Source organism: Polaromonas sp. P1_E3 (assembly GCF_056405935.1).
Window position 1 is genome coordinate 1 of the sequence record NZ_JBFUBD010000014.1, and the last position, 54,416, is coordinate 54,416.

At 63.0% G+C, this 54,416-nt stretch carries 58 protein-coding genes, 1 tRNA gene and 1 pseudogene (1 of these 60 running past the window's edge); 30 read left to right on the top strand and 30 right to left on the bottom strand.

Annotated elements, in window-relative coordinates; translation table 11 throughout:
• The 3 genes from AC1D0Z_RS04490 to AC1D0Z_RS04500 form a co-directional block, all read left to right on the top strand.
• Positions 1-1,035 (top strand): alpha/beta hydrolase family protein (locus tag AC1D0Z_RS04490; protein WP_477657049.1); only part of this gene is annotated, 1,035 nt, incomplete at its 5' end.
• Between the two features lie 8 nt (positions 1,036-1,043).
• Positions 1,044-1,730, top strand: a complete 687-nt coding sequence (locus tag AC1D0Z_RS04495) for a response regulator transcription factor (RefSeq protein WP_477657050.1) — start codon at positions 1,044-1,046, stop codon at positions 1,728-1,730.
• Complete coding sequence (locus tag AC1D0Z_RS04500) at positions 1,727-3,094, top strand: sensor histidine kinase (protein ID WP_477657051.1); 1,368 nt, start codon at positions 1,727-1,729, stop codon at positions 3,092-3,094. The genes AC1D0Z_RS04495 and AC1D0Z_RS04500 overlap by 4 nt, the downstream gene beginning before the upstream one ends.
• Here AC1D0Z_RS04500 and AC1D0Z_RS04505 read toward each other — a convergent pair.
• A complete protein-coding gene (locus tag AC1D0Z_RS04505) occupies positions 3,068-3,952 on the bottom strand; it encodes a DMT family transporter (RefSeq protein ID WP_477657052.1) in 885 nt (294 codons plus the stop codon). The genes AC1D0Z_RS04500 and AC1D0Z_RS04505 overlap by 27 nt on opposite strands.
• 226 nt (positions 3,953-4,178) lie before the next feature.
• Between AC1D0Z_RS04505 and AC1D0Z_RS04510 the strand changes: the two genes are divergently transcribed.
• A complete protein-coding gene (locus tag AC1D0Z_RS04510; protein ID WP_477657053.1) occupies positions 4,179-4,391 on the top strand; it encodes a hypothetical protein in 213 nt (70 codons plus the stop codon).
• Here the strand turns inward: AC1D0Z_RS04510 and AC1D0Z_RS04515 are convergent.
• From AC1D0Z_RS04515 to AC1D0Z_RS04550, 8 genes are all read right to left on the bottom strand, one after another.
• Positions 4,385-5,095, bottom strand: coding sequence for a helix-turn-helix domain-containing protein (locus AC1D0Z_RS04515; RefSeq protein ID WP_477657054.1), 711 nt, complete (start codon positions 5,093-5,095; stop codon positions 4,385-4,387). The two genes, AC1D0Z_RS04510 and AC1D0Z_RS04515, sit on opposite strands and share 7 nt — an antisense overlap.
• Positions 5,096-5,105: 10 nt before the next feature.
• The gene (lipA, locus tag AC1D0Z_RS04520) at positions 5,106-6,131 is read right to left on the bottom strand and encodes a lipoyl synthase (protein ID WP_477657055.1); all 1,026 of its coding nucleotides are present in this window, start codon (positions 6,129-6,131) and stop codon (positions 5,106-5,108) included.
• Between the two features lie 25 nt (positions 6,132-6,156).
• Positions 6,157-6,867 carry a lipoyl(octanoyl) transferase LipB gene (gene lipB / locus AC1D0Z_RS04525; protein WP_477657056.1) on the bottom strand — a complete coding sequence of 237 codons (711 nt, stop codon included), beginning with the start codon at positions 6,865-6,867 and terminating at the stop codon, positions 6,157-6,159.
• A 38-nt stretch (positions 6,868-6,905) separates the two neighbouring features.
• The gene (locus tag AC1D0Z_RS04530) at positions 6,906-7,223 is read right to left on the bottom strand and encodes an HP0495 family protein (protein WP_477648275.1); all 318 of its coding nucleotides are present in this window, start codon (positions 7,221-7,223) and stop codon (positions 6,906-6,908) included.
• Between the two features lie 13 nt (positions 7,224-7,236).
• Positions 7,237-8,142 carry a D-amino acid aminotransferase gene (locus AC1D0Z_RS04535; protein WP_477657057.1) on the bottom strand — a complete coding sequence of 302 codons (906 nt, stop codon included), beginning with the start codon at positions 8,140-8,142 and terminating at the stop codon, positions 7,237-7,239.
• Positions 8,143-8,203: 61 nt separating this feature from the next.
• Complete coding sequence (locus tag AC1D0Z_RS04540; protein WP_477657058.1) at positions 8,204-8,752, bottom strand: DUF2062 domain-containing protein; 549 nt, start codon at positions 8,750-8,752, stop codon at positions 8,204-8,206.
• Entirely contained in the window at positions 8,749-9,891 is a 1,143-nt protein-coding gene (locus tag AC1D0Z_RS04545; protein ID WP_477657059.1) for an MBL fold metallo-hydrolase, read from the bottom strand. The genes AC1D0Z_RS04540 and AC1D0Z_RS04545 overlap by 4 nt, the downstream gene beginning before the upstream one ends.
• A gap of 4 nt (positions 9,892-9,895) precedes the next feature.
• Positions 9,896-10,333, bottom strand: a complete 438-nt coding sequence (locus AC1D0Z_RS04550; protein WP_477657060.1) for a CopD family protein — start codon at positions 10,331-10,333, stop codon at positions 9,896-9,898.
• 236 nt (positions 10,334-10,569) lie between these two features.
• On the opposite strand from AC1D0Z_RS04550, the gene AC1D0Z_RS04555 reads away from it, so the two are divergent.
• The 14 genes from AC1D0Z_RS04555 (at position 10,570) to AC1D0Z_RS04620 (ending at position 24,822) form a co-directional block, all read left to right on the top strand.
• Complete coding sequence (locus AC1D0Z_RS04555) at positions 10,570-11,070, top strand: ATP synthase subunit I (protein WP_477657095.1); 501 nt, start codon at positions 10,570-10,572, stop codon at positions 11,068-11,070.
• 12 nt (positions 11,071-11,082) lie between these two features.
• Entirely contained in the window at positions 11,083-11,961 is an 879-nt protein-coding gene (gene atpB / locus AC1D0Z_RS04560; RefSeq protein ID WP_477657061.1) for a F0F1 ATP synthase subunit A, read from the top strand.
• Positions 11,962-12,018: 57 nt separating this feature from the next.
• A complete protein-coding gene (gene atpE, locus AC1D0Z_RS04565; RefSeq protein WP_007868969.1) occupies positions 12,019-12,282 on the top strand; it encodes a F0F1 ATP synthase subunit C in 264 nt (87 codons plus the stop codon).
• A 74-nt stretch (positions 12,283-12,356) separates the two neighbouring features.
• On the top strand, positions 12,357-12,827 hold the full coding sequence (locus AC1D0Z_RS04570) for a F0F1 ATP synthase subunit B (RefSeq protein ID WP_092130341.1): 471 nt from the start codon (positions 12,357-12,359) through the stop codon (positions 12,825-12,827).
• Positions 12,828-12,839: 12 nt separating this feature from the next.
• Positions 12,840-13,370 carry a F0F1 ATP synthase subunit delta gene (locus AC1D0Z_RS04575; RefSeq protein WP_477657062.1) on the top strand — a complete coding sequence of 177 codons (531 nt, stop codon included), beginning with the start codon at positions 12,840-12,842 and terminating at the stop codon, positions 13,368-13,370.
• 62 nt (positions 13,371-13,432) lie between these two features.
• Positions 13,433-14,986, top strand: a complete 1,554-nt coding sequence (gene atpA / locus AC1D0Z_RS04580) for a F0F1 ATP synthase subunit alpha (RefSeq protein WP_122954420.1) — start codon at positions 13,433-13,435, stop codon at positions 14,984-14,986.
• Between the two features lie 63 nt (positions 14,987-15,049).
• Positions 15,050-15,916 (top strand): F0F1 ATP synthase subunit gamma, encoded by an 867-nt coding sequence (gene atpG / locus AC1D0Z_RS04585; protein WP_477657063.1) that lies wholly within the window; start codon positions 15,050-15,052, stop codon positions 15,914-15,916.
• A 39-nt stretch (positions 15,917-15,955) separates the two neighbouring features.
• Positions 15,956-17,359, top strand: coding sequence for a F0F1 ATP synthase subunit beta (atpD, locus tag AC1D0Z_RS04590; RefSeq protein ID WP_305638331.1), 1,404 nt, complete (start codon positions 15,956-15,958; stop codon positions 17,357-17,359).
• A gap of 128 nt (positions 17,360-17,487) precedes the next feature.
• Entirely contained in the window at positions 17,488-17,907 is a 420-nt protein-coding gene (locus tag AC1D0Z_RS04595) for a F0F1 ATP synthase subunit epsilon (RefSeq protein WP_092130336.1), read from the top strand.
• 311 nt (positions 17,908-18,218) lie between these two features.
• Positions 18,219-19,277 (top strand): ligase-associated DNA damage response exonuclease, encoded by a 1,059-nt coding sequence (locus AC1D0Z_RS04600; RefSeq protein ID WP_477657064.1) that lies wholly within the window; start codon positions 18,219-18,221, stop codon positions 19,275-19,277.
• Complete coding sequence (locus AC1D0Z_RS04605) at positions 19,274-20,929, top strand: ATP-dependent DNA ligase (protein ID WP_477657065.1); 1,656 nt, start codon at positions 19,274-19,276, stop codon at positions 20,927-20,929. The genes AC1D0Z_RS04600 and AC1D0Z_RS04605 overlap by 4 nt, the downstream gene beginning before the upstream one ends.
• Positions 20,926-23,766, top strand: coding sequence for a ligase-associated DNA damage response DEXH box helicase (locus AC1D0Z_RS04610; RefSeq protein ID WP_477657066.1), 2,841 nt, complete (start codon positions 20,926-20,928; stop codon positions 23,764-23,766). The genes AC1D0Z_RS04605 and AC1D0Z_RS04610 overlap by 4 nt, the downstream gene beginning before the upstream one ends.
• Complete coding sequence (gene pdeM / locus AC1D0Z_RS04615) at positions 23,766-24,458, top strand: ligase-associated DNA damage response endonuclease PdeM (RefSeq protein WP_477657067.1); 693 nt, start codon at positions 23,766-23,768, stop codon at positions 24,456-24,458. The genes AC1D0Z_RS04610 and pdeM overlap by 1 nt, the downstream gene beginning before the upstream one ends.
• Before the next feature lie 226 nt (positions 24,459-24,684).
• Positions 24,685-24,822, top strand: a complete 138-nt coding sequence (locus AC1D0Z_RS04620) for a hypothetical protein (protein WP_477657068.1) — start codon at positions 24,685-24,687, stop codon at positions 24,820-24,822.
• Positions 24,823-24,859: 37 nt separating this feature from the next.
• Here the strand turns inward: AC1D0Z_RS04620 and AC1D0Z_RS04625 are convergent, their stop codons facing one another.
• The 3 genes from AC1D0Z_RS04625 to AC1D0Z_RS04635 form a co-directional block, all read right to left on the bottom strand.
• Positions 24,860-25,414, bottom strand: a complete 555-nt coding sequence (locus tag AC1D0Z_RS04625; protein ID WP_477657069.1) for a TPM domain-containing protein — start codon at positions 25,412-25,414, stop codon at positions 24,860-24,862.
• Positions 25,415-25,418: 4 nt separating this feature from the next.
• Positions 25,419-26,315, bottom strand: a complete 897-nt coding sequence (locus AC1D0Z_RS04630; RefSeq protein WP_477657096.1) for a TPM domain-containing protein — start codon at positions 26,313-26,315, stop codon at positions 25,419-25,421.
• Between the two features lie 63 nt (positions 26,316-26,378).
• Complete coding sequence (locus tag AC1D0Z_RS04635) at positions 26,379-26,978, bottom strand: LemA family protein (protein WP_477657070.1); 600 nt, start codon at positions 26,976-26,978, stop codon at positions 26,379-26,381.
• Positions 26,979-27,029: 51 nt separating this feature from the next.
• On the opposite strand from AC1D0Z_RS04635, the gene AC1D0Z_RS04640 reads away from it, so the two are divergent.
• From AC1D0Z_RS04640 to AC1D0Z_RS04655, 4 genes are read left to right on the top strand one after another with little or no spacing between them, the layout of a single operon-like run.
• Positions 27,030-27,884: a hypothetical protein gene (locus tag AC1D0Z_RS04640; protein WP_477657071.1), complete on the top strand. Its 855-nt coding sequence runs from the start codon at positions 27,030-27,032 to the stop codon at positions 27,882-27,884.
• Between the two features lie 11 nt (positions 27,885-27,895).
• The gene (locus tag AC1D0Z_RS04645; protein ID WP_477657072.1) at positions 27,896-28,342 is read left to right on the top strand and encodes a YybH family protein; all 447 of its coding nucleotides are present in this window, start codon (positions 27,896-27,898) and stop codon (positions 28,340-28,342) included.
• Between the two features lie 10 nt (positions 28,343-28,352).
• Positions 28,353-29,417, top strand: a complete 1,065-nt coding sequence (locus AC1D0Z_RS04650) for a YheT family hydrolase (protein WP_477657073.1) — start codon at positions 28,353-28,355, stop codon at positions 29,415-29,417.
• Positions 29,418-29,477: 60 nt separating this feature from the next.
• Positions 29,478-30,044 (top strand): DUF2946 family protein, encoded by a 567-nt coding sequence (locus tag AC1D0Z_RS04655; RefSeq protein WP_477657074.1) that lies wholly within the window; start codon positions 29,478-29,480, stop codon positions 30,042-30,044.
• 115 nt (positions 30,045-30,159) lie between these two features.
• On the opposite strand, the gene AC1D0Z_RS04660 is transcribed toward AC1D0Z_RS04655, so the two are convergent.
• Positions 30,160-31,029, bottom strand: coding sequence for a c-type cytochrome (locus AC1D0Z_RS04660; protein ID WP_477657075.1), 870 nt, complete (start codon positions 31,027-31,029; stop codon positions 30,160-30,162).
• 231 nt (positions 31,030-31,260) lie between these two features.
• On the opposite strand from AC1D0Z_RS04660, the gene AC1D0Z_RS04665 reads away from it, so the two are divergent.
• Positions 31,261-31,336: transfer RNA gene (locus AC1D0Z_RS04665), tRNA-Arg, on the top strand.
• 386 nt (positions 31,337-31,722) lie between these two features.
• Here AC1D0Z_RS04665 and AC1D0Z_RS04670 read toward each other — a convergent pair.
• The 9 genes from AC1D0Z_RS04670 to AC1D0Z_RS04710 all read right to left on the bottom strand — a co-directional run bounded on the left by AC1D0Z_RS04670 (position 31,723) and on the right by AC1D0Z_RS04710 (position 41,899).
• Complete coding sequence (locus tag AC1D0Z_RS04670) at positions 31,723-32,844, bottom strand: AAA family ATPase (RefSeq protein ID WP_477657076.1); 1,122 nt, start codon at positions 32,842-32,844, stop codon at positions 31,723-31,725.
• Positions 32,790-33,350 (bottom strand): nicotinamide riboside transporter PnuC, encoded by a 561-nt coding sequence (gene pnuC, locus AC1D0Z_RS04675; RefSeq protein ID WP_477657097.1) that lies wholly within the window; start codon positions 33,348-33,350, stop codon positions 32,790-32,792. The genes AC1D0Z_RS04670 and pnuC overlap by 55 nt, the downstream gene beginning before the upstream one ends.
• A 5-nt stretch (positions 33,351-33,355) precedes the next feature.
• Entirely contained in the window at positions 33,356-34,666 is a 1,311-nt protein-coding gene (locus AC1D0Z_RS04680; protein WP_477657077.1) for an AMP-binding protein, read from the bottom strand.
• A 38-nt stretch (positions 34,667-34,704) separates the two neighbouring features.
• Positions 34,705-35,289 (bottom strand): hypothetical protein, encoded by a 585-nt coding sequence (locus tag AC1D0Z_RS04685; RefSeq protein ID WP_477657078.1) that lies wholly within the window; start codon positions 35,287-35,289, stop codon positions 34,705-34,707.
• Positions 35,290-35,291: 2 nt separating this feature from the next.
• Complete coding sequence (locus AC1D0Z_RS04690) at positions 35,292-36,254, bottom strand: radical SAM protein (RefSeq protein ID WP_477657079.1); 963 nt, start codon at positions 36,252-36,254, stop codon at positions 35,292-35,294.
• Positions 36,251-38,002 (bottom strand): VWA domain-containing protein, encoded by a 1,752-nt coding sequence (locus tag AC1D0Z_RS04695; RefSeq protein WP_477657080.1) that lies wholly within the window; start codon positions 38,000-38,002, stop codon positions 36,251-36,253. Before AC1D0Z_RS04695 ends, AC1D0Z_RS04690 begins: the two co-directional genes overlap by 4 nt.
• 29 nt (positions 38,003-38,031) lie before the next feature.
• Positions 38,032-39,024, bottom strand: coding sequence for a hypothetical protein (locus tag AC1D0Z_RS04700; protein WP_477657081.1), 993 nt, complete (start codon positions 39,022-39,024; stop codon positions 38,032-38,034).
• 5 nt (positions 39,025-39,029) lie between these two features.
• Entirely contained in the window at positions 39,030-40,610 is a 1,581-nt protein-coding gene (locus tag AC1D0Z_RS04705) for an AAA family ATPase (RefSeq protein WP_477657082.1), read from the bottom strand.
• A 293-nt stretch (positions 40,611-40,903) separates the two neighbouring features.
• Entirely contained in the window at positions 40,904-41,899 is a 996-nt protein-coding gene (locus AC1D0Z_RS04710) for a chemotaxis protein CheB (RefSeq protein ID WP_477657083.1), read from the bottom strand.
• A gap of 399 nt (positions 41,900-42,298) precedes the next feature.
• On the opposite strand from AC1D0Z_RS04710, the gene AC1D0Z_RS04715 reads away from it, so the two are divergent.
• Positions 42,299-43,339 (top strand): 3'-5' exonuclease, encoded by a 1,041-nt coding sequence (locus AC1D0Z_RS04715; RefSeq protein ID WP_477657084.1) that lies wholly within the window; start codon positions 42,299-42,301, stop codon positions 43,337-43,339.
• A 97-nt stretch (positions 43,340-43,436) separates the two neighbouring features.
• Entirely contained in the window at positions 43,437-43,919 is a 483-nt protein-coding gene (locus AC1D0Z_RS04720) for a hypothetical protein (RefSeq protein WP_477657085.1), read from the top strand.
• A gap of 15 nt (positions 43,920-43,934) precedes the next feature.
• Here AC1D0Z_RS04720 and AC1D0Z_RS04725 read toward each other — a convergent pair.
• Both AC1D0Z_RS04725 and rsmI read right to left on the bottom strand, forming a co-directional pair.
• Positions 43,935-45,153 (bottom strand): annotated as a pseudogene (locus AC1D0Z_RS04725) (multidrug effflux MFS transporter).
• Complete coding sequence (rsmI, locus tag AC1D0Z_RS04730; RefSeq protein WP_477657098.1) at positions 45,150-45,998, bottom strand: 16S rRNA (cytidine(1402)-2'-O)-methyltransferase; 849 nt, start codon at positions 45,996-45,998, stop codon at positions 45,150-45,152. Before rsmI ends, AC1D0Z_RS04725 begins: the two are co-directional and overlap by 4 nt.
• Before the next feature lie 50 nt (positions 45,999-46,048).
• On the opposite strand from rsmI, the gene AC1D0Z_RS04735 reads away from it, so the two are divergent.
• From AC1D0Z_RS04735 to AC1D0Z_RS04745, 3 genes are all read left to right on the top strand, one after another.
• On the top strand, positions 46,049-46,504 hold the full coding sequence (locus AC1D0Z_RS04735; protein WP_477657086.1) for a YraN family protein: 456 nt from the start codon (positions 46,049-46,051) through the stop codon (positions 46,502-46,504).
• 98 nt (positions 46,505-46,602) lie between these two features.
• A complete protein-coding gene (locus AC1D0Z_RS04740) occupies positions 46,603-47,202 on the top strand; it encodes a phosphoheptose isomerase (protein WP_431098788.1) in 600 nt (199 codons plus the stop codon).
• Entirely contained in the window at positions 47,199-47,858 is a 660-nt protein-coding gene (locus AC1D0Z_RS04745; RefSeq protein ID WP_477657087.1) for a BON domain-containing protein, read from the top strand. Before AC1D0Z_RS04740 ends, AC1D0Z_RS04745 begins: the two co-directional genes overlap by 4 nt.
• A 103-nt stretch (positions 47,859-47,961) precedes the next feature.
• Here the strand turns inward: AC1D0Z_RS04745 and AC1D0Z_RS04750 are convergent, their stop codons facing one another.
• From AC1D0Z_RS04750 to AC1D0Z_RS04760, 3 genes are all read right to left on the bottom strand, one after another.
• Complete coding sequence (locus AC1D0Z_RS04750; RefSeq protein WP_477657088.1) at positions 47,962-48,864, bottom strand: NAD(P)-dependent oxidoreductase; 903 nt, start codon at positions 48,862-48,864, stop codon at positions 47,962-47,964.
• Between the two features lie 116 nt (positions 48,865-48,980).
• Positions 48,981-49,361: a tautomerase family protein gene (locus tag AC1D0Z_RS04755; RefSeq protein ID WP_477657089.1), complete on the bottom strand. Its 381-nt coding sequence runs from the start codon at positions 49,359-49,361 to the stop codon at positions 48,981-48,983.
• Positions 49,362-49,443: 82 nt separating this feature from the next.
• Positions 49,444-49,866 carry a 4-oxalocrotonate tautomerase gene (locus tag AC1D0Z_RS04760; protein ID WP_477657090.1) on the bottom strand — a complete coding sequence of 141 codons (423 nt, stop codon included), beginning with the start codon at positions 49,864-49,866 and terminating at the stop codon, positions 49,444-49,446.
• A gap of 118 nt (positions 49,867-49,984) precedes the next feature.
• Here AC1D0Z_RS04760 and AC1D0Z_RS04765 point away from each other — a divergent pair, with 118 nt between their 5' ends.
• Positions 49,985-50,932, top strand: a complete 948-nt coding sequence (locus tag AC1D0Z_RS04765) for a LysR family transcriptional regulator (RefSeq protein ID WP_477657091.1) — start codon at positions 49,985-49,987, stop codon at positions 50,930-50,932.
• Here the strand turns inward: AC1D0Z_RS04765 and AC1D0Z_RS04770 are convergent.
• Both AC1D0Z_RS04770 and AC1D0Z_RS04775 read right to left on the bottom strand, forming a co-directional pair.
• Positions 50,929-52,065, bottom strand: coding sequence for a PilT/PilU family type 4a pilus ATPase (locus tag AC1D0Z_RS04770; protein ID WP_431098781.1), 1,137 nt, complete (start codon positions 52,063-52,065; stop codon positions 50,929-50,931). The genes AC1D0Z_RS04765 and AC1D0Z_RS04770 overlap by 4 nt on opposite strands.
• 53 nt (positions 52,066-52,118) lie before the next feature.
• Positions 52,119-53,162, bottom strand: coding sequence for a type IV pilus twitching motility protein PilT (locus AC1D0Z_RS04775; RefSeq protein ID WP_477657092.1), 1,044 nt, complete (start codon positions 53,160-53,162; stop codon positions 52,119-52,121).
• 48 nt (positions 53,163-53,210) lie between these two features.
• On the opposite strand from AC1D0Z_RS04775, the gene AC1D0Z_RS04780 reads away from it, so the two are divergent.
• Positions 53,211-53,918: a YggS family pyridoxal phosphate-dependent enzyme gene (locus AC1D0Z_RS04780; protein ID WP_477657093.1), complete on the top strand. Its 708-nt coding sequence runs from the start codon at positions 53,211-53,213 to the stop codon at positions 53,916-53,918.
• 154 nt (positions 53,919-54,072) lie between these two features.
• Here AC1D0Z_RS04780 and AC1D0Z_RS04785 read toward each other — a convergent pair whose 3' ends face one another.
• Positions 54,073-54,416, bottom strand: the 3' portion of a protein-coding gene (locus AC1D0Z_RS04785; protein ID WP_477657094.1) for a DUF3617 domain-containing protein. 214 nt of this gene lie beyond the right edge of the window; 344 of the gene's 558 nt are visible here — the last part of the coding sequence; its start codon lies off the right edge, out of view; the stop codon is at positions 54,073-54,075.

A 54,416-nucleotide genomic window follows, 5' to 3' on the forward strand; every position in this document is an offset into this window, starting at 1 on the left:
CTTCCAGGGAACCCGATGTTGAAATCGCTGGCTTGCAGCCTGTTCGTTGCTTTGGCGTCAATCACCGGCGTGGTGGGCGCCACTGAACCTCCTGGCGGAGCCGGCTTTCGTCTGATTCAGCTTCCCGACCCTGTCACGCAGCAACCGATGCAGGCGGCAGTGTTCTATCCGGCAGCGCCCACGTCTGAAACCACCAGCATGGGGGCTGTCGTTGTGTCTGCCGTGAAGGATGCGGCGCCTAGGGGTGTGCGCCATCCTCTGGTGCTGCTCTCGCACGGCAATGGTGCCGGCCGGTTCAGTCACCACGATACCGCGACATTCCTCGCGCGCCATGGCTACGTGGTGGCCGCCATCGAGCATCCGGGCGACAATTTTCGCGACAGCAGCGGGGTCGGCACCGACCGGGTGCTGATGGGAAGAGCGCTGCAACTGTCCGCACTGCTGGATTTCCTGTTGCAGGCTCCGGCCTCTGCGGGCCTGATCGATTCCCGGCGGGTGGGCGTCGCGGGTTTTTCAGCGGGCGGTTATTCGGCCCTCTTGCTGATGGGCGCCAAACCGAAGTTCGAGCTGCTGGGTGCCTATTGCAAAGCCTTGCCGACAAGTGTTCTATGCGCCGGTGGCGCAAAGGTTTCCCTGTCGTCTCCCCCGCTGATCGCGAAGACCGACGACCGCATCCGCGCCGCGTTCGTCATGAGCCCGCCGGGAGCCTTCTTTGACCGCGAAAGCCTGTCGCAGGTCTCGAAGCCGGTGAATCTGTACGCGGCCGGCGCCGATTCCGTGCTGCCGGTCAAGGAGAACGCGATCAAGGTAAAGGAACTGCTCCCCTCATTGGCCCGATACACCGAGATCCCCATGGCAGACCACTTCGTGTTTCTCGCGCCGTGCACGGCGGAGATGCGCGGCGTCGCGCCCGCTCTGTGTACGGATCCGCAAGGCGTCAATCGAGCCGCTGTGCATGACAATGTGAACCGCGACGCATTGATGTTTTTTCAGGAGCAACTCCAGGCCGATGCGGGTTCTCCGAAGCGACTGTAGCCAATCCTATGCCCCATATCCTGTTGATCGATGACGACGAACACCTGGCTGCGCCGCTGGCCGCCTACTTTGCCCGTTTTGATTTTGTGCTGGAGAGCGCCCTGCGCCCTGGCGAAGGCCTGGCCAAGCTGCGCGCCGGTACTTACGACGCGGCCATCCTGGACGTCATGCTGCCGGAGATGGACGGCTTTGCGCTGTGCCGCGAGATCCGCAAGGAAAGCGACATCCCCATCGTGATGCTGACCGCCCGCGGCGACGTGATGGACCGCGTGGTCGGGCTGGAGCTCGGCGCCGACGACTACCTGCCCAAGCCTTTTGAGCCGCGCGAGCTGGTGGCGCGCCTGCAGACCATTTTGCGGCGCCAGCGCAGCGCACCGGTTGCGGCCACCCAGCGCCATGTGTTCCAGGGGCTGGTGGTCGACGTGGAAACGCGCGAGGTGCTGCGGCTGGGCGAAAAGGTCGAGCTGACCGGCACCGAGTTTGAATTGTTGGCCCTGCTGGCGGCCGAGCCCGGCAAGGTCTTTAACCGCGACGACATCCTCAACCGCCTGCGCGGCCATGAGGCCGAGCTGTATACGCGCGCCGTCGACATCGTGGTGAGCCGGCTGCGCAAAAAGCTGGAGCCGCTGGACTGCATCAAGACCTTGCGCAACGCGGGCTACGCGCTCGCGGCCGGCAAGGCGGGTGTGCCGTGAGGCGCTGGAAAACGCGCCGCGACAGGCGGGCCCGCGAACGCTCGCGCCCCGAGCGCTGGCGCCACCGCTGGAAGCATTCGCTGCGGCTGCGGCTGATCACCGTGTTCCTGCTACTGGCGCTGGCCATGGGCGCGGTGTTCATGAGCGGCATGCAGCGGGCGTTTTCAACGGGCTGGCGTGACGCGGCCAAACCGCTGATCAGCGACTACATGGACCGGCTGGTGGCCGACCTTGGTTCGCCGCCCGATGTGGGCCGCGCCCAGGCGCTGGCCGCACGGCTACCGATTTCCATCCGCATTGAAGGGCCGCAGGTTAACTGGCAGTCGCATCCCGACAGGCCCGACCGCAAGGTGTTCGACGCCCGCGCCAAAGACTGGCTGAGCCGCACCACAGCCGACGGCCACCGCGTGATTTTTGGTCCGGGCACTGCGCCCTGGCAGGCGGCGCCGCACGGAGTGTTTGGCTGGATCACCCTGGCGCTGCTGCTGGGCTTGCTCATAGGGGCATACGCCTATGTGCGGCGCCTGCTGCGCCCGCTGGACGACATCCGCGAAGGGGCCGAGCGCTTTGGCCGCGGCGAGTTCGCGACGCCGATTCCCCTGCGCCGCCGCGACGAACTCGGTGACCTGGCCGGGCGCATCAACACCATGGCGCACGACATCGAAGGCATGCTCAACGCCAAACGCGCCTTGCTGCTGGCGCTGAGCCATGAGCTGCGCTCCCCGCTGACACGCGCCCGGCTCAACGCCGAGTTGCTGCCCACCACGCCGCAAGGCAACGGTGCCGGCGAACGCGAACGCGAGGCGCTGCTGCGCGACCTGGGCGAGATGCGCGACCTGATCAGCGACTTGCTCGAAAGCGAGCGCCTGGCCAGCCCGCACGCCGCGCTGCAGCGCGAGCCGGTGGATCTGGCAGCGCTGGTGCGTGAGACCGCCGCCGAGGTGCCGGGTGCGTCGGAAGTGGTACTGGACCTGGCGACTGGCCTGGCGCCGCTGGCGCTGGACCGCATGCGCATGCGTGTGCTGGTGCGCAACCTGCTGGACAACGCGCTGCGTTACAGCAGCGGCGCTGCCAGGCCGCCGCAGGTGTCGCTGCAGTCGGCGGGCGGCGGCGTGATGCTGGAGGTGCGCGACTTTGGGCCGGGCGTGGACGCCGCGCAGCTGGCACATTTGACCGAGCCCTTTTACCGCACCGACGGCGCACGCCAGCGCGCAACGGGCGGCGTGGGCTTGGGCATGTATCTGTGCCGGCTGGTGGCCGAGGCGCATGGCGCCGAACTGCAGGTGCGCAATGCAGAGCCGGGGCTGGCCGTGTGCGTGCGGTGGCCTGCTATTGAATCAGGAGCTGCTCGCGCCCGTCCTTAAAGGGCTGCAGCCTTGTTTGGCCCTCGTTCCCAGCAGCGCGGCGCCGATGATCATCACCGCGGCCAGGGCGATGCTCCAGCTCAGCGCGCGGCCGCTTACCAACATCAGCAGGGCCGTTGAGCCCAGCGGTGTGAGGTAGCTGAGGATGCCGATCTGCTGCGCGTCGCCCAGCTTCAATGCTTTGTCCCAGAGAAAGAACGCCGCGCCCAGGGGCCCCACGCCCAGCACTGCCAGCAATAGCCAGTCTTGCGCCGACAGCGTGGCGGCAGGCTCCAGCGCCCAGTGGCATAGCAGTGAGAGCACGCCCGAGACCAGGCCGAAGAGGCCGATGGCCGCGGTAGGAAAGGCCGGCACGCGTTTGGTCAGCAGCGAATAGCTGGCCCAGATGAAGGCCGAGCCCAGCGCCGGCAGGTAACCCCATGACCAGCCTGCCGCGGAAGCGGCACCGCTGCCCCCCGCGCCCAGGATGGCAATGGCGGCGCCAGCAAATCCCAGCAGGCCCGCAGCCACATGCATGGCGCGGAGCTGCACGCCGCGAAGGAACAGCGGCGCCAGCACCACGATAAAAAGGGGCCAGAGGTAGTTCACCAGGTTGGCCTCGACCGCTGGTGCGTGGCGCAGCGCAATGAAAAGCAGGAAGTGGTAGCCGAAGAGGCCGTACACACCGAGCGCCAGCGTGGCGGCGGGAATCTTCCATTGCGTACGGTCACGCAGCACAAAAGGCAGGGCCAGCAGGCTGCCGGTCAGCAGTGCAACGCCGGTCAGCAGGAAAGGCGGGACGTGTTTGAGCGAGACCCCGAGCGAAGCGAGCAGGGTCCAGAGGGCGATGGCGCCCAGTGCATACAGATTGGCGGGCATGGCGGCAAGCATAGGGGGCTGCGCCCTGGGCGTCGTCGCAGAGCAACGCTCTGTTGTCGCGCAACGACGGTTCTGCTGCTGGCGGGGACGTGTCCTACGCGCAGGCCTACATCCGGTAACCAGCTTCACGCATCAGGCGCACCGCAGACACCGTGCCGGCACCGGCCCAGGTTGCAATGGCATGGCAGATTTCGCCGAAATCGCATGACACCGAAGGAGACCCCTCATGAAAAAACTTTCCATCCTTTTGCTGGCGCTGGCCGGCATGGCGGCCCTGTCGGGCTGCGTAGCCTATCCCGTGGCTTATGAGCGCGCGCCGCAATACCGTGTCGTGCCCGCCCCTGCGCCGGGCTATGGCCCTGGTTATCGAAGTGACCGTGACGGCGACGGTGTGCGCGACCGGTACGACCGCAGGCCGAACAATCCCTACCGTTATTGATGTGCCGCGCCGGCTTGGCGTGGCTGCCGCTTCAGCGCGGCCGTCAGGGCCGAGGGCGACTGGTAGCCGCAGTGCAGTGCGGTGTCGGCCACGCCCATGCCGCGGCTGCGCAACTGCACAGCCAGTGCCAGGCGTTGCCGGCGCAGCCACTGCATCACGCTGAGGCCGGTCTCGCGCCGGCAGCGCGCGGCGAATTGCGTTGGGCTTAAGAAAACCTGCGCAGCCAGCTGCGCGACGCTCAATGGTTCATGCAGGCGCTGCTGCGTCCACGTGGCCAGTTGGCCCCAGTGGATGGGACGGGCATAACGCGGGAGCTTTAATGCCGACGCAGGCTCCCAGGCTTCCAGCAGTAGCGCTGGCCCGTGGACTTGCGCAAGACTGCGCGGCTGCTGCAGCGCTTCGGCGAGGTAATTTCCCAGCGCCAGGGCTTGCCCGGTTTTGGCCGGGTCGGCTGCGCAGCGGGCCCAATCGGGTTGTGCGGTGTCCAGCACCAGGCAGCGGCTGCCGTCACGTGATTCGAAGTCATGACGGTCGCCGGGGGAGATCACGCAGCCCTGGCCGGCCGCAATGCGCCGCCCGCGTCCACCTACCTCCAGCTCCAGCACACCGCTCAGGCCCAGCAGCACCTGGAAGTGTTCATGCGCATGGCTGCCGTGCGACGCGCCGTAGTGGCGAAGCGACAGGGAGCCTTGCGGCAGGGTCATGGTGCGGGGATTAAAGAGCGGCGATGGCCGCGTCTGCCTTGTCGGCCACGCCAGCCGCGTGGGCCTGCTGGTCGGCGTGGTAGCTGCTGCGCACCATGGCGCCCACGGCCGCGTGCGTGAAGCCCATCTTGTAGGCTTCCTCTTCAAACATCTTGAAGGTGTCGGGGTGCACGTAGCGGCGCACCGGCAGGTGGCTGGTGGAGGGCGCGAGGTACTGGCCAATCGTGAGCATGTCGATGTTGTGCGCGCGCATGTCGCGCATGACCTGCAAAATTTCCTCGTCGGTTTCGCCCAGGCCGACCATGATGCCGCTCTTGGTCGGCACATCGGGGTGCAGGGCCTTGAACTTCTTGAGCAGGTTGAGGCTGAAGTTGTAGTCGCTGCCTGGGCGCGCTTCTTTGTAAAGGCGCGGCGCGGTTTCGAGGTTGTGGTTCATCACATCGGGCGGCGCGGCCTTGAGGATCTCAAGCGCGCGGTCGTCACGGCCGCGGAAGTCGGGCACCAGGATTTCAATGGTGGTAGCGGGCGAGAGTTCGCGGATCTTTTGAATGCATTCGACAAAGTGGCCGCTGCCGCCGTCGCGCAGATCGTCACGGTCCACGCTGGTGATCACCACGTATTTGAGCTTGAGCGCTGCGATGGTTTTGGCCAGGTTCAGCGGTTCGTTCACGTCCAGCGGGTCTGGCCGTCCGTGGCCCACATCGCAAAACGGGCAGCGGCGCGTGCACTTGTCACCCATGATCATGAAGGTGGCCRTGCCCTTGCCGAAGCATTCGCCGATGTTGGGGCAACTGGCTTCTTCGCACACTGTGTTGAGCTTGTTCTCGCGCAGGATCTGCTTGATCTCGTAGAAGCGCGTGGTGGGGCTGCCGGCCTTGACGCGAATCCAGTCGGGTTTTTTGAGCATTTCGCCCTGCACCACCTTGACGGGAATGCGCGACAGCTTGGCCGCGGCCTTTTGCTTGGCCAGCGGGTTGTAGTCTTCCTGGCTCTGGATATCGCGAACAACAGGATTGACGGTTTCTGGGGTGCTCATGGTGTATTTCTTTGAAGGAATGTGCTCAGGGCGCCAGGTAGGTGACGAGCTTGCGGCCCAGCACATCCGCAGCTTCCTGCCAGCTTGCCGATACCCCGATTGTAGAAAGGTCTGTGGTTTTGAGCCCCACATAGCCGCAGGGGTTGATCCGTGAGAAGGGTTCCAGGTCCATCGCCACGTTGAGCGCCACCCCGTGGTAGGTGCAATTGCGGCTGACTTTGATGCCCAAAGCGGCGATCTTCCCGAGGCCGCGGAAGGGGTCCACCGGGTTGACTGGACCCGTCAAGGCTGCGTGGGAGGCCGGGTCGTCCAGCCGCACATAAATGCCGGGCGAACCGGCCACCCGGTGCCCGGTGACGCCGAAATGCGACAGCGTCTTGATGACGGATTCCTCAATGCGGTAGACGTATTCCTTGACGTAATAGCCGGCGCGCTTCAAATCGATGAGCGGGTAGGCCACCACCTGGCCGGGGCCGTGGTAAGTGACCTGGCCGCCGCGGTTGGTCTGCACCACCGGGATGCTGCCGGGGTTCAGGACATGGTCGCTTTTGCCTGCCAGCCCCTGTGTGTAGACCGGGGGGTGCTCACAAATCCATAGCTGGTCGCGCTCGTCCTGATTGGGCTGCAGGCCGTTTTCGCTGGAAACCCCAACGTTACGTGTCGCCGTGAAGGTTTGCATGGCTTCGTAGGTGGGCAGGTAATCGACCCGGCCCAGCATGCGTGTTTCAGCTTGCATATGCGAATGCTTTGCGGGTACCCGAGGCCGGGTCGCGATTAAAGGACGACCTTGACCATCGGGTGGGTCGAAAGCGTGCGGTAGAGCTCGTCGAGCTGTTCGCGGCTGGTGGCGGTGACGGTGATGGTGACACCCAGGTACTTGCCGCCCTTGCTTTCGCGCAACTCGATGGTGGAGGCGTCGAAGGCCGGGTCGAACTGGTGCGCAATGGAAGTAATGGCCGCGACCATGCCGTCGACCTTTTCACCCATCACCTTGATCGGAAACTGCGAGGGGTACTCAATCAGTGATTCCTGGCGCGATGGCTCCGTGCCGGGCACGCCGATGATTTTGGGGATGTTGGGGGAAGTCGTCATGGCAAAGGTCCTTTCAGGCCGTTTTGGCACGCTGGTATTCAGCGTACAGCTTTTTGTAGATGGGGCCGGGTTGGCCTTTTTCCACGCCTTGGCCTACCGGCTGGCCGTCCAGCAGGGTGACCGGCAGCACCTCCTTGGTGGCGGACGACAGCAAAATTTCATCGGCGGCCAGCACTTCGGCGCGGGTGATGCGGCGCAGCTCAAAAGGAATGCCCGCCGCGCGGCACATTTCTTCGATCAGGCCGAAGCGTATGCCTTCGAGCACCAGGTTGTCCTTGGGCGGACCCGAAACCTTGCCGTCTTTGGCGATCCAGACGTTGCTGGAAGCAGCTTCGCTCAGGTAGTCGCCGCGGAACATCACGGTCTCGACCGCGCCGGCGTCAACGCTGATCTGGCGTGAAAACACCGCGCCCAGCAGGCTGGTGCTTTTGATGTGGGCCTTTTCCCAGCGGAAGTCGTCGGCGGTGACGCAGGCCACGCCTTTTTCGCGTGCCGCATCGGAGGGCAGCTTCATCGGGTTGCACATGACAAAGACGGTGGGCGTCAGGCCCGGCAGCATGGGATGGTCGCGCATGGCCACACCGCGGGTGACCTGGATGTAGACGAGTTGATTGCCTTTTTCGGCTGCGGCGCCCGTGGATTGTGCGCAAGCAGCTATTAATTTGAGAGCAATCTCCAGCCATTGGGCGCGTGTGAGCGGGTTGGTGATGCGCAGTTCGGTGAGGCTGCGTTCCAGCCGCGCCATGTGCTGTTCGAAGCGAAACGGCTTGCCTGCGTAGGCCGGCACCACTTCATAGATGCCGTCGCCGAAGATGAACCCGCGGTCCATCACGCTGATTTTGGCGTCCTTGAGCGGCGTGAATTCGCCGTTGAGGTAGCAGGGGGTGTCGGGAAGGGAACTGGCAAGAGGCGTTGTCATGATGGGGCTGGAAAGAAATGAAAATTGCTGCGTCGCAAAAGGCAGGCTGGTACCGGATTGTCTAACGTCTGGCCGTTTGCCGGCGGTGGCGTTTGAACCAGATGCGGATGCGCCAGGCCAGCTTGACGAGGAAGTAGGCACTGACCGAACCCACAACGGCGAAGATCCCCATGCCCAGGATGGCCGGCCCGCCAAAAGAGGCCATCCAGGCGACCACCCCCGCGCTTTCGGAAATGGACACCGGCGGCGGCGCATCAAGAACCAGCCCGCCCACCTGGTAGGCCAGCCAGAGCCAGAAGCCCACCGTGAACGGGTTGGTGATAAAGGTGATGCCGGCGGCTACCGGGATGTTGGCGCGCCACCAGACGCTGTGGGCGGCGGCCGCCACGGTTTGCGCAAACGGAAGGGCGAAAGCCCAGAAGATGCCGATGGCGGCGCCGCGTGCCACGGCCTCGTGCTGCAGGCGCCACAGCTGTGGGTCCAGCAGGCGATGCGCGACCGGCCTGAGCCAGGGGTTGGACGCCAGCACTTCGCGGCTCGGTATGGATGCCTTGAGGCGGTCCGTCCAGTGCGCCTTGCCGGGCTCGCGTTTCTTGCGGCGTGCCTTCATGGCGCAGGCCTGGGGGGTAAAAAGCGGGTTTCGCCGACGGCCATGACGCTGAAGTCTTCGTCTTTCAGGCCTTTGGCCGTGCGGGCGGCCGCCAGGTCTTGCGGCGGCTGGTCGAGCGGCTCGTCGGTCAGCTCGAACGTACCCCAGTGCACGCCCACGCTGCGTTTGGCGCCCAGGTCTTGATGAATCTGCACCGCTTCGGCCGGGTTCACGTGCTGGCCGGACATGAACCAGCGCGGCTCGTAGGCGCCCACGGCAATGAGGGCGAGGTCAAAGCCGCCGCGCTGGCCGGCGGCCTGGCGGCTGGCAAAGCGCGCGCGGGTGTCCAGAAAGTCTTTGGAATACCCGGTGTCGCCGCTGAAATACCAATGCAGGTCTGGCGCGAATACAGCGTAACCGCCCCACAGCGTCTGGCTGCGGTCGCCAAAGCTGCGCGCCGACCAGTGCTGCACCGGCGTGAAGTTGAACTCCACGCCGCGGTAAACATGGCTGTCCCACCAGTCCATTTCGACGACATGCGTGATGCCGCGGCTGGCAAACCAGGACTTGACGCCCAGCGGCACCAGGAACAGGGCGGGGCGGCCGGCGGCTGCGGAGCGCGCGGCGATGGCTTGCACGGAGTCGGTGTCGAGGTGGTCGTAGTGGTTGTGCGAAATCACCACCACGTCAATGGGCGGCAAATCGGCCAATGCGACGCCGGGCGGCTGCGCGCGCGAAGGGCCGGCGAACTGCACCGGGCTGGCCCGCTGCGAAAACACCGGATCGGTCAATACATTGAGCCCGCCGGCCTGTACCAGCATGGTGGCGTGGCCCACCCAGGTGATGGCGGGACGCGCGGCGGCCGCACCGGATGCCGCATGCGCTGAGGCGTAGGCCTGGATGGCTTTCAGGTCGGGCGCTTGTTGCGGGATGGGTGCCGCGGGGGGCCTGGGCAGGCCTTGCTGGCGCTTTTCCCATTGCCAGCGCATCAGCGCGCCAAAGCCCTGGGTGACCGAGGCGGTGTAGTTGTTCGTGAAGCCCTCGCGGGTGTGGTGGGGCTTGGCGGGATCGTAATAAGGGTTCACGGACGAACAGCCTCCCAGGAACAGCAGGCTTGCACCCGCAAGGCTTGCGCGCAGGGTTGCGGCACGGTCACCCAAGGCTTCACGCCAGGAAGAGGACAGCTGCAATGGCCACTGCACCCAGGGCAAGGTTGGCCAGCGCCAGCGTGGCGATCTGCCCKACGCGGCGGCCACCTTCAGGCCAGTCCGAGGCGAGGACGGCGAGCTTGAGCTGGCGAAAAGGGCCGAAATACAAGTGGCCGAACAGTGCGAACATCAAAAGTCCGATGCCGAACATCACATGCCAGCCGATGGGCGCGTTTTTCATGCCGACCGCCAGCAGCATGGCCAGGCCTGTGAGCAGGAGGATGGCGATGGAAACCCACACGCCTATAAAGAAGCGCGTCAGGACCTGCACGATCAGCGGCAGGCGTTGCGGCGGCGCAAGCTGGCCCGTTGCCAAGGCCGGCCGCAAGGCAAACAGCATGAAAGCCGCGCCGCCCAGCCAGGCGACGGCGGCGGCAATGTGCAGAAATTTCATCAGGGCGTGCATGGCTTCTTTCGGTGGGGATGTTGCATCGCGGGCGCCCCGTTGCCGGGCTGCCTTTCAGCGGTGATTGTGAACCACCCCTCTGCGATCAAGACTGAAAACCGCCGATCACCCCTAATCCGGATCCAAACCCCGGGATTTTGCGGAGGCTCGGGGGTTTCTACGTATAATCAAGGGCTTTGCTAATAACGGCCCCTGTAACTTTCCCGTAATTTGTGATGACCAAAATGGGAAATTCTGCGCATTCAGCGGTGACCCGGGGAAGCCCGGCTGTTACAGATGAGCTTGAGGCGCAGGATGAAAGTTTCAAGACCCTGACCCGCGAAGAAGCCCAAAAGCTTCGTGAAGCGAGTCCGCAGGTGTCGCCCTGGTCGGTATTGGCGGGGCAGCTGGGTGCCGGAATTGTGGTGGCGTGTGCCGCCTGGGCCCTGACGGGACAGCAATCGGTGGGGTGGTCGGCGTTCTATGGGGCGTTGGCGGTGGTGATTCCGGCGGCGCTGTTTGCGCGCGGTTTGACCGGCAAAGTTTGGTCGATGAACCCCGGCACTGCGGTGATGGGGTTCTTCTTGTGGGAAATGGTCAAGATCGCCTTGACGGTGGCAATGCTTTTTGCTGCTCCAAGGATGGTTTCGATGCTGAGTTGGCCGGCAATGCTGGTTGGCCTGGTGGTGACAATGAAAGTGTCCTGGCTCGCGTTAATGTTCGCGGTCAGGCGCAATAAACTTTGAGGCGAGCAATAAATGGCTGCTGAGAATGCTGCTGGACATGGTGGTCAGACCGCTGGTGAATACATCGTTCACCACTTGACGCATTGGCGTAACAAAGAGCTGGTTGGCCCGTTTGACCTGACCGTTATCAACATCGACTCGACGATTTTCAGCATCTTGCTGGGCGTGATCGGCTGCTTCCTGCTCTGGAAAGCCGCACGCAAAGCCACTTCCGGCGTTCCCGGCCGCTTCCAGGCTGCCGTCGAAATCCTGGTCGAAATGGTCGACGCGCAAGCCAAGGGTATCGTGCACAACGCCGAAAGCCGCAAGCTGGTGGCTCCCCTGGCCCTGACGGTGTTTGTCTGGATTTTCCTGCTCAACGCCATGGACTTGCTGCCGGTCGATTTGCTGCCCGCGATCTGGGCCGCTGTTTACGGTGCTGCCGGGCATGATCCTCACCACGCTTTCATGCGCTCCGTGCCGACCGCTGACTTGTCGGTCACCATGGGCCTGTCGCTCGGCGTGCTGATTACCTGCCTCGTTTACAACGTCAAGATCAAGGGTGCCGGCGGCTGGGTCCACGAGCTGTTCACGGCGCCTTTCGGCAACCACTGGGCCCTGTACCCTTTCAACTTCCTCATGCAGATGATTGAGTTTGTCGCCAAGACCGTTTCGCACGGCATGCGACTGTTCGGCAATATGTATGCCGGCGAACTGATTTTCCTGCTGATCGCCCTGATGGGTGGCGCTTTTGCCTCCGTCTCGCTGGGCACCGGCATTGCGCTGGCCATCGGCCACATCATCGCAGGCTCGGCCTGGGCGATTTTCCACATCCTGATCATTACGCTGCAGGCGTTCGTGTTCATGATGCTGACCCTGGTGTACATCGGCCAGGCGCACGATCACCACTAATCAGTTGTCCCGTTTCGTTTTTGTTTTTCTCTCGTAACCAAGTCCTAAGGAGTCATCATGGAAGTTATTAGTTTTGTCGCTCTGGCCGCCGGCCTCATCATCGGTCTCGGCGCTGTCGGTGCCTGTATCGGTATCGGCATCATGGGCAGCAAATACCTCGAAGCAGCTGCACGCCAGCCTGAGCTGATGGGCGAACTGCAGACCAAGATGTTCCTGCTGGCTGGCCTGATTGACGCGGCTTTCATTATCGGTACGGGTATTGCGCTGTGGTTCGCTACTGCCAACCCGTTCCTGGCGCAAATCGCCAACCTGCCTAAGTAAGCAATCATCAAAGTCCCAAGAATGTCATTCCTTCGGGTCGGCCTCTGGCTGGGCCCCAAGGGAAAGGATGTGCAGTGAGCATTACCGGTACCCTAATTGTCCAGATGATCGTGTTCCTGATTTTGGTCGGGTTCACGATGAAGTTTGTATGGCCACCCATCGCGGCGGCCCTGGACGCGCGTGCGCAAAAAATCGCTGACGGCCTTGCTGCTGCCGATAAAGCCAAGTCTGAACTCTCCGTCGCCAACAAGCGCGTGGAAGAAGAGCTGGCCAAGTCGCGCAATGAAGCTGCCGTGCGCCTGGCTGAAGCCGAGCGCAGGGGCCAGGCCCTGGTGGAAGAAGCCAAGGCCCGGGCAACCGAAGAAGGCAGCAAGATCATTGCCGCCGCCAAGGCCGAAGCCGAGCAGCAAACCGTCAAGGCGCGCGAAACCCTGCGTGAGCAGGTTGCCGCGCTGGCCGTCAAGGGCGCCGAGCAGATTCTGCGCAAGGAAGTCAATGCCAGCGTGCATGCCGACTTGCTGGGCCGCCTGAAGACCGAACTCTAAGCGAGCATCAATATGGCCGAACTAGCCACCATTGCCCGTCCTTACGCCGAGGCCCTGTTCAAGGCCTCTGGCTCCGACCTGGGCGGCACCGCCGCCTGGCTCGATGAGCTGGCCGCCATTGCTGCCAATGCGCAGCTGCAGCAGTTTGCCGGCAACCCCGGCGTGACTTCGGCACAGGCGTTCGACGTGATTTCAGGCGTTGCCAAAACGAAGCTGCCGGATTCTGCGAAGAACTTCCTGCGCACAGTGATCGAGAACGGCCGCCTGAGCGTCCTGCCGGAAATCGCAGCGCAGTTTCGCACCCTGAAAAATGCGCAAAGTGGTTCGTCCGATGCGACCGTCTACAGCGCGTTTGCGCTCGACGGTGCAGCGCTGGCCGATCTGTCGGCAACGCTGGAAAAGCGCTTTGGCAAGAAGCTCAACCTTCAGGTTGAGCTGCAGCCGGCCCTGATCGGGGGCGTACGAGTCGTGGTGGGTGACGAGGTGCTGGACACCTCGGTAAAAGCCCGTTTAGAGCAAATGAAAGCGGCGCTGGTTTCCTGAGCTGGTGCCCAGGCGCCATTGCAGGTTATTAGCCAACAACATACTGAAAGAAGGAAAGAGTCATGCAACTCAATCCCGCAGAAATTTCTGAACTGATCAAGAGCCGTATCGAGGGCCTGGCCGGAAGCAGCGACATTCGCAACCAGGGCACCGTGGTGTCCGTGACCGACGGTATCGTCCGTATCCACGGCCTGTCCGATGTGATGCAGGGCGAAATGCTGGAATTCCCTGCAACCGCCGACGGCACCCCCACCTACGGCCTGGCGCTGAATCTTGAGCGCGACTCCGTCGGCTCCGTGATTCTGGGCGAGTACGAGCACATCGCCGAAGGCGACACCGTGAAGTGCACGGGCCGCATTCTGGAAGTGCCTGTCGGTCCTGAGCTGCTTGGCCGCGTGGTTAACGCGCTGGGTCAGCCGATTGACGGCAAAGGCCCGATCAACGCCAAGATGACCGACGTGATCGAAAAGGTCGCACCCGGCGTGATCGCCCGTAAATCCGTTGACCAGCCCCTGCAGACCGGCCTGAAGTCCATCGACTCCATGGTGCCCGTCGGCCGCGGCCAGCGCGAACTGATCATTGGCGACCGTCAGACCGGCAAAACCGCCGTGGCCATCGACGCCATCATCAACCAAAAAGGCAAGGGCGTTTCCTGCGTCTACGTCGCGATCGGCCAGAAGGCTTCGTCGATCAAGAACGTGGTGCGCGCACTGGAACAAGCCGGCGCGATGGAATACACCATCGTTGTGGCCGCTGCCGCTTCCGAGTCCGCCGCCATGCAATACGTGAGCGCCTACTCCGGTTGCACGATGGGCGAATACTTCCGCGACCGCGGGGAAGATGCTCTGATCGTGTATGACGATCTGTCCAAGCAGGCCGTGGCTTACCGCCAGGTCTCGTTGCTGCTGCGCCGTCCACCAGGACGCGAAGCTTACCCTGGCGACGTGTTCTATCTGCACAGCCGTCTGCTTGAGCGTGCAGCTCGCGTGAACGAGAAGTACGTTGAAGACTTCACCAAGGGCGCCGTCAAGGGCAAGACCGGTTCGCTGACCGCGCTGCCGATCATTGAAACGCAAGCTGGTGACGTGTCCGCTTTCGTTCCAACCAACGTGATCTCGATCACCGACGGCCAGATCTTCCTGGAAACCAGCCTGTTCAATGCCGGTATTCGTCCCGCTATTAACGCCGGTATCTCGGTGTCCCGCGTCGGTGGCGCTGCCCAGACCAAGCTGATCAAGAACCTCTCCGGCGGTATCCGTACCGACCTGGCCCAGTACCGTGAACTGGCGGCCTTCGCGCAGTTCGCTTCTGACCTGGACGAAGCGACCCGCAAGCAGCTGGACCGCGGTGCCCGCGTGACCGAACTGCTCAAGCAGGCCCAGTACTCGCCTTTGTCCATCTCCAACATGGGTGCCACGCTGTTCGCCGTGAACAAGGGTTTCATGGACGACGTGGAAGTCAAGAAGGTCCTGGCTTTCGAACACGGCCTGCATGCCTTCCTGAAGGACAAGAACGCGGCCCTGATGGCCAAGCTCGAAGCCAACAAGGCCATGGACAAGGATGCTGAGGCGGAACTGAACGCGGCTGTGACCGAGTTCAAGAAGTCGTTTGCCTGATCTCGCCTGACGCATCGTCAAGCAAGTAATTAAGCAACCCTCAGGAACCCCTTAGGAATCCATATGGCAGCAGGCAAGGAAATACGCGGCAAGATCAAGTCGGTGGAAAACACCAAAAAGATCACCAAGGCCATGGAGATGGTGGCCGCCTCCAAGATGCGCAAGGCGCAGGAGCGGATGCGCGCTGCCCGTCCTTACAGCGACAAGATCCGTAACATCACGGCCAACCTGAGTCAGGCCAACCCCGAATACACCCACGCGTTCATGGAGTCCAACGACGCCAAGGCCACCGGGTTTATCGTGGTGACGACTGACAAAGGCTTGTGCGGCGGCATGAATACCAACGTGCTGCGCGCCGTGACCGGCAAGCTCAAGGAAGTGCAGGCTGCAGGCCATGATGCGAAGGCAGTAGCGATCGGCAACAAGGGCCTCGGCTTTTTGAACCGGGTCGGCGCCAAGGTGGTGTCGCATGCAACGCAACTGGGCGACAAGCCGCATCTGGAAAAGCTGATCGGCCCCGTGAAGGTTCTGCTCGACGCGTATAGCGAAGGCAAGATCAACGCGGTGTACCTGTGCTACACCAAGTTCATCAACACCATGCGCCAGGAGCCTGTGGTCGAGCAATTGCTGCCTTTGACGGCCGCGCACCTGCAGGCTGACAAAGACCAGCACGGCTGGGACTACATCTATGAGCCCGACGCGCAGACCGTGATCGACGACCTGTTGATTCGCTATGTGGAAGCACTGGTTTATCAGGCGGTTGCCGAAAACATGGCGTCCGAGCAGTCTGCCCGCATGGTGGCCATGAAGGCCGCGACGGACAACGCCGGCAGCGTGATTGGCGAACTCAAGCTGGTTTACAACAAAACGCGTCAAKCGGCGATCACGAAAGAACTTTCGGAAATCGTTGCCGGTGCCGCAGCGGTCTAACCGCGATTCAAGATTTAAAGAAYGGAAAAGGATCCAGTCATGGCTCAAGCTCAAGGCAAGATTGTTCAGTGTATCGGCGCTGTGGTTGACGTGGAATTTGCGCGCGACCAGATGCCAAAAATTTACGACGCGCTCAAGATGGAAGGCTCCGCGCTGACCCTTGAAGTGCAGCAGCAGCTGGGTGACGGCATTGTGCGCACCATCGCACTGGGCACGTCCGACGGCCTGCGCCGCGGCAACGTCGTGTACAACACCGGCGCCAACATCACGGTTCCCGTGGGCAAGGCCACGCTGGGCCGCATCATGGACGTGCTGGGTGCACCCATCGACGAACGTGGTCCTGTCGATCAGACCCTGACCGCACCGATTCACCGCAAGGCGCCTGCCTACGACGAACTGTCGCCATCGCAGGAACTGCTGGAAACCGGCATCAAGGTGATTGACCTGGTTTGCCCGTTCGCCAAGGGCGGCAAAGTGGGCCTGTTCGGCGGCGCCGGCGTCGGCAAGACCGTGAACATGATGGAACTCATCAACAACATCGCCAAGGCGCACTCGGGCTTGTCCGTGTTTGCCGGTGTGGGTGAACGTACGCGCGAAGGCAACGACTTTTATCACGAGATGGCCGACTCCGGCGTTGTGAATCTCGAGAACCTCGGCGAATCCAAAGTGGCCATGGTCTACGGCCAGATGAACGAGCCCCCAGGAAACCGTCTGCGCGTGGCGCTGACCGGCCTGACCATCGCCGAGTCCTTCCGTGACGAAGGCCGTGACGTGCTGTTCTTCGTGGACAACATTTACCGCTACACGCTGGCCGGTACCGAGGTGTCCGCGCTGCTGGGCCGTATGCCTTCCGCTGTGGGCTACCAGCCTACGCTGGCCGAAGAAATGGGCCGCCTGCAAGAGCGTATTACCTCCACCAAGGTCGGCTCCATCACTTCCATCCAGGCCGTTTACGTTCCTGCCGATGACTTGACCGACCCGTCGCCTGCCACGACCTTTGCCCACCTGGACTCCACCGTGGTGCTTTCGCGTGACATCGCTTCGCTGGGTATCTACCCTGCGGTTGACCCGCTCGACTCGACCAGCCGTCAGCTCGACCCTAACGTTGTGGGCGAAGACCACTACGCCACGGCCCGCGCCGTGCAAGGTACGCTGCAGCGCTACAAGGAACTGCGCGACATTATCGCGATTCTGGGTATGGACGAACTGGCCCCTGAAGACAAGCTGGCTGTGGCCCGCGCCCGCAAGATCCAGCGTTTCCTGTCGCAGCCTTTCCACGTTGCTGAAGTGTTCACCGGCTCCCCCGGCAAGTACGTCAGCCTGGCTGAAACCATTCGCGGCTTCAAGATGATTGTGGCTGGCGAGTGCGATCACCTGCCAGAACAGGCGTTCTACATGGTCGGCACAATCGACGAAGCTTTCGAAAAGGCGAAGAAGGTCTGATAAAGCGGCGCATTTGGGCGATCCGCGTTGTTGCTGTGCTCAATGTGCATTTGCACATTTCCGCGCAGCGCCTAGCGGCTCATCCCAACTGCTTGCTTTCTCCAAACTTTTCAATGTAAGGAACGCTTATGTCAACAACCATCCACGTCGACGTCGTCTCTGCAGAAGAGTCCATCTTCTCGGGTGAAGCGCGCTTTGTGGCTTTGCCTGGCGAGGCCGGCGAGCTGGGCATTTACCCGCGCCACACGCCGCTGATCACCCGTATCAAGCCGGGCGCCGTGCGTATCGAAAAGGCCGATGGCAGCGAAGAATTTGTGTTCGTGGCCGGTGGCCTGCTTGAAGTACAGCCCAACTGTGTGACAGTCTTGAGCGACACGGCCATTCGCGGCAAGGACCTGGACGAGACCAAGGCCAGCGAAGCCAAGGCTGCCGCTGAAGAAGCCCTGAAGAATGCGAAAAGCGACATCGACATCGCCATGGCCCAGTCCGAGCTGGCCGTCATGGCCGCGCAGATTGCCGCCTTGCGCAAATATCGCCAGAAAAAATAAGAACTCACGGTGGCTTCGGCCACCCGCTGCAGCCGTCATCGGTCRCATCAAGCCCCTGCCGCAAGCCAGGGGCTTTCTTATTGGCGGGTTCGCGCAGGACCGCATGTTGTAGCCGGAGCGCAATCCAGCGCGCCATCTCCCGGCAATGTAAGCCCTTGCTGACAGCACAAACACCTTTAGCCGTTCAGCAAGAGAATAGGGCCCAGTACTAGGATAGAAGCTTCATGCGTGAGCATGGGCCCGGCCGGAGCACCGCAAGCCTGAGCATCACGCGCCCACAGTAACCCGGCCTTGCACGGAAGCACCATCGCATGGACCTGATCGTGGCGAGGCCTGAGGGCCTGTATTGCGCGGCGGGCGATTTCTACATCGACCCCTGGCGGCCTGTGGAGCGCGCGGTGATCACCCATGCGCATTCCGATCACGCGCGTATCGGCCATCAAAGCTACCTCGCCCATACCGACAGCGCAGGCATTCTCAGGGCCAGGCTGGGTGGCGATATCAATCTGCAAACCTTGCCCTACGGCGAACCGCTGGAGCGCCAGGGCGTTCGCATCTCGCTGCACCCGGCCGGGCATGTGCTGGGGTCGGCGCAGGTCCGGGTGGAGCATCGCGGCGAAGTGTGGGTGGCCTCGGGCGACTACAAGACAGAGGCCGACGGCACCTGTGCGCCCTTTGAGCCTGTGCCCTGCGACACCTTCATCACCGAGTCCACCTTCGGTCTGCCGATCTACCGCTGGCCCACGCAGCAGGTGCTGTTCGCGGAGATCAACGCATGGTGGCGGCGCAATGCGGATGAGGGCCGCGCGTCTGTGCTGTTCTGTTATGCCTTCGGCAAAGCGCAGCGCATCCTGCACGGTGTAGACCATGCCATTGGTCCCATAGTTGTGCACGGCGCTGTGGAGCCGCTCAATGCGGTGTATCGCGCGGCCGGCGTATCGCTGCCAGCAACTCTGCGCGTGACCGACGCGGGCGTCACTCCGCAATTGCTCAAGCGCGCCCTCGTGCTGGCACCCCCTTCAGCCCAAGGCGCGCCCTGGATGCGCCGCTTCGGCAGCTACTCGGACGCCTTTGCCAGCGGCTGGATGCGATTGCGCGGCACGCGGCGGCGGCGCGGTGTGGACCGCGGCTTTGTCATGTCCGATCACGCCGACTGGCCAGGCCTGCAAAGTGCGATCGCAGGCACCGGCGCAGCGCGTGTGATGGTCACGCACGGCAGCGTCGCGGTGCTGGTGCGGTGGCTCACTGAAAACGGCTTGCAGGCCGAAGGCTTCAAGACCGAATACGGAGATGAGGATGTGAGTGACCAGGCTGCCACCGCACCTCAACCTGAGGCCGAAGCCGTTCCTGCAAATGAAGCCGGCGCATGAAAGCCTTTGCTGCCCTCTACAGCGAACTGGACGCCACCACGTCCAGTCTCGCCAAGCAGGCGGCGCTGCAGCGTTATCTGCAAAGCGCGCCACCTGCCGACGCCGCCTGGGCGGTGTATTTCCTGGCCGGCGGCAAGCCGCGCCAGCTGGTGCCGACCAAGCTGCTGCGCCTGCTGGCACAAGAGGCTGCCGGCTTGCCCGAGTGGCTGTTTGACGAAAGTTATGAGGCTGTGGGTGACCTGGCCGAAACCATCTCGCTGCTGTTGCCTGCACCGACCGAACAGCATGAACTCGGGCTTGCAGAGTGGATCGAGAAGCACCTGTTGCCCTTGCGGATACTCGGCAAAAGCGACCCTGACAAACTGCCCGATGCGTTGCGCGCGCAGTGGCGCCGCCTTGCGCCCGAGGAGCGCCTGGTTTATTTCAAGCTCATGACCGGCAGCTTTCGCGTGGGCGTCTCGCGCCTGCAGGTCACGCAGGCGCTGGCTATCGTGGCAGGCGTCGATGCCAAGCGTGTGGCCCAGCGACTCATGGGCTACACCCATATCAGCGGCCAGCCGACGGCCGCCGACTATGCTGGACTGGTCTGTGCCGAAAGCAGCGGCGAGCTGAACCAGAAAACCAGTGGCCAGCCCTATCCGTTCTTTCTGGCCCATCCCTTCAATGTCGGTGTCGAGCAGTTCGATACCTTGCTGGGTTCGCCCGCTGACTGGGTGGTTGAATGGAAGTGGGACGGCATACGCGCGCAACTGGTCAAGCGTGCAGGCCAGGTCTGGCTGTGGTCGCGCGGGGAAGAACTGGTGACCGAGCGCTTTCCCGAGCTCGCAGCCATGGGCGAGGCGTTGCCTGACGGCACCGTACTCGATGGGGAGATTGCGGTGTGGCGCGAAGACAAGGTCAGGCCGTTCGCAGAATTGCAAAAGCGCATCGGCCGCAAGACGCTGGCCCCCAAGCTGCTGCGCGACATCCCCGTGGTGCTGCTGGCTTATGACCTGCTTGAGTGGCAAGGCCGTGACCTGCGCGCATTGCCGCAGGCCGAACGCCGCGCGCTCATGGACGATCTCGTCACGCAGCTGCAGCATCCGCAATTGATCGCGAGCCCCATGCTGACGGGCGAGAGCTGGCAGGACCTGGCACGCCAGCGGGAGGCCGCACGGGAGATGGGTGTCGAGGGCATGATGCTCAAGCAACGGCACGCCGGCTACGGCGTGGGCCGCACCAAGGACGTCGGTACCTGGTGGAAATGGAAGATAGACCCGCTCAGCATCGATGCCGTGCTCATCTACGCGCAGCGCGGCCACGGCCGGCGCGCCAGCCTCTACAGCGATTACACCTTTGCCGTCTGGGACGCGCCGTCCGACGCGCCCGAGCGCAAGCTCGTCCCCTTTGCCAAGGCGTACTCGGGCCTGACAGACGAAGAGATGGGCCGCGTCGACGCCGTCATCCGCAAGACCACGGTCGAAAGCTTTGGCCCGGTACGCAGCGTCAAACCCACGCTGGTGTTTGAGCTCGGTTTTGAAGGTATTGCGCGCAGCGCGCGCCACAAGAGCGGCATCGCGGTGCGCTTTCCCCGCATGCTGCGCTGGCGCGAAGACAAGCCGGTGGAAGAAGCCGATACCCTGGAAACGCTGGCTGCGTTGCTGCCGTCATGAGCACCGGCCGTTCTGCTGCCAAAGCCGCGCTGGACGCCTGGTTTGCGGCGCGCGGCTGGAAGCCCTTCAAATTCCAGCGTGAAGTGTGGAAAGCCGTGGCGCAAGGTCAGTCGGGCCTGCTCCATGCCACCACGGGCGCCGGCAAGACCTATGCCGTATGGCTGGCGGCCCTTATGAGCTTTGGGGCTCTGGCGCCCAATGGCCGCGCGCGAGCAGCTATGAAAATGATAGTGAACGCCGATACCCCATCCAGGAAAGCCGCTCCCGCCCAGGCGCTGACGGTGTTATGGATCACGCCCATGCGTGCCCTGGCTGCCGACACGTTGCGCGCATTGCAGCAACCGCTGGAAGTCCTCAACGCCCTGGAAAGGGACGACGGTACCCCGGTGTTTACGCCCTGGAGTGCCGGTGCGCGCAGCGGTGACACCGCCTCGGCCGAGCGCAGCGCGCAGAACCAGCGGCTGCCCACCGTGCTGGTGACCACCCCCGAAAGCCTGTCCCTTCTGCTTGCGCGGGCCGATGCGAAAGACGTCCTCGGCGGTGTGCGGATGGTGGTCGTCGATGAATGGCACGAATTGCTCGGCAACAAGCGCGGTGTGCAGGTCCAACTCGCCCTGGCAAGACTCAAAAGCTGGGCCCCTACGCTCCCCACTGCGTGTGGTTCGCTGCCCCCCGAGGGGGCCGCTGCGCCTGCGGTCTGGCAAAGCCAGTCCCGCGGCCCCTGCTTGGAGGGAGAGTCCTCGTCCACTTCGATTGGTACGCTGCCCAACCAGGCAAGGAGAACGATGAGCACCGGCCTCGTGATTTGGGGGATGTCCGCCACGCTGGGAAATCTCCAGGAGGCCATGCAGACCCTGCTGGGCCATGACGAGGGCACCCTGGTGCAGGGGCAGGTACCCAAGAAGTTGGTCATCGATTCATTGCTGCCCGGCCGTGCTGAACGCTTTCCCTGGGGCGGCCACCTGGGCCTCACCATGCTGCCGCAGGTGATCGAAGAGATTGCCGGCAGCAGCACCACGCTGGTCTTCACCAACACGCGTTCACAGTCGGAGATCTGGTACCAGGCCCTGCTGGAGGCCAGGCCTGAATGGGCCGGGCTGATTGCGCTGCACCATGGTTCGCTGGACCGCGAGGTGCGCGAATGGGTGGAGGCCGGCCTCAAGAAAGGCGAGTTGCGTGCGGTGGTCTGCACCTCCAGCCTGGACCTGGGTGTGGACTTCCTGCCAGTCGAGCGCGTTTTGCAGATCGGCTCACCCAAGGGTGTGGCGCGGCTGCTGCAGCGCGCCGGGCGCTCGGGCCATGCACCGGGCCGGCCTTCGCGCATCACGCTGGTCCCTACGCACAGCATCGAGATCGTCGAGGGCGCTGCGGCACGCGCAGCCATTGCCGCTGGGCACATCGAAGCGCGCACTTCTCCCCAGCAGCCGCTGGATGTGCTGGTTCAGCACCTGGTCACGGTGGCGCTGGGCGGCGGTTTTGTGCCGGATGAACTGTATGAGGAGGTGCGCGGAACCGCGGCCTATGCCGGGCTGTCACGCGAGAACTGGGAGTGGTGCCTGTCCTTCGTGCGCCAGGGTGGCCCTTCGCTGGCGGCTTATCCGGACTACCGCCGTGCCGTGCCTGACGAAGAGGGCGTCTGGCGTGTGCCCGATGCTCGGCTGGCGCGGCGCCACCGCATGAACATCGGCACCATCGTCAGCGATGCGAGCATGTCGGTGCAGTACCTGGGCGGCGGCCGCATCGGGAGCGTCGAGGAAAGTTTTGCCGCGCGCCTCAAGCCGGGTGACTGTTTCCTTTTTGGCGGCCGGCTGCTGGAGCTGGTGCGCATCCACGACATGACGGCCTGGGTGCGGCGCGCCAGCGGCAAGCGGCCGGCGGTACCGCGCTGGAACGGCGGGCGCATGCCCTTGTCCACCACACTGGCCGATGCCGTGGTGCAGCAGCTCGCGCTGGCCGGGCAGGGGCATTACGACACCCCTGAGCTGCAATGCGTGCGGCCGTTACTGGACATCCAGCAGCAGTGGTCGGCACTGCCCACACCGCAGACACTGCTGGCCGAGTTGCTCAAGACCCGTGAAGGCTGGCATTTGTTCCTGTATCCCTTTGCAGGCCGGCATGTGCACCTGGGCCTGGCCAACCTGATCGCCTGGCGCGTGGCCCAGCATGCGCCACGTACTTTTTCCATCGCGGTCAACGATTACGGCTTTGAGCTGCTCAGCGCGACCGAGGTTGATTGGCCCACACTGCTGCCGAAGGTGCTCAAAATCGGACCCGATGCGCAGCTGCTGCATGAGGTGCTGCAAAGCCTGAACGCCAGCGAACTCGCGCAGCGCCGCTTTCGCGAGATCGCACGCGTGTCGGGTCTCATCTTCCAGGGCTACCCCGGCGAAAAACGCAGCAACAAGCAGTTGCAAGCCTCTTCCTCTCTGTTCTGGGAGGTGTTCCGCAAATATGACCCGGCTAATCGCCTGCTGATGCAGGCCGAACAGGAGCTGCTGGCGCAGGAGCTAGAGATCGGCCGCCTGCGCACCAGCCTGGCGCGTATGAACACACAACAACTGGTGCTGCAGACGCTGGAGCGGCCCACGCCTTTTGCGTTTCCATTGATGGTGGAACTGTTCCGTGAAAAGCTCACCAATGAAAACCTTGCCGACCGCATTGCACGCATGGTGGCGTTGCTGGAAAAAGCCGCCGGCGGTACCGTCGCTGTGGGCAGCGTGGAGCAAGTCAAGGGAACGCTGGCCTTTGGGCAAGAGAGCGCGTCGTCGGGTAATGGCAAGGGAAGCGGCCGCGCGCGCCGTGAGCGCAAGCCCTCCCGGCCGCTACCATTGCTGTGATGAAAGACGAGGAGCACACGCCGCCGGGTACGCCGCTGCCGGTGGCCTACGCGGGCGAAACGGTCTGGCTGTTGCCGGAACGCGCGCTGTGGTGGCCCGCCGGCCGTGTGCTGTTTGTGGCGGATCTTCACCTGGGCAAGGCGGCCACCTACCGTGCCCTCGGCCAGCCCGTGCCTTCGGGCACCACGCGCGAAAACCTGGCACGTCTCAGCCGGCTGCTGCGGCACTACCGGCCGGCGCTACTCGTGTTCCTGGGAGACCTGCTGCACGCCGCCCAAGCCCGTACCACTTCGGTGCTGGAGGGCCTGGCCGAATGGCGTGAGAGCTTCGCTGCGCTTGATTGCGTGCTGGTGCGCGGTAACCACGACAGCCGCGCCGGCGATCCGCCGGCATCGCTCGGTATCCGGGTGGTCGACGAGCCCTTTGTGCTGGGCCCGTTTGCCGCCTGCCACCATCCGCAGCGCCACGCCACTCACAGCGTGCTGGCCGGCCACCTGCACCCAGCCCTGAACCTGCACGGCGCAGGCCGCGACGGCATGCGTCTTCCCTGTTTCTGCATGGAGACCGGCATCGCGGTCCTGCCCGCGTTTGGCGAATTCACCGGCGGCTGGAGCGTGCCACCGCAGCCCGGCCGCCGCCTTTACCCCGTGGGCGGCCAGCGGGTCTGGCGTTTACCCGAGGTGGGGCAATAGGCGCTCCGGTTTCGGCATGAAATACCGGTTTTTCCCATAAGGGGCGTGCGCAAGCAGCTATGAAATAAGGAGCGAACCAGGCGAGCGGCCGTGGCCGAAAGCTGAAGCGTCGAAAGCGGCTTGTTGCTAAACCGCCGCAAGTAACAGCTGGACACCTGAAATCACTACCGTGCTGCCGCGCTGCGCCTTATGGTGGCTCCAGAGACATCAACAGGCGGGGTGAAACATGGACAGCATGCTGGACAGTCTGACGTGGGAGGACGAGCTTTCACAAGGCGGCGGCAAACGCTCGCGCAAGTATTGGGTGCACCGGGCCTTGCTGGTGCTGACTGCACTTTTCGCACTGGGCGTCCTGCTTTCCTGAATCTTTGCGTTCAGGTGTCGGGTAAAAAAGCGGTCGCTTATTGCAGAATTGGCGCGTCGGGCAATTCGTTGGGGTTGGCGTTGGGATTGGCTTGCGCATCGCCTTGTGAGTCGTCAATGGCAAAGTGCATCATCAGCGCCGCGGAGATTTCTTCCAGCGCCTGTGTGAGGCCGTCCTCGTAGCGCCGTTCCCGAAAGGCGTTCGCCATGCGCGCCACCATCGCCTGCCACTGCGCCTGGCTCACATGCCGCGCCATCCCGCGGTCCGCCACGATTTCAATCGCGTGTTCGGCCAGCAACAGGTAGACCAGCACACCGTTGTTGTGCTCCGTGTCCCACACGCGCAGCTTGCCGAACATCGTGACTGCGCGCTGGCGCGTGAGTTGCCCGATGGATTCCCGCTTGCCCAGCCGCCACAGATAGCTCATGGGCAAGGAGGCTTCCACGCAGATGCGGATTTCGCCGCTGTGCCGCCGCTCACTGGCCGCCACCCGGCTGGTCAGCCGGTTGAGCATGTCGGGCGCAATCGCGCGCTGGGCGTCGGACGCATCCAGCCAGAGGTGCTTGAGGGTGGTCTTGAGTTTGTTGAGCATGTGCCTACCAGTCCCCTGAGGCGCCGCCGCCGCCGAAGTCACCGCCACCGCCGCTGCTGAAGCCGCCGCCACTGCTGCCTCCGCCCCAGCTTCCTCCGCTGCTGCTGCCAAACCCACCGCCAAAGCCGCCCGTGGTCCAGCCGCCCGAAGAGCGGCCTCCACGGCCCAGGGCTCCCAGGCTGGCCACCAGTGCAAACACTGTGCCCACCAGGACAGCCAGGCCCGCCACGATCAGGCTGCTGGTAAACACCCACGCCAGCACGCCGACCACGCCACCCGTCGCGACCGATCCCAACTTGCGCCCGAGCACGCCCGCCGCAATCCGCCCGCCAATCGGCACGGCAAAAAACAGGAACACGGCAAGGTCGGTCCATTCAAACCCGCTGTCCGCCATGCCCGAAGTTTTTTTCTGGTTGGGTGCCGGCAGGTTTTCGCCGCTGATCAGCGCCATGACCTGGTCGGTCGCGGCATTCAGCCCGCCGGCAAAGTCACCTTGTTTGAAGCGCGGCGTGATGGCGGTATCGATCACCTGGCGCGCTGCAAGGTCGGGAATTGCGCCTTCCAGTGCCTTGGTGGTTTCGATACGGACCTTGCGGTCGTTTTTGGCTACCACCAGCAACAGGCCGTCGCCCTCGCTCTTGCGCCCGATCTTCCAGGTGTCGCCTACACGTTGGGCATAGGCGGCGATGTCTTCGGGCTGGGTGCTTGGGACTATGAGGACCACCACCTGCGCGCCGCGGCTTTGTTCAAACGCAGCGAGCTTGGCTTCCAGTGCCGCGCGCTGTGTGGCGTCCAGCGTGCCGGTGCTGTCCATCACATGGGCCGTGAGGACAGGCACTGGCTGCAGGTCCTGCGCCAAGGCTGCAAAGGGCAGCCACAGCGCCAGCAACAGCCCCGGCATCCAGCAAAGGCTGCGGCCCAATATCCAACCCGCTAGTTGCTGCACGGCAAGTTCTACAGAAACTTATTTCTTCGTGAAGTCCACCACCGGCGGGGCGGAAATCTGTGCCTCGTTGGCCACGGTGAAGTTCGGCTTGACGTTGTAGCTGAACATCATGGCTGTCAGGTTGCTGGGAAAACTGCGTGTCAGCACGTTGTACTCCTGCACCGCCTGGATATAGCGGTTGCGTGCCACGGTGATGCGGTTCTCGGTACCTTCCAGCTGCACGCGCAGGTCACGAAATCCCTGATTGGCCTTGAGATCGGGATAGCGCTCGCTGACCACCATCAGGCGGCTCAGCGCACTGCCCAGCTCGCCCTGCGCCGCCTGGAACTTCTGGAAGGCCGCCGGGTTGTTCAGGGTTTCCGGCGTCACCTGGATGGAGGTAGCCTTCGCGCGTGCTTCAATGACCTTGGTCAGGGTGTCCTGTTCAAAGGCAGCTTCGCCTTTGACGGTAGCCACAATGTTGGGCACCAGGTCGGCACGTCGCTGGTACTGGTTCAGCACTTCGGACCAGGCCGATTTGGTTTGTTCGTCGAGACGCTGAAAGTCGTTGTAGCCGCAACCCGTGAGGAGCAGGCCCAGCATGCCGACAAGGAACAGGTTTAAAAAACGGGATTTCATGGCGATGTCTTTCGAAAATGCAAGCCGCAACACTAACATAGTCGAATGTCGATGACGCCTCATTCCCCTGGTTCCGTACAGCCATTGCACGCCTTGCAGGCCACGCTGCGCCCCTTGGCGGCTGTGGCCGCGAAGCCGCGCCTGATGATTGCCGGCGCCACCGGCGTGCTGGGCAATGAAGTGCTGCGCCGCCTTGTGGGCAGCGGGCGCTATGCGCACACCGAGGTGCTCGCCACAGAGGCCATGACCACCGGCATGGCCGGGGTGGGTATCACGCTGGCGGGTGAGGCTTCCGCGATCGAGGCGTGGCCCGCTTCGCTTCAGCCGGTCCATACCGGCCTCGTCATGTTTGAGCCGCCACGGCTTTTCTATGGGCGTGAGCGCACGCTGTGGACGCCGACGCCGGATCAACTGCCGGCGCTGGCACGCTGGCTCAAGCGCTGCGGTGCACAGACGCTGGTGGTGGTCGTGCCCCACGCTTCGGGGCGTTTGCCCGACGCCCTCAAACGCGGGCTGGCCGACCTCGATGAGCAAGCCGTGGCTTCGCTGGGTTTTGAGCGTGTGCTGCTGGTGCGCTCTGCGCGCAAGACCGAAGGTATTGCGGGTGCCAATTTTTTCGAGAAGACGGCGTCGTGGATGCTGTCGACCCTCAGGTTCATGATTCCCGCGGCCGAGCAACCAGTGCGCCCCGCCAAGCTGGCGGAATTTATCGACGCCGCGCTGCAGGTTCTGCCGCCGGGCACCCACGTGGCAGCGCCCGAACTGCTTTGGCAGGCTAACCAGAGCGGCGGAAACGGCCGCCGTACCGGGCTGCAAGACAACAGCATGCAGGCTGTCGTACGCTCCTGGCTTGCTGCAAGGCGCATTCCCGCGCAGAATTCAACACCCAACGCCAAGCCGGACTGACACCTTCCCCCATGCCCAAACCCAAAGTTCCGCCCGCCAGCAGCGGCAACGCCGATGACATTGAGGCGGCTTTTTACGACGCGCTGCAAAGTGGCGACATTGAAAAGCTCATGGCCTGCTGGGGCGATGATGACGACATTGTCTGTGTGCACCCCGGTGGCGCAAGGCTGGTGGGCCCGGCCGCCATACGTGCCACTTTCGACGCCATGTTTTCCAACGGAACCATCCTTGCGCAGCCCATCAAGGTGCGCAAGGTCGAAACCATGAGTGCCTGCGTGCACAGCGTGCTTGAGCGCATCGAGGTGCTGACAGATGAAGGCCCGCGCCATGCCTACGTGATTGCCACCAACGTCTATCACAAGGGGGCGCAGGGCTGGCGCATGGTGGCCCACCATGCCAGTCCGGGCACCCCGCGCGAAATGCAGGAAGTGTCGGAGACCCCGGCCGTGCTGCATTGAAGGGGCGGCGATGAAATACGCAGCGCCCTGGTGGCTGCCGGGCGGAAATTTGCAGACCATCTGGGCGGCTTTGCGTTCACGCCGCTTCCTGGGTCCGCAGCCGGTGTTTCGCCGCGAGCGGTGGACTACACCCGATGATGATTTTGTCGACGTCGACTGGCTGGATGATGCCCCCCCGCTTGTCACCGCGTGTGACTCCGGCGGTACGCTGCCCCTTGCCTCACGTGATCGGGCTGGCCTTGCCTGGGGCGGCCCGGCGCTGCGGCCTTCGGCTGCTCAGCGGCCGCTCCTGGTTGTGTTTCATGGGCTGGAGGGCTCATCCGCCAGCCATTACGCCGAAGCGCTGGCCGATGCTGCGCGCGAGCGCGGCTGGGGCTGCGCCATTCCGCATTTCCGGGGGTGTTCCGGTGAGCTGAACCTGGCGCCGCGGGCTTATCACTCGGGAGATTTTGCAGAGATTGACTGGATACTGCGGCGCTTTGCCAAGGCCCATGCCGGGCCGGTCGTTGCCGTCGGTATTTCATTGGGCGGCAATGCACTGATGCGCTGGGCCGGTGAACTGGGCGCCGGGGCCCGGCAGGTCGTGGCGGGTATCGCGTCTGTCTGTTCGCCGCTGGATCTGGCCGCCAGCGGCTGGGCCATAGGGCGGGGATTCAACCGCCAGGTCTACACGCGCATGTTCCTGAAAACCATGGTGCCGAAGGCGCTGAAAAAACTCGAGCAGCATCCGGGGCTCTTCGACCGCGATCGCCTGCTGGCTGCGCGCGACCTGTACGCCTTCGACAATGTGTTCACCGCCCCTGTTCATGGGTTCAAGGATGCGGATGACTACTGGCTACGCGCCTCTGCCAAGCCGCACTTGCGCAGCATCGCCGTGCCGGCGCTGGCCCTGAACGCGCTGAACGACCCTTTCGTTCCGGCCGGCAGCCTGCCGCAGGCAGTCGACGCCGGCAGCCATGTCACGCTGTGGCAACCGGCTGAGGGCGGGCATGTCGGGTTTCCTTCGCCGCCGTTTCCGGGCCACGTGCGTGCCATGCCGGAGGCGGTTACCGGTTTCCTGGCTGCGCATCTTTGATGCCTTGCCGTCTTGACCCTGCCCGCGTCCTGCCTGCCATGGGCAGCGCAAAATAGCCGCATGGATGACATCGTCAGGCAAGCCATTGCCAAATGGCCCAATGTTCCCGACTGCTACGGCTGGCTGGGGCTGGACGCCCGCGGCAACTGGTACATGCGCGACGAGAGGGCCCAGGCCGCCGGGCCTTTTGGTGGAGCGCCCGGCCTGGAGCCCGCGCGCCGGGCGGCAAGCAAGGGCTCGCTGCTCAAGCACGACAAACTCATCGACTTCATTCAGCGGAACTACGAAAGCGACGCTGCCGGACAGTGGTTTTTCCAGAACGGGCCACAGCGTGTGTATGTGGAGCTTGAAGCGACGCCACTGATATGGCGTATCGGTGCCGCGCCGGCGTTTGAGGTCACGTCCCACTGCGGCCGGACGGCGCGGCCGCAACGCTGCATCGTGGATGAGTCCGGCAGGGTCTACCTGGAAGCCGACCTGGGTTTTGGGCTGGTTCATACCCAGGACATGACGCATGCGGCCGACGCGGTAGAGCAGGGCCTGTGGGTGCCCGAGGAAGTTCCGGTAGGTGACTTGCCGCGCCGTTTCGGCTATGTGCGAAGCCCGCAGCTGCTACAAAATAAATAGCTGCTTGCGCTGGCCCCGCTTGGGTTGCAGCCAATTTCTCTCTATAAGGTTTTGTCAAATTCCCATTAAAAAAGCCGGTCAATGACCGGCTTTTTTTGGGGAAGCACTACAGCGGTTACTTTGACGCATTGACCATGTACTGCACCACAGCCTTGATTTCACCGTCAGAAGCGGCAGAACCGCCCTTGGGAGGCATGGCACCCTTGCCCTTGATGGCGCTGGCCGTGAGGGCATCGACGCCTGCGGAAATCCGTGGCGCCCATGCGGCCTTGTCGCCCAACTTGGGGGCGTTGGCAACACCTGCTGCGTGGCAGGCTGCGCAGACCTGGCCGTACAACGCAGGTGCGGCACCACCAGCAGCAGCCGGCGTTGCACCGGCGGCTGGCGCCGCCGTCTTGTTGGCGGCGGCGAGCGCGGCAACCACATCAGCTGACGGTGCGGCCGCAGCTGCAGGTGCCGAAGCAGCGGAAGCGGCCGCAGGAGCGGCGGGTTCTGCAAATTTGCCACCGGCAGCGGCCGTCATGTACACCACGGCACGGCCGATCTCGACATCGTTGAAATCGCCGCCGCCCTGGGCTCCCATGGCGCCCTTGCCCTTGAGGGCCGAGTGCCAGAGCGTGTCAAAACCCGTCTTGATGCGGGCGGCCCAGGCACCGGCATCACCAAACTTTGGCGCACCGGCTGCGCCTGTGCCGTGGCACGTCACGCACTGCGCCTTGTAGACCTCTTCGCCGGACTTCAGCGGGCGGTTGGCATCGCGGATTTCAACCGCGCCGATTTTCTGGATGCGCTGCGCCACCGCTTTGGCGCCTTCGTCAGCGCCGGCAGCCGGCTTGTTGGCCGAAGCGACGTAGTACACGAGGCCGATGATGGCGAAAACGGGGACGACAAAAGAGAAAAAAACCGCTGCCAGCAACTGCTGGGGGGTCTTGATGGGGCCAGTATGGGCTTCTTCGTGGGCCGTGGTGTGGTCGTTTGCGCTCATGGCGTCCTCAAAAAACTAGGAATCGGGGGCTATCGCGTGGTGATATTGCGCTCTTGGGCAGCGCTTGCTCAGCAACCTCACATTATAACTGGGGGCATGCAGAGTCCGGGGGAGAGCGTGGCTGGCTGGTAGAATCGGGCACGTTGCGCGGCGTAAACCGCCCGTGCAATACAAAGTGCCCTCATTTCGCGCCTTCGGCCGCGAATTCCGGTGCAAACCGTTTCCAGCGTTGCGGCTGTAGCTCAGTGGATAGAGTATTGGCCTCCGAAGCCAAGGGTCGTGGGTTCGATCCCCGCCAGCCGCACCAATCATGGTTCCCTTGTTTGCCCTTGCTTGTCCCGCGAAGCATAACCGTGCCGGAACGGCACGGTTATGCTTCATTTTTAGCCGGCACAGTTATGCTTCGGTCAATTTGCAGCGCTGTTTGGTCGAAATAGCCGGTTCAGGCGCTAAAACAATCAAATTCCGGCACAGTTATGMTTCCGCGTGGAGAAACATGGTGATCAGCTCGGAACTCCGTCATCAGAGCAGCATATGACGCATCAGGCGGTGATCTCCCGAAAGCGTTGGATTGGTTTCGAAAAGAGCATCTTCCGCCCTTCAGTCAAAAAACCGCAGAGCAAGCGGTTGCCCCGGGCATGCCGTCCAGAGTCAGCTTGGGGCATCCACTAGAGCAAATGCCGAGCCGGCTTTTCATCTGCGCGCAGTTGGGCTTCTAGTTGAGGCGCCGAGCTCTCTGCAGATGTGAGAAGCCGCGAAGGCTAGACGTTTCTGCTGACTGCCTTCGAGTTGGACGTAGGCAATGCCCATTGCGCTCAACTGCTCTAAGTACCATTCGTGCTGCCGCAGCCGGAAAGCATTGTTCTGGCGTGTGCCATCCTGCACAAAGTCGAAATCGGGCGCGCACAGAAACGTTATCTGATACGTGCGATCAGCCAGTCCCCGAAGCTCGTCCGCCACGGTGCCGAACAGCTCGTGGCTGTAGAAGGCTGTGGTTAACGGTGTCGTGTCGCAGATCAGCACCTCGTTGGCGTCCTGCGCTAGTGCGTGCTCGCGCGCGACTTGCGTCCGGCCAATGTGCACCATGTCTTCGAGTGCGAGCTTTCCTTGCCTTGATTCCCACAGCTCGCGCCCATATTCAGGTGCCCAGGCTGTTTGAAGCGCCGACGCCAAGGCTTCGGCCAGCGTGCTCTTCCCGGTCGACTCACCACCCAGCAAGCATGTGCGTGGGATGAAACTGGCGAACACTTCTGCGGAGAGGTAACTGCGGTGGGCTTGCGCGCTGCTTCGGATCCGCGTCCCAGAGATGGGTACGGTGCGACGGGCTTTGTCGACGCAGACATGCTCCACAACGCTGCCGAACCGCGCGGCTAACACGGCTGCAAAACCGTCGCCATAGTCCTCGCTGGTGAAGACGGCATCGACCTTTTTGCCGAGAACATCGCCCAGCAGCCAAGCAACGAAGTGGCGATGCACGTCATCGGGCTCCGTATCGAAGGGGACGGGTCGGGCTGCGACGCCATGTACTCGGCAAAGCAAGGCAAGCCGTTCGTCATCGATGACGTAGATCCCCGTGACCGGACACCGCGCCTTGAGCCAGTGTTCGCGGCACTCACTGCTGTACCCCGCGAAGCCGGGCTTCGTGTAGCTGATAAGGATCAGTTCGTCGCACTGCAGTTGCGCGCGGGCGATCAGCAGCTCGTGCCCGAGATGAAGCGGACAGAACTTTCCAACAACCAAGCCGCGGCGAAAACGCTTGTTCATGCCGACCCGGCCCGCATTGCCAGGTGCCGCCACCGATACCAGCCGATCCATGCGTTGCACCAGTAAGCGGCGTAGAGCGCCGCAGTCAAATGCAGGCCGCGGCTGGCGAAGAGCGGAACGGCGATGGAGTTCACGATCAGCCAGACCGGCCAGGTTTCGACCCGGCGCTGCATCAGCAGGATCTGCGCCACGACGCTGAATGCGAGTACCGCCGAGTCGACAAACGGGGCGTAGGCGTCAGTGAAACGATCCAGCAAGATGCCGTACCCCAGCGTCGCTGCGGCGGCGGTCGTCACACCGATCAACAGCTGCGGCGACGCTGCGCGCGAAACCTCGGGCGCAGTCCCATTGCGCCCCCGCAGCCAGTGCCACCAGCCCATCAGGCTGGTCGCGATAAAGAACACCTGCAGCGCTACGTCCGCATACAGCTGGGCCCGGTAGAAGGTCACCCCGAACAGGATGGAGCCAATGACGCCGAGCCACCACGTGTGGACGCTGTTGCGGGCGGCAAGAACGATGGAAGCCGTGGTGATGGCATTGGCGGAGATTTCTATCATGCTGGTCACGGCGCCGGGGCTTCCAACTCCGAGGTGTATTGCAGCACTTTGCCATCGGTGGCGATCGGCTCGACTCGCAAGCGCACATCACCCAGCAACGTGCGAAGCGCCTTGCCGACCGCTTCCGCGTGTGGCATGGCGCGGGCAGCAAGGTGCAGCACGAAGCCGCCGTCTGCCTCCTGGTGCAGGGCAAATTGCGGCAGGGGCAGCGCGGCCAGTGCGTGCGTGACGTCGATGTTGTTGACCCAGGCGCCGTCCGCGCATTGGAAGCGGACGGGCTTGCGGCCCTGTAGATCCATGAGTACCGGGCCTTCCGGGGTCCAGCCCAGCGTTCCATGGTCCCCCGTGCGATAGCGCAGCAAGGGCAGGCAGAAGTTGAAGCCGCCGCTCAATGTGATCTCGCCGGGTGTGCCTTCCGGAACGGCACGCCCATGCGCATCGAGGATCTCCACATACAGGCGATGCTGCAGCAGCACGTGGCCTCCTGCCTCGGCATCCAAGACGCCGATCGGGCCGGCTTCGTTCATGGAGTACAGGTCGAGCACCGGACAGGCAAAGCGGCTTTCCAGTTGCGCGCGCAAGCCCGGCGAAAGCATCATGCCAACCGAGAGAATGGCGCGCGGCCTGGCTTGCACGCGCAGCTGCAGCAGTTCGCCGAAGGAGATCGGATCGCCGGCAATGACCTCGGCTTGCAGCGCGTCCAGATAGGCTTCACGGTCACCGGGCCGACGCCAGTCATCGGGGTGCAGGTTGATCTTGGCCAGGCCCGAATCGCCCATGGTGGGTGTGACCGAGACATAGGTGAAGCACTTCTTTTGCAGGCCAAGCAGGACGACGCCGACCTGGCCGGCCCCGTGCCGCAACTCGATCCCGAAACGGCGCAGCGCCCGCTTGTGGAACGCCAGGTAGCGGCCCGCCACCAGAGGATGGGACGCGATCAGCAGCGGATTGCCGGTGGTGCCCGTGGTCCGGAAATTGATCAAGCGATCGAGGGGCGCGCCGTCCGGAACGAAGCGCGCGATGTCGGCGCTTAAGTCAGCTCGGTCCGTCGTCGGGATGTCTTCGAAGCGTCGCGGCGGGGACCCCAGTTGCCGGAAATGCGGAACCTCCTCGTACACCTGCTGGACGAAGCCGGCGAGCCACTCGGGGTGGCCACCCCGCAGCCATCCGACGTGGGCGGCAGCCACCTCCTGCTCGAACGCACGCAGCTCGTCCAGCTCTTCAGAAACGAGCCGGTTGCCGCTTTCGTTGCGGAAGATCGGCGCCGCCGGGTGCTCGCGCAGGAACTCCAGCATCTTGCGTCCCTCCTCGCTCAAGGTGGGGCAGTAGTCAGTGTCTGATTTGCGGATAGCCATCACTCTCGCGTCCACTTGTCGGCGGAAGCCTCGGCTTGTTTGCGCACCAGGGCCTCCCGGATCGCGCGAGCCCGCGCCTCGGCGGAATGGCTTGCCTCGAGCAGCCGCCGGCGCTCGGCAGCACTGATCGCCGAAAGGCGGTCGGTGGCCTGTTCTGCTGTTTCACCAGCCGGGCGCAAGCCCAGCCGCGCCAAGGTCAGGCGGGCGAGCTCTTCCCGCCGCTCCGAATCGATGACGAATTTCTGCGCCCCTGCGCCGGCAGCGAGTTCTGCGGCTGTCTCATGGAGGACCCGCAGCAGGTCGGCTTGCGCCAGCCCTTTGCCTTCAAACCATTCGTCTGCCAGCAGCCAGGCGATAAGGAGGGCAACCATCAGCCGGTTCCGGTCGGCTGCAAGATCCTTGCCTCGAAAGCGTTCCAGTTGAGGCAGCGCAGCCCGGCTGGAGATGCGCGCCAGCAAGTCGTTGATGACCGCGGGCACGAAGACTTGCCCGGCTGCACCGATACGCGGTTCATCGAGGAACTCCTGCGGCGTGTCCGCCAGGCGACGCAACAGGGTTTCGAGTTCAGGGCCGGGTTGGTGCATGGCTACGCCGTGAATTTGGAGAAGACCTGCGTGGAAGGGCAATCCTGGCAGGCCGCGACCGGGGCGCTGTGCCGACGGGCCACGAAACGAGCGGGAAGATCCCGCAGATCCTCCACCGTCCGGAGCTCGTCGACCTCGATGCCATAGTCCCCGACCGTGAAGTCGCAGGGCGCCGCTTTGCCGGACTCGTTCACGAACAAGTAGCTCTTCGCCGGCCGGCAATTCGCGCCGGCCAGCCGCTCGCCATTCGCCGTGGCCGAGATTCGCGCAACGTACTCGGCGCCGCCGCACAGCCGCACGCCCTTCGCATCGAGATCGGAGCGCAATTGCGGAAGAAACCTTGCCAGCACGGCCGTGTCTTGTGGGCGAAGCGAGTTCGAAGGGTAGAACTCGGGCCGGTCCCGTCCGCCCAGCGCATTGAATGTGATCTCGTCGACGCCCCAGCCCGCGAGGGCCAGGCACAGGTCCGGAAAGCTGGCGAGGTTGCGGCGCATCAGCACCACGTTCACGCGAAGCTTGAGCGCCGAGCTGCTTGCCCTTTTGGCCGCGAGCTGCATGGTGGCGGCACGGATTTTCTGGAAACCCCCGGGCCATCCGCGAATGTGGTCGTGGAAGTCCTGGAATCCGTCCACGCTCACTGTCAGCTCGGAAAAATTCTCCAACACCAGCGCCTGCACCCGAGGCGAAGCCAGTGTGGTGCCGTTGGTGGTGGTGCTCTGGGCCAAACCCAAGCGCTTGAACTGGCCCGCTAGTTCGTAGAGCGGCGGCCACAAGGTCGGCTCGCCGCCCAGCCAGCTCAGGAGCACGCGGTCGCCCGTCTCCGACTGATAGCCCGCCAGCAGCTTGCCGAAGCGTACGGCCCGCTCACCCGACAGTTCGATGCGCTCACCCGGAACCGACTTGTCCCAGGCGCAGAACGCGCACGTGAGGTTGCAGCGCTGGGTGACCCGCCAGACGACGATCATGCGTAGTGCCTGCTGCTGAAAGCGCGCGCGAAGTCCATCAGGTCTTCCAGCTGTGAGATGGCGAAGATCTCCCAGCCTTGCTCCCGCCGGGCGCGCTGCAGCGCCGTGTAGCTGGAGGCATTCCAGCTCGTTTGCGTGCTGTCCCAATTGGGGCTGATGTTGAGCGCCATCGTCCCACCCGCGCCGGCGGCGGCAAGCGCCTTTGCGGAGATCTCCCAGCCATCGTTGCCGCGTTCGTCACGATCGAACATGGTGGTGATGCCGTCGTCGGAGATCATCAGGATGTGCGCAGGCCGCTCGCGCTTCGCCGGCCCGCAATGGGTTTCCCGCAGCCGGTGGATGGGAAAGGCTGTCGCTCCGCCGTAGAAGCCGGTGAGCACATGCAGGATCTTCGCTTCTTCGCGGATGAATCCGCCGGTGTGCATGTATTGGTTTTTGCCGCTCCAGAGCGTCACCTGTACGAGCGAACCGGCACGTAGCGCGGACAGCGCGATCACGGCCCCGGCGAGGCTGAGATAGGACATCTGGCGCTGGGGATTGGGCATCGACCCGGAGCTGTCCACATACAGGTCCAGGTCAACCGGCCTGCGCTCTTGGGTGTGGCCCTGCTCCTGGCCATACTGCCGCCGCACCGTGGTCAAACCTGGAATGACGCGGGGCGATTGCATGACGGTTTGCAGCCAATCGATCTCGTCGAGTGGGTCGCCCGTGTCCCAGGGTTCCAGCCCTTCCAGTTGGGGCTCGGGCCGATCGGGCACGGTTCGCTGGGGAAAAGGAACCAGGAACGGCAACGCGCGCTCGCGGTAGTACCGCACAGCGATCTCGTGGTCGTCCAGCTGGATGCCAGCGCCGCGCAGGATCTCGCCGTACTCGAAAGGCTCGCGTGCCTGGCCGCGGGATGGTTGCACGGCCCCGTCCGGTTCGGCGATAGTTCCGTCTTGCTCCTCGTCCTGGCCAGTGATACGGGGATCCGCGGCGGGATGGATGGCGCCCTCGGCCTCATCCGCCTCGATCTCCGCGCCGCCGAATGGCTCCGATCCAGCTGCGGCGCCGGTCATATCGAGCAAATGCCGGATTGGGTCGCTCGCCTGCTTCTTGGCGTCTTCCACCAGGTAGTGAAGCAGCAGCGTGGCGAAACGGCCGGCCCCGGCGAGCCAGTCGCTCGCATACACCCGCACGAGGCGCGCGCCGAGCCAGGCATCGCCTTCACTGCGCTCGTCCCCCCGCTGGCCGCCCAGGCTGCCAACCTCCAGTTTCCAGAGGTTCTCGTAGATCCGCAGGTACAGATTCCACACCTCGCCGGGTGGCATCTTGGCATCGGCCCTTGCGGCCAGCGCGCGATACACGTCAGCCAGTCGCAATCCGGACTGCCGCTGCAGGCGGTCGTTGATGATCAGGTCTGCGTACAGGTTCGCGACCATAGGCGCCTGCTGCTCCAGCGTAGGCAGGGCTTTGCGGATTCTCGCCAGCAGCCTGAACTGCTCCGTCACGCTCCCCGGCACCAGGACGTGATGCCCGATCTCGTGCGCCAGGATTTCCACCGCATGGTCGCCCAGCCCCAATTCCTCGACGGCGGCCAGATCGACCACGACCCGCTGATCCAAAAGACGGATCATGGCGAAACTGCCGGTCAAGCCTTGTTCTTCTGCCTCCACACGGCTGGCGCAAAGGTGCGGGTGGCTTAGCCGTGTGTACTTGCTCCACACTTCCAGCGCCTGCGGCCATGCGTCCTGCCAGCGTTGCAGCAAGGTCGTGGATTCCTGGACGGGAGCTTGCATCATTGCAGCGGGTACACGCTGATCGCGTGCGAGTACAGTGAGGTAACAGCAGCCGTGTCCTCGTTGCAGACGACCGCCAACCCCTCGGAAGGCAAATCAAGATTCACCGTGCGGCTAGCGAAGATCAGCTGGCTTCCTTTCAAGACCACGGATGACGCGTTGCCGCGGGCTGGATCGGCATCGAACTCCTGCGCCGTGGCCGGCAGCAGCAACGCACCCCAAGCGTCGGCCACCAGCAGGCTGAACCGCATGCCGCTCTTCACCCAGAACCCCTGCGGCGCTGCGCGCAACTGCGGCGGCTCGCTGAAGGTACCGCCAAATCCGATGAATGCGCCGACACGCCACGATTGCTTCGGGTCAGGCCCGGGAGACCACCACCAATTGCGATGAAACTGGTCGCGGACCGTGTTCCATCCGGTTTCGACGGATGCGTCCACTGCCGCGAGGGCCAGCGCTTCGGGCAGGGCATCGGCGGCGGCCAAGGCGCCGCCCCGGAAGTGCGCCGCGCCGCAACGCCAGGCGAGCAGGGTGCTGAGGTTTCGCAGCTCTTCGGGCGAGCCCGCACGCGGCCCGAGCGAACGCATGCGCTCCATCCATTCCCCCGCGCGTACCCCGGGGGTGCGGGCAAGGTAGACCGCCGCATTGCTCAACGCGCCCAACACCGCCACGGGCGATTCGGCGACCAGGGGGGCCAGCAGCGGAAACAGTTCGCTCCAGACCCGGTTGACCAGAACGCAGCGGGAGCCCGGGCCCGCCAGGCCCTGCGCGCAAAGGGCGAGCGCGATGTCGTAGGCCGCCAGCACCACGGTCGACGTCCGCGCGGGCACCGCTTGCTCCACTGCGACAACGACCGCATCCACGCCGGTCTGGAGAAACGCCGCAAAATCGTCATCCTTGAAACCAGGGGTTCGACGCCGGGCTTCTGCCGCGCGCGCATTGAACCGGGAGCGATCCGCCGCGAAAACTCGTCCAAGGGAAGCAGAGACTGCCATGGTTGCTATTGCGTTCGCAGCCAGTGCAGGTAGTTGGTGTAGCGCTGATGCAGGTACTTCAAGTTCTGCAGATCGTCGTGCTGGGGGCCGTAGAGCTTCTTGCCTTTGGTGAGCTCACCGACCAGTCGCTCGATGGCCACCAGCCGCGTGCGCGTTTCCCGCTCCGTGACCCCGTCCAATCCGCGCGCGAACTCCTTGGACAGCTTTCCCACCGGGTCAGTCCGGTCCAGGTCGAGCCGGTTGAATTCCTCGCACGACAGATCGAACAGCCGGCGTAGCCAGCTGAGACGATCAGTGCGGTATCCGGCATTCCCGGGTGCGTTGAAAAATGGCGCCTCCAGGTCCGGCTGCAGCTTGTCGTGCAGGACAAAGGGAAGGACCTGGCGGAGGTCGTCCAATTCCACGCTCTGGTTGCCACGGAAATACGCGAGGGCCTTGCCATAGACCAGCAAGGTCATGAGGTTGCGCACGGAGACGCCGTTGCGCGTCTGGCACCCCAGGTCCTTGAGCCGGTCGCGGCCGTTGTCCGCGGCCACGATCTGGGCCCAGTCCAGGCCCGACAGGCGGGCCGTGTCCTTCGTCATGTACTCGAACTGGACACCGGCAGTTTCCAGAAGCTCGAACTGGCTGCAGAAGAACTCGAGCCTGCGCCTGACCTCGTCAGGAACGAGAATTGCCCGAATCTCTTCGCCGGCGCGATCGACCTCTTTTTCGGTGAAAACAATCTCCGGAGGCACCAATTCCTCGGGCCGCACGTTCTCCTCGATCCTCAGCAGCAACTGGTCGAGGAATCGCGGATTGAAGGCGAACGCCTGCACGATCACGTCGATGCGGTCGCGCAGCGCTTCGATCACCTGGTAGGTGCCCCCACCCTGGTCGTCGTTGGCCGTCAGGTACCAGGCCGACTCCGGGCACTCGAATATGTGGTTGAGCACTTCGGCATAGTTGTCGCCCATCACGGTGAGCAAGGCGCTTTGCGTGCGCGTGGGGATGCGGTTGTACTCATCCACGATCTTGACACGCATTCCAAGCCACGACCGCCACGCAATGCGGATGCTGTCCATGCTTTGTGCGCTGACGAGGTCGGCCGGAAGCGGGTTGCCGAGCAGGTCGGCGATGGTCATCTGCGGGTGCCCATGCTGCATGGCCCGGCGCACTTCGCGCACCGGGTAACCCGCGATCACGCCCATCAGAATGGCGCTGGCGGTCTTGCCACGGCCCGGCCCACCGACGAAGAGACACTTCTTGCGTGTGGCAAACGTCAGCAGCGGCAGCAGGATGAAGCTGGAGTAGCTCTGTGCGGACGGAAGCGAAAGTGTTCGCCGACTATCGCCGACGGCATAGGTTTGCGCGGGGCCGTCGTTGTATTCGATGTCGTAGTGAGGGCTGATGATGGCGTGGTTGACGATCCAGAAGTAGGCCTGTCGCAGCTTCTCATCTAGCGCAACTTCCTGCTCCAGTGCGCCTGCGGCGGCGGCGATGGGCCCCTGATAAAGATCGGCTACATCGAACTGGCGCGGCCGAGCGGCAACGCCAGGGTTTGTGGGAGCGCGCGAGACGCGTTTAAAAAGGTCAAATGCGGACATGGATCGCATTCTGAACGATCTTTGTCCAGGAATGTCGCTTTGCTGAGATATTTGGATATTGCCCAAAGAGGGCGCCGCAAAACGGTATGTCCCAAGCCCCCATAGACTTTCCGGAGGCGGCACGCTTATGCTTCAAAAAGCGGCACAGTTATGCTTCGCGCGACACTTGCGGTGCGCGGGCACGCCCGCTGTTTCAGCGCTGGTTCCGATGAACCCATTGGCCTATAGAATTTCGCGACAGAGGAGCGAATTCCTCATTTGCCATGAGGGCGTTGGCAGCTTTCGTTTGTTGGCTATTCCGGAAAATTGAATCCACCTTCCTCGACCAGGCGCTCAATCCGCCTGGCCTGGTCCATGGCCCTGTTGGCTTCCGCGTCGGCTGCCTTTGCCAGGGCTTCGTCGCCGCTTCGCCGGCTGTCACTGGAAAGTTTGCGCATCACCTGCTCCAGGTCCTGCAGCGCGCGCACCGAATTCCATAGCGCAGCTTCGGTGGTGCTGGTTTGCTCATGAGCCAGGTTTTTAAGCGTGTAGGCATGCCCGGTGTGGCAGCGAAAGCGGGGCGGCGCCTTGTCGTCAAGCTCCCACAGCACCCCTTTGCACTCGGGGCAAACCATGGCGGAAGGTTTTCCGATTTTCTTGAGTTGTTCAGCCATGCTGCCTTCTCCCGTGCTGGTGCGGTGTTCGATCAAAAGTTCTGCAGGGGCTGGCGAAGCGTCCTGGCCGACAGGCCGGCCAGCGAGGGCTCCCAGCTGGCGCGCAAGCAATTCAACGCTTGCGCAATGGTCGATTTCCACGTTGCGAAGTGCCGTCAGGGGCATGCTTTTCGCTTCGGCATCGCTCGGGTCTTGCGCCATCGCGATCCCGCCGCATTGTTTGATGGCTCGCAAACCCGCCGTGCCGTCGTCCAGGTAGCCGCTCAGCACAATGCCCATTACGCGCCGGCCCCGGCTCAGGGCTGCAGATCTGAACAGGGGGTCAATAGCGGGTCTGGTGTGGTTTTCCTTGGGGCCGCGTGTCAGACATATCCGGTCGTTGTCCAGCAGCATATGGCGGTCCGGCGGGGCGACGTAAATCCTGCCTGGCTGCGGTATTTCGCCATCTACCGCATGAGATGCCGGCAGGGCGCCGCTGGAACTCAGGATACCGGGCAGGTTGCTGGTGCGTGCGCCGATATGCAACACCACGAATACCGCTGCCTGCAACCCGGCTGGCAACTCCCTGCACATACGGGACAAGGCGCTCACACCACCACCGGATGCGCCAATCACAATGGTGTCGCGCTGGACCATTCAGTCCACCGGAAAAACAGAAACCGGGCTTCGGTCCACCGTCGGAAGATAAGGGCGAAGGGAAAGCATGGCAGGCTTGGTGAGCGGGACTTGTTATTGGCGACGCAATGGGCCCGGGGCAAGGTTGGCGTCGATCAATGTGAAAGCTACTCCTCCACGAGTGGGGGCTTGTGTGTGTGTACGGCGCGTAATGCTGTCGGATGACGCTTACGCCGGCTCTTCGAAGAATGTGCCGGTAGCTGCCGGCCGTCCGTGGCGCGGGCCTTGGGTTGCTATCTGCGAAGATCGCTGCATGCGCAAAGCACTCACTTTCAACCGGTTTCAAAAGTCGCCAGACCCAGGAGTCATCATGCAAGACGGTATCACCCTGTGTGAGCCAGGCCGCCGGAAGCGCCGTTTATGACAGGCGGACAACTGGGCTTCGGTTTTGATGAGGACGCGCTCGCAGCGGCGGCGCAGCCGCACATCGCCGGGCGTCGCAAGGCCAAAGCAATCTTGCCGGTTTCCCTCCCCACCGCTAACACCCTAACCCCGTCTGTTGGAGGTCCGGAGGCCATGGCGCGTGAGCTCGAGCGGCACCCCGACTACCGCGTGCTCAGGCGATTGGTGCCGGTCACACAATTTCCCGAAGCGCCAGGGCCGGTTGCCACCGTTGTCATTCTTGACACCGAGACCACCGGCCTCGATGCCTCGCGTGACCAGATCGTCGAACTTGCGCTGCTGCGCGTGCAGGTCGATTGCCAGACCGGGCTGCCAGTGGGCCCTATGCGGGTCTATGACGGGTTACGGGACCCGGGCATGCCGATGCCGAAAATTGCACGCGAAATCACGGGCATCACCGACGCGATGCTGGCTGGCCAGGCGCTGGACATGGCGCAGATAGACAGCCTGCTTGAAGGCGTCGACCTTGTGATTGCACACAACGCCGGCTTTGACCGCCCTTTTGTGGAAGGCCTGCTATCGAAAGCACAGGGATTGAATTGGGCCTGCTCCTTTGCCGACGTCGACTGGACGGCCGCGGGCCACAGCTCTGCCAAGCTCAGCTATCTGGCTTCATCGCTGGGCTGGTTTTACGATGCGCATCGCGCTGAGATGGACTGCCATGCCTTGCTGAAGGTATTGACGGCCGAACTGCCGGGTCTGCAGACCAACGGGTTGGCGCATCTGCTTTCGGGTGCAGGCATGCCGAGCTATCGCCTGCAAGCCACCGGCGCTCCTTTCGGCGCGAAGGACGCGCTTAAAACGCGCGGCTACCGGTGGGATGGCCAAAGCAAGGTCTGGCATACACGCCTGGGCGGTGACGCCGCCCTGCAGACAGAGTGCGACTGGCTCAGCCAGGCCGTCTATGCCGGACGGCCCGCGCGGCTCCAGTGGGAGCGGCATGACGCAAAAAGCCGCTATTCAACCCGTGAGGGCGTCCTGGGTTGGGCGCAAGTTTGACGTTCGTGCGGGACGGCGCGGCATCCGCAGCGGGAACATTTCAGCCGCGCTGGAGTCGCAGCCTCATGCGTCATTTCATATCTGGCAGGAGTTCGTCATGAAGGCATTTAAAGCGGTTTCAAGTCTGGTTGCCGCGGCGTTGTTTTTGACTGGCTGTGCATTGACTGCGGTCAAGCCCGGCATGACCCGCGAGGAAGTCATTGCGCTTCGGGGAACGCCGTCGCGGGTGGTGCCGCTGGATACAGGAACCCGGCTCCAGTATTCGGGCCAGCCGCTTGGCCAGTTCGCCACAATGGTGGATCTGGATGCCGCAGGCAAGGTGGTCAGCGTCCGCCAGGTTTTGACGCCGGCGGAGTTCTCAAGAGTTCAGCCGGGCAAGTGGACCCGTGCGGACGTTGAGCGCCAATTTGGCCGGCCGGCGACGATTGATCGTGTGGCGTCCTGGTCGGGCGACATCATGACTTACCGCTGGCGGGACAGCGACCAACCGATGTTTTTCTGGGCTTACCTGGACGGCAACAACGTCGTGCAGCGCGTTGGGCAGGGCATGGAGTTTCCCATGCGGGTCAATGATCGTTGACCGGCGCGCTGCGCATTAGTCGGCCGTTGCGGAGCGCCCGATATCCGGCCAGCGGTGATGCAGATACACCCAGGCAAGCAACCCGATACACATCATTCCAAGCGAGACTGCGGCCAGCGCCCGTGTTGAATGCATTGCCAGCGGAGCAATGACACCGGCAACAATGCCGTTGGCGGTGGATCCCACGAAGGCTTGAAGCGAAGACGCCATCCCGCGCCGCTCAGGGTAAAGGTCCAGCACCAGCAATGTGACCACCGGCACCATCAGCGCCCACCCGAATGCAAACACCGCAATGGGAAAGAGGGACCACGACGCATGCGGGGTGAACAGCATGTTGGCAGCCAGGTTAAGCAGCGAAATGACCAGCATGATGACAAAGCCGTGCCGTATCTGCTGCTTGGGAGCGATTTTCCCTGCCAGGCGGCCACTCAGCCATGCGCCGGACATGATGCCGGAGATCGTCAGGAGGAAAAACCAGAAAAACTCGGTAGGCTGCAGTGCCAGGTGCTCCCCCAGAAAGGCGGGCGCTGACAGCACGTACAAAAACATGCCGTTGAACGGAACGCCACTGGCCAGCGCCAGCAATAAAAAGCGGGGGCTGGAGCCCAGCTGCCAGTAACCACGCATCAGGTGCCTGACTTCAAACGGCTGGCGTTCCAGCGGTGGAAGCGKCTCGGGCAAAAAACGAAAGTTGGTCGCCCACCGCTGTCAAAAACCAGAAGATGCTGTGCCAGCCCAGGTGCACAAACAACCAGCCGCCGACAATCGGCGCCAGCGCAGGCGCCACGCCGAAATAGATCGTGACCTGGCTCATCACCTGCTGGGCCTGCGCCGGCGGGTACATGTCGCGTATGACGGCGCGCGACACCACAATCCCTGCACCGGTCGACAAGCCCTGCACGGCCCGGAAAAAAACCAGTTGTCCAATGCTTTGCGACAGCGCGCATCCCGCCGATGCCAGGGTGAACAGTGCAATTCCCCACAGCACCACTGGCCGGCGGCCGAAACTATCGGCCAGCGCGCCGTGAAACAGGTTCATGAAAGCGAAGCCGAACAGATAGGCGGATAGCGTCTGCTGCATTTCCACCGGTGAGGCGCCCAGCGACCTTGCCATGCCGGAAAAGGCGGGAATGTAGGTGTCGATGGAAAACGGCCCGAGCATGCCGAGCACGGCCAGCAGGGCCGCAAGCGTCCAGCGCGGAGCGTGCCAGAGCTCGCCGGCGTTGGGGTTCATTCTTTTTTCAGCCTGAGGGCGGTGTCATAGAGCTCATTGCGCCCCACACCGGTGATTTCTGCCGCAACCTTTACCGCTGTCTTGAGCGGCAGTTCTTCCAGCAATAACTGCAGAACCCGCGTGCCGTCCTCAGGGCTGTCCGCGGCGGCGCAAGGATGCAGTACCAGCGCAAACTCACCACGCGTCCGCTGCGCACCGGCAGCCAGCCAGCCGGAAAAATCCCGTGCAGGCACGGTGGCAATTTCCTCGAATTGTTTGGTCAGTTCACGGCCTACTGTGACCTGGCGATCCTGCAGTACAGCCAGCGCTTTCGCCAGCGCTTCGATGCGGTGGGGCGCTTCCAGGATCACGATGGCACGTGTATCGGCCTGCAGCTTCTGGATGGCCTGGTCGCGTTCGCCGGCCTTGCTTGGCAGGAAGCCGGCAAACACGAACCCGGTGTCGCCACCGGGGTTGCCCAGCCCGGCTACGCTGAGCACCGCCGTCACACTGCTGGCACCGGGCAAGGGCATGATGGCGAGTCCGGCTGCGCGGACGGCGGCAACCAGGCGAGCGCCGGGGTCGCTCACTGCCGGCGTGCCGGCATCGCTGATGTAAGCCACGCGTTCACCGCGCTGCAGCCGTTCAATCACCAGGCCTGCGGCCTCCGCTTCGTTATGCTCGTGCACGGCCAGCAGGGGCTTGTCGATGCCGTATTGCCGCAGCAGCGGTTGCGAATGCCGTTTGTCTTCGCAGGCGATGGCATCTACCAGCTGCAGCACTTGCAGGGCGCGCAAGCTGATGTCGGCCAGGTTTCCGATAGGGGTTGCCACAACATACAGCGCACTTTCCGGATAATGCTGCATGCCTGCTGCGGCGCGTGCCGCATCCAGTGCCAGGTCGAAGGAAGCGTTCAATGTGGTTTTCCAGAAAGCAGGTTGCCAGGGCGGTGCCAGATGCGGCGCCCCCTCAGGCCGGGGCCTCGCCGGGGCAGGTTACCACCAAGTCAAGGGGTGATGCCGCAGAAGCTGCCGCGCGCGCCTATCTGGCCGGGGCCGGGCTGGTACTGATCGAGACCAATTATCGAACGCCGGGCCGCGGTGGCGGCGAGATTGACCTTGTCATGCGCGCGCCCGACGGTACGCTGGTGTTTGTAGAGGTGCGCCAACGCGCCAGCGCTTCCCATGGCGGTGCCGGCGCCAGCATCAGCGCCGTCAAGCAAAAGCGCATCATCTTTGCCGCCAGGCACTATCTCATGCGCTTTGGCAGTCCGCCGCCTTGCCGCTTCGACGTGGTCCTGGTCGACGGTCCGCAGAACAACGGCGCGGCTCCGGCGATGGAATGGCTGAAGGGGGCCTTCGACGCGTCCTGAGGCTCCGGACTGGATGGCTGAATTTGTAACCATTCATTGCCCAGCCTGGCAAACCCCTCCGGGACAGGCGGTGCAGCCTGACCCGCTATCATTGGCTCATGCTTGAACAACGTATCGAACAGCAGTTTATTGACAGCGCCGACCTGAAATACCAGGCGGCTCAGGTACTGTCCAAACCCATCGCAGCCGCAGTGCAGGCCATCCTGGCCAGTGTTACCAGCGGTGGCAAGGTTCTGGCCTGCGGCAACGGCGGTTCGGCAGCGGATGCCCAGCATTTCGCAGCCGAGTTTGTAGGCCGTTATGAGCGTGAGCGGCCCGAGCTGGGTGCGATCGCGTTGACGACCGACAGCTCCATCCTTACGGCCATTGCGAACGACTACGACTTCACGGTTATTTTCTCGAAGCAGGTGCGTGCCCTGGGCGGTGCCGGCGACGTGTTGCTGGCCATCAGCACCAGCGGCAATTCAGCCAACGTGCTGGCCGCCATTGAGGCGGCCCATGAGCGCGAAATGACCGTGGTGGCGCTGACGGGACGCGGCGGCGGCAAGATGACGCATGCCCTGCGTGAAACCGATGTGCATATCTGCGTGCCGCATGAGCGGACCGCGCGTATCCAGGAAGTGCACCTTCTTGTCCTCCATTGCATTTGCGACGGCGTGGACACCCAGTTACTTGGCGATCAGGAGACCTCTGTATGAAATTTGCCCCGTTGAAACGACTCACACTGGCCATCGGCACGTCGGTATTGCTTGGCAGCGCCTTGACAGCCTGCTTTCCACTGGTCGTGGGCGGCATGGCCGGCGGTGCGTTTGTTGCGACCGACCGCCGCACGTCGGGGGCACAACTGGAGGATGAGGGCATTGAGTTGCGGGCGCTCAGCCGGATTCGCAGCAATGTGGGTGATCGCGCCCATGTCAACCTGACCAGCTACAACCGGCAGGTTCTGCTGACGGGTGAAGTCCCCAGTCCCCAGGACAAGCAACTGGTCGAGCAGATCGTTGCGCGTGTGGAGAACGTGAATTCGGTGGTCAATGAACTGGCCGTCATGGGAAATTCCACCTTGACTCAGCGTTCGTCAGACACGCTGGTCACCGGCCGTGTCAAGGCGATGCTGGTGGATGCCCGTGACCTGTCGTCAAATGCTTTCAAGGTGGTTACCGAGCGTGGTACCACCTACCTGATGGGGCGCGTTACGCAGCGCGAGGCGGATCGCGCCACCGACGTCGTCCGGTCCACACCAGGCGTGCAGAAGGTGATCCGCATCTTTGAGATCATCAGCGAGGAAGAGCTGGCGCGCATGCTGCCAAAATCTGATGCACCTCCCCCTGCAGGCGCCAAGCCAGCAGGCAGCTAAGACCCGAGAGAGGGCCTGGGTTCACAAGGCCCAGGTTCAAAGGGCCGCTCAACTGCGCATCCTGCGCACCGGGCCGCCCGCAGCCCTTAAGCTTTTCTGGCGCTTACTTCAGGCGCTTGATCAGGCTCGACGTATCCCAACGCTGGCCGCCCATGGCCTGCACGTCCGCATAAAACTGGTCCACCAGGGCGGTGACGGGCAGGCGTGCCCCATTGCGCTTGGCCTCATCCAGCACCAGGCCCAAGTCCTTGCGCATCCAGTCCACGGCAAACCCGAAGTCAAATTTGTCAGCCACCATGGTCTTGCCGCGGTTGTCGAGCTGCCAGCTTTGCGCCGCGCCCTTGCCAATCACGTCCAGCACCTGGTTCACATCAAGGCCGGCTTTTTGGCCGAAGGCGACCGCTTCGCTCAGCCCTTGCACCAGCCCGGCGATGCAAATCTGGTTGACCATCTTGGTGAGCTGGCCCGCGCCGCTGGCACCCATCAGCGTAAAGGCCTTGGAAAAGGCCATACCGGCGGGTTTGACGGCGTCGAACGCCTCCTTGTCTCCGCCGCACATCACGGTCAGCGCGCCATTCTGCGCACCTGCCTGGCCGCCTGAGACGGGCGCATCTATGAAGTGCAGGCCGACCTTTGAGGCCGCCGCGCAGAGCTCGCGCGCCACGTCGGCTGAAGCCGTGGTGTGGTCGACAAAAATGGCGCCCGGTTTCATGCCGGCCAGYGCGCCATCGTTACCCAATACCACGCTGCGCAGATCGGTATCGTTGCCCACGCAACAGAAAATGATGTCTGCGCCTGCAGCCGCCTCGCGCGGTGTGGCGGCCGCGCGGCCCTTGAACTCGCTCGTCCAGGACGCAGCCTTGGCGGCGCTGCGGTTGTAGACCGTGACGTCGTGACCCGCCAGCGCCAGGTGACCGGCCATGGGATAGCCCATGACGCCCAGGCCCAGGAAGGCGACGGCACGTGAATCTGAAGTTTCGTAGGTTTTGGGGTGAATTGATGACACGGTTAAATCTCTTGAGGCCCGTCGGGCAAGGGGGTTTATCAGCAATGATTATGGCTTGATTGCGCGCTTTGCCCAGTGAACCTCCCTGTTCGCCCATCTAGGTCTGTCCCAATTTATCAGCTCAATTGCATCATGCCGTTTCCAAAAGACCAGTTCTCACGCGACGTTTCAACCAGGTTGATGATGACGTCGGCCGCACTAAAGCTGCAATTCGACGAGATCTGTTTTACGATTTCCGCGAAAAGCGCCTTCTTCATGTCCTGCGATCGGCCGGGGGCGCAGAATATTTGAATAAAAACTACGTGAGCGGAGTGCGTGACCCCCAGGAATTCTTCGGAGCAAATGAGCTGACGCGGTGGATGGCGCGCGAGCGTCTGGAAGCGATCCGGCCCTGGCACATTGAATGTGTCTACCAGGGCTTGGTGCACAAGGCCCGACACGGCCGAAAGCTCTTCGTCCGGGGTAGTGTCAGGAAGGTCAATTCGTACGAGAGGCATGCAGTTTCCTTTGGTTAATCGGTTGGTGCGCCGTGCGGGTGACGAGGTGAATGTAGGGGCAGTGGTCAGCTCCCGCGCCTGCCTAGCCTGCGGCAGCTCCAATGGCCATTCCCAGATCGGCGTTGGTATAGGCTTTGCCGGCAATTCCCCAGGCCCCCTCCACCGCATAGGTCACGTTGACGAAGGTGCGCTCTCTCGGGTGTTTTCCCGCCTTGAGCTCGTCAATGATGTCTGTTGCCGCCTTGACGAAGTTGTCTTTCACCGACTGATCAGGGAAGGTGACAGAAGGGACCTTGATCTCTATGACCGCGAGCGACTGGGGTTTGCCGCCGGCATAACTGTGCTCTTCAGGGTAAATGTCGACATGTCCGATGACTGCGGGGGTCATGAAGGCGTTTCCGCTGAGGCCGTGTACCTGTAGCAAGGCGTCCGCGACTCTGGAGAAAACCTCACGCTCGCCGGCCTGCGTTAAAAGTCCCTGCGATAGCTGAATGGAGATGGGCATCAAAAAATCCTTTGGTGAGCGACGGTGCAACATGTCCGTGCGAAGTGAACTGTGCCCAAGATGAAGCCGGCTGGAAATCCCCCCGAATGCATAATGCTTGTGTCAAATCTGCACAAGCATGAAAAACCTCAGCCTTGATGACTTCTCACTGTTTGCGCAGCTTGCATCTGCCCAGTCGCTCTCGACAGTAGCGAGGGAGCGCAACGTCGCGGCCAGCCATATGTCGCGTTCGCTCGCGCGCATGGAGGCTCAATGCGGCCTTCGGTTGATGCACCGGACCACTCACAGCCTCTCTCTCACTGACGAAGGTGAGGTCTTCCTTGAATATGCCCAGCGCATCCTTGCCGAACACAGGCAATTGCAAAACAGCTTCGCCAGCCGAAGCCGCTCAGTGGTGGGTACGGTGCGCTTGAGCATCAGCCAGATTCTTGCTGAATATGTACTGATTCCCCGGCTGGCCAAGCTGCGGGCCTTGCACCCGGAACTGAAGCTGGACCTGCATCTGGATGATCGCCTTGTCAGCATGGCCGATGAGGCGATGGATATCGTCGTGAGGGCGGGTGTTGCACCTGCGCAGACGGCCATTGCCCGTAATCTGGGAAGCCATGGGCGTGCTCTGTACGCTTCACCCCTGTATCTCAAGAAGCATGGTGTTCCGCGTGTGCCGGCAGATCTTCAATTGCACAGCCTGATATCAAATTCCACTTCGATTACCCACAATCAATGGACCTTCGAAGAAAACGCGGTCGTCACCCCACTCGCGGTGCAGGGGCAGTTGCGCGTCAATAGCAGCGCTGCGGTGGTTTCACTTGCCTTGGGGGGAGCCGGCATTGCCCGGATCAACGATGTTATTGGTCGCGAACTGGTGGCGCAAGGCCGGCTAAAGCCGGTGCTGGCCCGGCACACGGTGAGCGATGTTTATTCTATTGATGCGGTGATTCTGGCTGAGCGCCATAGGGCCCCGAAAATCCGGGCCACTATCGATTACCTTCAGGTCTGCTTCGCGGCCTTTAGCCCTTCCAACTCAGCCTTTGGCCGGAACAACCTCGGCAATTCAGCGGGTTAGACGATAGCGAAGTTTTCGGTACCCGCCGCCAGGTCGACGGACTTGGCGCGTTGGGAATTGAGCTTGATCTGCAGGCGCAGGTCGTTCACCGAGTCGGCATTGCGCAGCGCGTCTTCATAGGTGATGAAGTGGCTCTCGAACGCGTCATACAGCGCCTGGTCGAATGTTTGCATGCCCAGGTTGCGGCTCTTCTTCATGATCTCCTTGATTTCGGAGACTTCGCCCTTGAAGATCAGGTCGGAGATCAGTGGTGAGTTGAGCATGACTTCGACTGCGGCGAAACGGCCCTTGCCGTCCTGCTTGGGAACGAGCCGCTGTGAAATCATGGCCTTGAGGTTGAGCGACAAGTCCATCAGCAACTGGGTACGGCGCTCTTCAGGGAAGAAGTTGATCACGCGGTCCAGGGCCTGGTTGGCGCTGTTGGCGTGCAGGGTGGCCAGGCACAGGTGACCGGTTTCGGCAAACGCGATGGCGTGCTCCATGGTTTCGCGGTCGCGGATCTCGCCCATCAAAATAACGTCGGGCGCCTGGCGCAGCGTGTTTTTCAGGGCCGCTTCCCAGCTGTCGGTGTCCAGGCCCACTTCACGCTGCGTGATCACGCAATTCTTGTGCGCATGGACAAACTCCACCGGATCTTCAATCGTGATGATGTGGCCGAAGGATTGCTCGTTGCGCCAGTCGACCATGGCCGCCAGCGTGGTCGACTTGCCCGAACCCGTGGCGCCGACCAGGATGGTCAGGCCGCGTTTGCTCATCACCACCTCTTTCAGCACCTGCGGCACACCCAGTCCGTCAATGGTGGGCAGCACGGCCGGAATGGTCCGCATCACCATGCCGACTTTGCCTTGCTGGATAAAAGCGTTGACGCGAAAGCGCCCCACGCCGGGCGGCGAAATCGCGAAATTGCATTCCTTGGTGCGCTCGAACTCGGCCGCCTGCTTGTCGTTCATGATGGAACGGGCAAGGGCGAGCGTGTGACCGGCGTTCAGCGGTTGGGGCGACACTTTGGTCACCTTGCCGTCCACTTTCATGGCTGGCGGAAAGTCGCCTGTGATGAACAGGTCACTGCCGTTGCGGCTGACCATGAGTTTCAGCAGATCATTGATGAATTTACTGGCCTGGTCGCGTTCCATTTGCGACTCCTTTCAAACAGATTCTTGGGTCAACGAAAAGACGGCGGAGCGGATTAGCCGGGGAAATTCTCTGGAATTTTGGCTTTGCCGCGAGCCTCGGCAGCGGAAATCACATTGCGTTTGACCAGATCGGTCAGGTTCTGGTCCAGCGTCTGCATGCCTACGCTGTTGCCGGTCTGGATGGAAGAGTACATCTGCGCGACCTTGGCTTCGCGGATCAGGTTGCGGATGGCGCTGGTGCCCAGCATGATCTCGTGCGCGGCCACGCGGCCTGTGCCGTCCTTGGTTTTGCACAGCGTTTGCGAAATGACGGCCTGCAATGACTCGGACAGCATGGAACGGATCATTTCCTTTTCTTCGGCCGGGAACACGTCAATGATCCGGTCGATCGTTTTGGCGGCGCTGGAAGTATGCAACGTGCCGAAAACCAGGTGGCCCGTTTCAGCGGCAGACATGGCCAGCCGGATGGTTTCCAGGTCACGCATTTCGCCCACCAGGATGGCGTCCGGATCTTCGCGAAGCGCGGATTTCAGCGCGGCGTTAAAGCTCAGGGTGTGCGGGCCGACCTCGCGCTGGTTGATCAGGCATTTCTTGGACTCGTGCACGAATTCGATCGGGTCTTCCACCGTGAGGATGTGGCCGTATTCGTTTTCGTTCAGGAAGTTGACCATGGCGGCCAGCGTGGTCGACTTGCCCGAGCCGGTAGGGCCGGTGACCAGCACCATGCCGCGCGGCTTCATGGCCAGCTCACCGAAAATCTTGGGCGCGTTGAGCTGCTCCAGCGTCAGGATTTTGGAGGGAATGGTCCGCAGCACGGCGCCGGCGCCGCGGTTCTGGTTGAAGGCATTGACCCGGAAGCGGGCCAGCCCGTCGATTTCGAAGGAAAAGTCGACTTCCAGGAATTCTTCATACGTTTTGCGCTGGGTGTCGTTCATGATGTCGTACACCATGGAATGCACCTGCTTGTGGTCCAGCGGGTCGATGTTGATGCGCCGCACATCGCCGTGAACCCGGATCATGGGGGGCAAGCCTGCCGACAAATGCAAGTCAGACGCCTTGTTCTTGACGCTAAAAGCCAGCAGCTGCGTGATATCCATCCCGTGACCCTCTGAAAATGGTTTTGAAACTAAGTTTACAGTTCGATTATGACCACGATTGTGCGCAATCTCCAGCTTGTCCGTGACCGGATAACCACGGCCTGTTTTGCTGCCAACCGGAACCCGGCCACGGTGCGGTTGCTGGCGGTCTCCAAAACCTTCGGTGCGGACGCCGTGATGGACGCCGCGTCCGACGGCCAGCGTGCCTTTGGCGAAAACTACATCACGGAAGGTGTGGAGAAAATCCTTGCGTTGCGCGATCGCCAGGCCGCAGCGGGCGCTGTGCTTGAGTGGCACTGTATCGGCCCGGTCCAGAGCAACAAGACCCGGCTTGTGGCCGAACATTTTGACTGGGTGCAGTCCGTCGACCGCCTGAAAATCGCCCAGCGGCTGAGCGAGCAGCGACCCCCCGAATTGCCTCCGCTGCAGGTTTGCCTGCAGATCAATGTCGATGGCGGCGCCAACAAGTCGGGGGTGGCGCCTGAAGACGTCCAGGCACTGGCGCGGGAGGTGGCGCAGCTGCCGCGCCTGACGCTGCGCGGCCTGATGTCCATCCCCGAGCCTGCTATTAATTTTGTAGCTGCTTGCGCAGTCCACGCGCGGGCAAAAGCCGTTTTTGACCAGATAAATTCGTCAGGTGTTCTGCCCGCGCCCATGGACACCTTGTCGATGGGCATGACGGCCGATCTGGAAGCCGCCATCCATTCGGGCAGCACGATGGTGCGTGTAGGCACCGCTATTTTCGGTGGGAGATAGCCCCCACGGTCGCTCACTTCGTGTAGCTCCCTGCCCCCCGAGGGGGCCGCTGCGCCTGCGGCCCGGCGAAGCCGGTTCCGCGGCCCCTGCTGGTGAAGACATGCCCTGTGGATTCGCTGCTAGGGACAGCATCCCATGCGATCTTCTGATCAGACTACTTCTTCGGTGGAGTGATCGGTTTGATGCTGCCGCAGTCTGCCGACAGCCACTTGCCTGAAGCGTCCATGGTCATCTGTTCAGGCTTGCCTTTGACCGTGGTGGTGGTGTTCATCTTCATGGTGTAGGCGCTGTCGCCGTTGAAGGTCATCACGCCTTCACCGGTGGAGGGCGGCTGGGTGCATACGTAGGAGAGCTTCATGGTGTTGCCGCTGCGCGGCGACTGGGTGGTCTTGCAGTTGCCTTGCTGCTGCTGCGGCAGTTCGTTGCGCTCAGCCATCTCCTTGGTGATACACATCTTCATGCTCATGCCGCCGCCGGGGGCCGTACCCATGGACATTC

Excerpts from the sequence above, each read along its gene's own strand:
- AC1D0Z_RS04495 (WP_477657050.1), top strand. The coding sequence starts at position 1,044 with ATGCCCCATATCCTGTTGATCGATGACGACGAACACCTGGCTGCGCCG.
- AC1D0Z_RS04505 (WP_477657052.1), bottom strand. The coding sequence starts at position 3,952 with ATGCCCGCCAATCTGTATGCACTGGGCGCCATCGCCCTCTGGACCCTG.
- AC1D0Z_RS04510 (WP_477657053.1), top strand. The coding sequence starts at position 4,179 with ATGAAAAAACTTTCCATCCTTTTGCTGGCGCTGGCCGGCATGGCGGCC.
- AC1D0Z_RS04515 (WP_477657054.1), bottom strand. The coding sequence starts at position 5,095 with ATGACCCTGCCGCAAGGCTCCCTGTCGCTTCGCCACTACGGCGCGTCG.
- lipB (WP_477657056.1), bottom strand. The coding sequence starts at position 6,867 with ATGCAAGCTGAAACACGCATGCTGGGCCGGGTCGATTACCTGCCCACC.
- AC1D0Z_RS04530 (WP_477648275.1), bottom strand. The coding sequence starts at position 7,223 with ATGACGACTTCCCCCAACATCCCCAAAATCATCGGCGTGCCCGGCACG.
- AC1D0Z_RS04535 (WP_477657057.1), bottom strand. The coding sequence starts at position 8,142 with ATGACAACGCCTCTTGCCAGTTCCCTTCCCGACACCCCCTGCTACCTC.
- AC1D0Z_RS04540 (WP_477657058.1), bottom strand. The coding sequence starts at position 8,752 with ATGAAGGCACGCCGCAAGAAACGCGAGCCCGGCAAGGCGCACTGGACG.
- AC1D0Z_RS04555 (WP_477657095.1), top strand. The coding sequence starts at position 10,570 with ATGGGAAATTCTGCGCATTCAGCGGTGACCCGGGGAAGCCCGGCTGTT.
- atpB (WP_477657061.1), top strand. The coding sequence starts at position 11,083 with ATGGCTGCTGAGAATGCTGCTGGACATGGTGGTCAGACCGCTGGTGAA.
- atpE (WP_007868969.1), top strand. The coding sequence starts at position 12,019 with ATGGAAGTTATTAGTTTTGTCGCTCTGGCCGCCGGCCTCATCATCGGT.
- AC1D0Z_RS04575 (WP_477657062.1), top strand. The coding sequence starts at position 12,840 with ATGGCCGAACTAGCCACCATTGCCCGTCCTTACGCCGAGGCCCTGTTC.
- atpA (WP_122954420.1), top strand. The coding sequence starts at position 13,433 with ATGCAACTCAATCCCGCAGAAATTTCTGAACTGATCAAGAGCCGTATC.
- atpD (WP_305638331.1), top strand. The coding sequence starts at position 15,956 with ATGGCTCAAGCTCAAGGCAAGATTGTTCAGTGTATCGGCGCTGTGGTT.
- AC1D0Z_RS04595 (WP_092130336.1), top strand. The coding sequence starts at position 17,488 with ATGTCAACAACCATCCACGTCGACGTCGTCTCTGCAGAAGAGTCCATC.
- AC1D0Z_RS04600 (WP_477657064.1), top strand. The coding sequence starts at position 18,219 with ATGGACCTGATCGTGGCGAGGCCTGAGGGCCTGTATTGCGCGGCGGGC.
- AC1D0Z_RS04605 (WP_477657065.1), top strand. The coding sequence starts at position 19,274 with ATGAAAGCCTTTGCTGCCCTCTACAGCGAACTGGACGCCACCACGTCC.
- AC1D0Z_RS04610 (WP_477657066.1), top strand. The coding sequence starts at position 20,926 with ATGAGCACCGGCCGTTCTGCTGCCAAAGCCGCGCTGGACGCCTGGTTT.
- pdeM (WP_477657067.1), top strand. The coding sequence starts at position 23,766 with ATGAAAGACGAGGAGCACACGCCGCCGGGTACGCCGCTGCCGGTGGCC.
- AC1D0Z_RS04620 (WP_477657068.1), top strand. The coding sequence starts at position 24,685 with ATGGACAGCATGCTGGACAGTCTGACGTGGGAGGACGAGCTTTCACAA.
- AC1D0Z_RS04625 (WP_477657069.1), bottom strand. The coding sequence starts at position 25,414 with ATGCTCAACAAACTCAAGACCACCCTCAAGCACCTCTGGCTGGATGCG.
- AC1D0Z_RS04630 (WP_477657096.1), bottom strand. The coding sequence starts at position 26,315 with ATGCCGGGGCTGTTGCTGGCGCTGTGGCTGCCCTTTGCAGCCTTGGCG.
- AC1D0Z_RS04635 (WP_477657070.1), bottom strand. The coding sequence starts at position 26,978 with ATGAAATCCCGTTTTTTAAACCTGTTCCTTGTCGGCATGCTGGGCCTG.
- AC1D0Z_RS04640 (WP_477657071.1), top strand. The coding sequence starts at position 27,030 with ATGACGCCTCATTCCCCTGGTTCCGTACAGCCATTGCACGCCTTGCAG.
- AC1D0Z_RS04645 (WP_477657072.1), top strand. The coding sequence starts at position 27,896 with ATGCCCAAACCCAAAGTTCCGCCCGCCAGCAGCGGCAACGCCGATGAC.
- AC1D0Z_RS04650 (WP_477657073.1), top strand. The coding sequence starts at position 28,353 with ATGAAATACGCAGCGCCCTGGTGGCTGCCGGGCGGAAATTTGCAGACC.
- AC1D0Z_RS04655 (WP_477657074.1), top strand. The coding sequence starts at position 29,478 with ATGGATGACATCGTCAGGCAAGCCATTGCCAAATGGCCCAATGTTCCC.
- AC1D0Z_RS04660 (WP_477657075.1), bottom strand. The coding sequence starts at position 31,029 with ATGAGCGCAAACGACCACACCACGGCCCACGAAGAAGCCCATACTGGC.
- AC1D0Z_RS04670 (WP_477657076.1), bottom strand. The coding sequence starts at position 32,844 with ATGGATCGGCTGGTATCGGTGGCGGCACCTGGCAATGCGGGCCGGGTC.
- pnuC (WP_477657097.1), bottom strand. The coding sequence starts at position 33,350 with ATGATAGAAATCTCCGCCAATGCCATCACCACGGCTTCCATCGTTCTT.
- AC1D0Z_RS04685 (WP_477657078.1), bottom strand. The coding sequence starts at position 35,289 with ATGCACCAACCCGGCCCTGAACTCGAAACCCTGTTGCGTCGCCTGGCG.
- AC1D0Z_RS04690 (WP_477657079.1), bottom strand. The coding sequence starts at position 36,254 with ATGATCGTCGTCTGGCGGGTCACCCAGCGCTGCAACCTCACGTGCGCG.
- AC1D0Z_RS04700 (WP_477657081.1), bottom strand. The coding sequence starts at position 39,024 with ATGGCAGTCTCTGCTTCCCTTGGACGAGTTTTCGCGGCGGATCGCTCC.
- AC1D0Z_RS04705 (WP_477657082.1), bottom strand. The coding sequence starts at position 40,610 with ATGTCCGCATTTGACCTTTTTAAACGCGTCTCGCGCGCTCCCACAAAC.
- AC1D0Z_RS04710 (WP_477657083.1), bottom strand. The coding sequence starts at position 41,899 with ATGGTCCAGCGCGACACCATTGTGATTGGCGCATCCGGTGGTGGTGTG.
- AC1D0Z_RS04715 (WP_477657084.1), top strand. The coding sequence starts at position 42,299 with ATGACAGGCGGACAACTGGGCTTCGGTTTTGATGAGGACGCGCTCGCA.
- AC1D0Z_RS04720 (WP_477657085.1), top strand. The coding sequence starts at position 43,437 with ATGAAGGCATTTAAAGCGGTTTCAAGTCTGGTTGCCGCGGCGTTGTTT.
- rsmI (WP_477657098.1), bottom strand. The coding sequence starts at position 45,998 with ATGCAGCATTATCCGGAAAGTGCGCTGTATGTTGTGGCAACCCCTATC.
- AC1D0Z_RS04735 (WP_477657086.1), top strand. The coding sequence starts at position 46,049 with ATGTGGTTTTCCAGAAAGCAGGTTGCCAGGGCGGTGCCAGATGCGGCG.
- AC1D0Z_RS04740 (WP_431098788.1), top strand. The coding sequence starts at position 46,603 with ATGCTTGAACAACGTATCGAACAGCAGTTTATTGACAGCGCCGACCTG.
- AC1D0Z_RS04745 (WP_477657087.1), top strand. The coding sequence starts at position 47,199 with ATGAAATTTGCCCCGTTGAAACGACTCACACTGGCCATCGGCACGTCG.
- AC1D0Z_RS04755 (WP_477657089.1), bottom strand. The coding sequence starts at position 49,361 with ATGCCTCTCGTACGAATTGACCTTCCTGACACTACCCCGGACGAAGAG.
- AC1D0Z_RS04760 (WP_477657090.1), bottom strand. The coding sequence starts at position 49,866 with ATGCCCATCTCCATTCAGCTATCGCAGGGACTTTTAACGCAGGCCGGC.
- AC1D0Z_RS04765 (WP_477657091.1), top strand. The coding sequence starts at position 49,985 with ATGAAAAACCTCAGCCTTGATGACTTCTCACTGTTTGCGCAGCTTGCA.
- AC1D0Z_RS04770 (WP_431098781.1), bottom strand. The coding sequence starts at position 52,065 with ATGGAACGCGACCAGGCCAGTAAATTCATCAATGATCTGCTGAAACTC.
- AC1D0Z_RS04775 (WP_477657092.1), bottom strand. The coding sequence starts at position 53,162 with ATGGATATCACGCAGCTGCTGGCTTTTAGCGTCAAGAACAAGGCGTCT.
- AC1D0Z_RS04780 (WP_477657093.1), top strand. The coding sequence starts at position 53,211 with ATGACCACGATTGTGCGCAATCTCCAGCTTGTCCGTGACCGGATAACC.